Source organism: Pseudomonas sp. GM49, assembly GCF_000282355.1.
In the GTDB taxonomy this organism is placed as follows: Bacteria; Pseudomonadota; Gammaproteobacteria; order Pseudomonadales; family Pseudomonadaceae; genus Aquipseudomonas.
This window is the reverse complement of sequence record NZ_AKJL01000111.1, coordinates 1-45,968: the sequence shown is the minus strand read 5'-3', so window position 1 is coordinate 45,968 and position 45,968 is coordinate 1. Positions and strand designations below refer to the sequence as shown.

Annotated in this window: 36 protein-coding genes; 14 read left to right on the top strand and 22 right to left on the bottom strand. The window is 61.0% G+C overall.

All coding sequences use genetic code 11. The features are described 5' to 3' along the window. A partial coding sequence (locus tag PMI29_RS17765) for a dermonecrotic toxin domain-containing protein (RefSeq protein ID WP_007996992.1) occupies nt 1–4,650 on the bottom strand: 4,650 nt, incomplete at its 3' end. 218 nt (nt 4,651–4,868) lie between these two features. On the opposite strand from PMI29_RS17765, the gene PMI29_RS17770 reads away from it, so the two are divergent. Beyond that, the gene (locus PMI29_RS17770; RefSeq protein WP_007996991.1) at nt 4,869–5,903 is read left to right on the top strand and encodes an alpha/beta fold hydrolase; all 1,035 of its coding nucleotides are present in this window, start codon (nt 4,869–4,871) and stop codon (nt 5,901–5,903) included. A 101-nt stretch (nt 5,904–6,004) separates the two neighbouring features. Here PMI29_RS17770 and PMI29_RS17775 read toward each other — a convergent pair whose 3' ends face one another. The 7 genes from PMI29_RS17775 to PMI29_RS17805 form a co-directional block, all read right to left on the bottom strand. Then, on the bottom strand, nt 6,005–7,333 hold the full coding sequence (locus PMI29_RS17775) for a sigma-54-dependent transcriptional regulator (protein ID WP_007996990.1): 1,329 nt from the start codon (nt 7,331–7,333) through the stop codon (nt 6,005–6,007). Next, nucleotides 7,330–9,231 (bottom strand): sensor histidine kinase, encoded by a 1,902-nt coding sequence (locus PMI29_RS17780; protein WP_007996989.1) that lies wholly within the window; start codon nt 9,229–9,231, stop codon nt 7,330–7,332. Before PMI29_RS17780 ends, PMI29_RS17775 begins: the two co-directional genes overlap by 4 nt. Before the next feature lie 217 nt (nt 9,232–9,448). Beyond that, entirely contained in the window at nt 9,449–10,183 is a 735-nt protein-coding gene (locus PMI29_RS17785) for an amino acid ABC transporter ATP-binding protein (protein WP_007996988.1), read from the bottom strand. Then, a complete protein-coding gene (locus PMI29_RS17790) occupies nt 10,180–10,851 on the bottom strand; it encodes an amino acid ABC transporter permease (protein ID WP_033052275.1) in 672 nt (223 codons plus the stop codon). The genes PMI29_RS17785 and PMI29_RS17790 overlap by 4 nt, the downstream gene beginning before the upstream one ends. Beyond that, complete coding sequence (locus tag PMI29_RS17795; protein ID WP_007985720.1) at nt 10,851–11,597, bottom strand: amino acid ABC transporter permease; 747 nt, start codon at nt 11,595–11,597, stop codon at nt 10,851–10,853. Before PMI29_RS17795 ends, PMI29_RS17790 begins: the two co-directional genes overlap by 1 nt. Nucleotides 11,598–11,791: 194 nt before the next feature. Further along, the gene (locus tag PMI29_RS17800; RefSeq protein WP_007985718.1) at nt 11,792–12,706 is read right to left on the bottom strand and encodes a glutamate/aspartate ABC transporter substrate-binding protein; all 915 of its coding nucleotides are present in this window, start codon (nt 12,704–12,706) and stop codon (nt 11,792–11,794) included. 277 nt (nt 12,707–12,983) lie between these two features. Next, nucleotides 12,984–14,612, bottom strand: coding sequence for a glucan biosynthesis protein D (locus PMI29_RS17805; RefSeq protein WP_007996986.1), 1,629 nt, complete (start codon nt 14,610–14,612; stop codon nt 12,984–12,986). A gap of 418 nt (nt 14,613–15,030) precedes the next feature. Here PMI29_RS17805 and PMI29_RS17810 point away from each other — a divergent pair, with 418 nt between their 5' ends. After that, a complete protein-coding gene (locus PMI29_RS17810) occupies nt 15,031–15,216 on the top strand; it encodes a hypothetical protein (RefSeq protein WP_007996985.1) in 186 nt (61 codons plus the stop codon). Between the two features lie 306 nt (nt 15,217–15,522). Here PMI29_RS17810 and PMI29_RS17815 read toward each other — a convergent pair whose 3' ends face one another. The 9 genes from PMI29_RS17815 to PMI29_RS17855 all read right to left on the bottom strand — a co-directional run bounded on the left by PMI29_RS17815 (nt 15,523) and on the right by PMI29_RS17855 (nt 26,795). Continuing rightward, nucleotides 15,523–16,029 carry a BRO-N domain-containing protein gene (locus PMI29_RS17815; RefSeq protein ID WP_007996984.1) on the bottom strand — a complete coding sequence of 169 codons (507 nt, stop codon included), beginning with the start codon at nt 16,027–16,029 and terminating at the stop codon, nt 15,523–15,525. A 638-nt stretch (nt 16,030–16,667) separates the two neighbouring features. After that, complete coding sequence (locus PMI29_RS17820; RefSeq protein WP_007996983.1) at nt 16,668–18,152, bottom strand: APC family permease; 1,485 nt, start codon at nt 18,150–18,152, stop codon at nt 16,668–16,670. A gap of 242 nt (nt 18,153–18,394) precedes the next feature. Continuing rightward, nucleotides 18,395–19,819, bottom strand: a complete 1,425-nt coding sequence (locus tag PMI29_RS17825) for a gamma-aminobutyraldehyde dehydrogenase (RefSeq protein ID WP_007996981.1) — start codon at nt 19,817–19,819, stop codon at nt 18,395–18,397. Nucleotides 19,820–19,993: 174 nt separating this feature from the next. Then, nucleotides 19,994–20,803 carry an ABC transporter permease gene (locus tag PMI29_RS17830; protein WP_007996979.1) on the bottom strand — a complete coding sequence of 270 codons (810 nt, stop codon included), beginning with the start codon at nt 20,801–20,803 and terminating at the stop codon, nt 19,994–19,996. Next, on the bottom strand, nt 20,793–21,740 hold the full coding sequence (locus PMI29_RS17835; RefSeq protein WP_007996978.1) for an ABC transporter permease: 948 nt from the start codon (nt 21,738–21,740) through the stop codon (nt 20,793–20,795). Before PMI29_RS17835 ends, PMI29_RS17830 begins: the two co-directional genes overlap by 11 nt. Before the next feature lies 1 nt (nt 21,741). Next, a complete protein-coding gene (locus tag PMI29_RS17840; RefSeq protein ID WP_007996977.1) occupies nt 21,742–22,779 on the bottom strand; it encodes an ABC transporter ATP-binding protein in 1,038 nt (345 codons plus the stop codon). Nucleotides 22,780–23,040: 261 nt separating this feature from the next. Further along, nucleotides 23,041–24,192: a putative ABC transporter substrate-binding protein YdcS gene (gene ydcS, locus PMI29_RS17845; RefSeq protein WP_007996975.1), complete on the bottom strand. Its 1,152-nt coding sequence runs from the start codon at nt 24,190–24,192 to the stop codon at nt 23,041–23,043. An 83-nt stretch (nt 24,193–24,275) separates the two neighbouring features. Beyond that, on the bottom strand, nt 24,276–25,733 hold the full coding sequence (locus PMI29_RS17850) for a gamma-aminobutyraldehyde dehydrogenase (protein ID WP_033052273.1): 1,458 nt from the start codon (nt 25,731–25,733) through the stop codon (nt 24,276–24,278). A gap of 147 nt (nt 25,734–25,880) precedes the next feature. Further along, a complete protein-coding gene (locus PMI29_RS17855; RefSeq protein WP_007996972.1) occupies nt 25,881–26,795 on the bottom strand; it encodes a LysR family transcriptional regulator in 915 nt (304 codons plus the stop codon). Between the two features lie 319 nt (nt 26,796–27,114). On the opposite strand from PMI29_RS17855, the gene PMI29_RS17860 reads away from it, so the two are divergent. From PMI29_RS17860 to PMI29_RS17900, 9 genes are all read left to right on the top strand, one after another. Beyond that, a complete protein-coding gene (locus PMI29_RS17860; RefSeq protein WP_007996970.1) occupies nt 27,115–28,191 on the top strand; it encodes an acyltransferase family protein in 1,077 nt (358 codons plus the stop codon). A gap of 120 nt (nt 28,192–28,311) precedes the next feature. Further along, complete coding sequence (locus PMI29_RS17865) at nt 28,312–29,934, top strand: methyl-accepting chemotaxis protein (protein WP_007996968.1); 1,623 nt, start codon at nt 28,312–28,314, stop codon at nt 29,932–29,934. Next, nucleotides 29,934–30,470: a chemotaxis protein CheW gene (locus PMI29_RS17870; protein WP_007996967.1), complete on the top strand. Its 537-nt coding sequence runs from the start codon at nt 29,934–29,936 to the stop codon at nt 30,468–30,470. The genes PMI29_RS17865 and PMI29_RS17870 overlap by 1 nt, the downstream gene beginning before the upstream one ends. After that, nucleotides 30,467–31,738 carry a CheR family methyltransferase gene (locus PMI29_RS17875; RefSeq protein ID WP_007996965.1) on the top strand — a complete coding sequence of 424 codons (1,272 nt, stop codon included), beginning with the start codon at nt 30,467–30,469 and terminating at the stop codon, nt 31,736–31,738. Before PMI29_RS17870 ends, PMI29_RS17875 begins: the two co-directional genes overlap by 4 nt. Then, complete coding sequence (locus tag PMI29_RS17880) at nt 31,735–32,415, top strand: chemotaxis protein CheW (protein ID WP_007996964.1); 681 nt, start codon at nt 31,735–31,737, stop codon at nt 32,413–32,415. The genes PMI29_RS17875 and PMI29_RS17880 overlap by 4 nt, the downstream gene beginning before the upstream one ends. Beyond that, entirely contained in the window at nt 32,412–34,697 is a 2,286-nt protein-coding gene (locus PMI29_RS17885; RefSeq protein ID WP_007996962.1) for a hybrid sensor histidine kinase/response regulator, read from the top strand. The genes PMI29_RS17880 and PMI29_RS17885 overlap by 4 nt, the downstream gene beginning before the upstream one ends. After that, nucleotides 34,694–35,704, top strand: coding sequence for a chemotaxis response regulator protein-glutamate methylesterase (locus tag PMI29_RS17890; RefSeq protein ID WP_007996961.1), 1,011 nt, complete (start codon nt 34,694–34,696; stop codon nt 35,702–35,704). The genes PMI29_RS17885 and PMI29_RS17890 overlap by 4 nt, the downstream gene beginning before the upstream one ends. Nucleotides 35,705–35,752: 48 nt before the next feature. Beyond that, nucleotides 35,753–36,754: a response regulator gene (locus tag PMI29_RS17895; RefSeq protein WP_007996960.1), complete on the top strand. Its 1,002-nt coding sequence runs from the start codon at nt 35,753–35,755 to the stop codon at nt 36,752–36,754. A gap of 296 nt (nt 36,755–37,050) precedes the next feature. Beyond that, nucleotides 37,051–37,452, top strand: a complete 402-nt coding sequence (locus tag PMI29_RS17900) for a hypothetical protein (protein WP_007996958.1) — start codon at nt 37,051–37,053, stop codon at nt 37,450–37,452. A gap of 69 nt (nt 37,453–37,521) precedes the next feature. Here PMI29_RS17900 and PMI29_RS17905 read toward each other — a convergent pair whose 3' ends face one another. The 4 genes from PMI29_RS17905 to PMI29_RS17920 form a co-directional block, all read right to left on the bottom strand. Further along, nucleotides 37,522–39,090 carry a DHA2 family efflux MFS transporter permease subunit gene (locus PMI29_RS17905; protein ID WP_007996956.1) on the bottom strand — a complete coding sequence of 523 codons (1,569 nt, stop codon included), beginning with the start codon at nt 39,088–39,090 and terminating at the stop codon, nt 37,522–37,524. Continuing rightward, nucleotides 39,087–40,184: an HlyD family secretion protein gene (locus tag PMI29_RS17910; protein ID WP_007996954.1), complete on the bottom strand. Its 1,098-nt coding sequence runs from the start codon at nt 40,182–40,184 to the stop codon at nt 39,087–39,089. Before PMI29_RS17910 ends, PMI29_RS17905 begins: the two co-directional genes overlap by 4 nt. Before the next feature lie 96 nt (nt 40,185–40,280). Further along, nucleotides 40,281–40,694, bottom strand: a complete 414-nt coding sequence (locus PMI29_RS17915; protein WP_007996953.1) for a cupin domain-containing protein — start codon at nt 40,692–40,694, stop codon at nt 40,281–40,283. 44 nt (nt 40,695–40,738) lie between these two features. Beyond that, nucleotides 40,739–41,491: an SDR family oxidoreductase gene (locus tag PMI29_RS17920; protein WP_007996950.1), complete on the bottom strand. Its 753-nt coding sequence runs from the start codon at nt 41,489–41,491 to the stop codon at nt 40,739–40,741. A 259-nt stretch (nt 41,492–41,750) separates the two neighbouring features. Between PMI29_RS17920 and PMI29_RS17925 the strand changes: the two genes are divergently transcribed. Continuing rightward, on the top strand, nt 41,751–43,340 hold the full coding sequence (locus PMI29_RS17925) for a winged helix-turn-helix domain-containing tetratricopeptide repeat protein (protein WP_033052277.1): 1,590 nt from the start codon (nt 41,751–41,753) through the stop codon (nt 43,338–43,340). Nucleotides 43,341–43,684: 344 nt separating this feature from the next. On the opposite strand, the gene PMI29_RS17930 is transcribed toward PMI29_RS17925, so the two are convergent. Beyond that, the gene (locus tag PMI29_RS17930; RefSeq protein ID WP_007996946.1) at nt 43,685–44,014 is read right to left on the bottom strand and encodes a carboxymuconolactone decarboxylase family protein; all 330 of its coding nucleotides are present in this window, start codon (nt 44,012–44,014) and stop codon (nt 43,685–43,687) included. A gap of 231 nt (nt 44,015–44,245) precedes the next feature. On the opposite strand from PMI29_RS17930, the gene PMI29_RS17935 reads away from it, so the two are divergent. Both PMI29_RS17935 and PMI29_RS17940 read left to right on the top strand, forming a co-directional pair. Continuing rightward, a complete protein-coding gene (locus tag PMI29_RS17935) occupies nt 44,246–45,619 on the top strand; it encodes a glutamine synthetase family protein (RefSeq protein ID WP_007996944.1) in 1,374 nt (457 codons plus the stop codon). A gap of 7 nt (nt 45,620–45,626) precedes the next feature. Further along, nucleotides 45,627–45,968: aldehyde dehydrogenase family protein (locus PMI29_RS17940; RefSeq protein ID WP_007996943.1), on the top strand; the 342-nt coding region annotated here is incomplete at its 3' end.

The following is a 45,968-nucleotide window of genomic DNA, read 5'->3' as shown; positions in this document are numbered from 1 at the left end:
CCCCCCCAGCCTGTTCCTGGCTTCTGCCAGCAACGGGCCGACATCGGTCGGCAGTTCCGGCTGCACGGAGCCCGCTGGCTCGCTGAGGTGATATTTGCCACTGGAGCGCGGTAGCCAGGTTTCCGTGCGGCCATCGACGCCTTCGATGGTGAAGCGCTTTTGCCGGGTGACGGCGTCGGTGCTGGCGATACCGATCAGCAACTGGTTGTCTTCGGTCTCGAACAACTGCTGCCCGGGCCGTCCTTCTTTAGGCACCACAGAAGGGCGCGTCTTGATGGCATGGCGGGCGAAATCCTCAACCTTGTCGAGGTTGTCCAGGAACGCGGTGACTTGCTCCAGGTCCAGGTGTTGCGGGTAGCCGAGTGTCCAGGCGCCCAACTGACGGCGGAACTCGATATAGGTGGCCAGGCAGTCTTCGAGGACTTTGTTGCGCTGGCTGACGCTGGCGCTCACCTGGGGCAGGTGATGTTGCGTCAGTAACGCGCGGCCGACCTTGTTGCGGGCTGCTTTCAACTGCACGTGGAAGTACATCCAGGACAGATCGGTCACCGCGTCATAGCGGGCGATGATTTCCAGGGTGTGCGCCGTTTTCAGATAGAAGTGATTGGTGTCGCTGAATTTTTCATTCACGTTCGCCATGTCCTGCGCCATCTTCGATTTTTGCATCCGGTTGGTGATTCGACGGTTCCATCGATTGGCTTCCTCGACTGTCGTATGGAGCTGATCGAAGTCTTTGAGAAAGTCTTTGCGGACCTGCTTGCGCTGCGCTATGAGCTGCAAGTGCGCAGCGGTGCCAGAGAGCGGTGTGGTGTCTGAGCGGGCGATCAACTGATCGATACGGTCGAGGTGCTCCACCAGCCGTTCCTTGATCAGGCCGATCCGTCGCACCGAACGGTCGACGATGATCCAGGCGCAACGGCTTTGAATGTCTTCGATCTGTGTGCGTTTGCGGCCATGGCTGTACAGCATCAGCTCATCGAGATTCAGGTATTGGGCCTGGGCGATGTCGATATCGTTCGCGCAAGCGGCATCGGCACGGACCCGAAAGGCCGGGCGCTGAAGGGGTTCGAGGGCGAAGTAGTGCTTCAGCGTTTCGTTGCTGCTGCGGGTCTGAACATCGAGACGCCGGGTATAGGCGTCGGCGGTATTGGTCAGGGTCAATTGCCGACGCAAGGCGCGGTCCGTCCACCAGCGCGGCAGCCGGTTGCGAATGGCGGCAGGCCAGATCGGGTCGAGCCCGTCGGCCATGTGTCCGAGCACGGCACCGCCGCCCACGCCACCCCCTTCGATCACTGTGCCGTACACCGCGTAGTGGGTGTTCCACTGGCCTGACTCATCCAGGGCGATTGGCTGTTTGTAGGTCCGGCTGCTGGTGCCGCTCAAGCGCCAGCGGGGTGGATTGCCTTCCAGTTCGATGCGATAGATCCGCCCCTGTCTGAGCATGAAGTCGCCGTCGGCGTGTCGATACACGTTGCGATAAATGCCTTCGGTGCCCGGGTGCAGACCCGCGAGGGAAATCGGCTTTTCATATTCATAACCCTTGAAACGTTCCAGCGAACGCCGTGCCTGGTGTTGCGTCGATACCTGCAAGGCGCGCGGACTTTTGCCCAGCGCCCGCCACTGACGACTGCGCGTGGCAACGCGGGCAGTAGCAGGGGTGGCAATGGTGCCAGGGAGAATGTCCATGGCCGCGTCGATCAGCGACAACAGCACCGCCTCCACCTCGGCCAGACCATGGCCGACATCACCGCGCAGGAAGGCCGCCACCGCCAGGTTGGCGCTGTTCCAGGCGTCGTACAGGGCGATGGTCGCACCGACGAAGGGCAGCATGCCCACGGCCATTTTCAAGTAATTGAACATTGCGCCGGACTTCAAGGCGACCTGCTCCAGGTACAAAGCGTCATTGGAGCGTGATGTCGCCCGATGGGCTTCCAGCAAACGGCCCATGTGCACATTCAGCAGATGCGCTGCCAGGGAAGTGCTGGCTGGCCAGGGCGTACCGACGCCGATCAGCCCGTCGAAGTTTTTCAATCGGGCCTGGTTGATCCGACTGACGTGGTGGGCGATATCGCCCTTCAAGGCTCGACCGGCCAGGTAGTTGACCATCGAGCTGCGCAGGCAATCGTTGAACAGGCGCATCCGCGCCTGTTCAAGGCTGTCGAACTGGCGCAGATAAACGCCGTCGGGGCTGTCGGGCAGATACAGCAGGGTCAGGCCGCTGACGTGCTCCACGATAAAGGTGACGCCGGACAACGTGCTCGGTCCCTGGGCGTGGGTGTCCTTGCCGCCCACGGTCAGGTGCGCGGGCAGCAACTCGATGCGCTTGCCGTTGCTGGCAAAGGCTTCATGGCTGCTGGCGTCGATGGCGATTTCCAGTACTTGCCGGCCGTTGGTATCGATGTCCTTTGCCAACTCGGCGAATTCGCCTTGCAGGCGAAGCATAAGGCGCCACGGCTCAGTCAGACATTCGCGCCGATATTCATTGCTGAACGTCGATGCCGTCGAGGGGCCGAGAAAGGTCTCGCGGATCAGCGTTTCATATTGCCCGGCCAGATCCAGTTCGGTGACCAGCTTGCGCAGCCAGGACGCATTGATGGCGCTTTTCAGTTTCTGTTGTTGCGCGGTGTCGACCCCGCAGACCTCGACCCGCATGAACGACAGTCGCCACAGCATTTGCTGATCGATATTGCCCAGCGCCAGCTCACCCAGGGACAGCTTGCTGCGCTGCTCGCTGGCGACCAGCACATTTTGCTGAGGGGTGCCTGGTGCGGCGCCTTCAATGACTACTTTGCGCCAGCTGGTGGAATCCGGAACGTCGAGCAGCACCTGCGCCGCTTGAGTGAGGTCGAAGTCCTGGCGCAGCCGGGCGTCGACAGCCTTGATGGCGAAGGCTTCCCGTGACGGCAGTTCGCGTTCGAACCACGCGTGGGAGCGCTGCATCGCGGCGATCCAGGATTTGAACAGCGTCTTGAGCCGGTTACGCTGCACGTTGGGCAGTTCGCTATGCCACGACGGCAATTGAGCGGCCAGCGCACTGCTCTGGTTTTGCTCGACGAAGCGTGCGTACGCCCAGTCCCGGGCGGCGGATTGGGGGACGGTCAGGCAGGCGAGGGCCTGTTCGCGCAGTTTTTCCAGTTCGGCCACACGCTGGCTGGTACGAGGCGGAACAGGATTGGCGGCGATGATCCGGGCCGCCTGTTGTTCACAGCTGTGGAGCTGGGTTTGCAGGGCGTATTCAAACGGCGGACTGCTCAGCGGCAATACGTGCAGTGCCAGGGCAAGGTCGTTGACCGGGCGTTTGAACAGCGACTGTTCCAGCAGCTGTCGAGAGGCAAACCGTTGCAGTCCACCGAAGCGTCCGGGCCAGTAGAGCAACAGGCTGTCGGTCGAATGCGCCAGCAACGCCGAGGGTTTGGCAAACAGTAGAACGCCGTCCAGTTCCTCGGTTTGCGTGCGGCGGGTGTCACCTTCGGTGTCGGTTGCCGACAGTTCCAGCCGCGCGACCACCAGGTCGGCCGCTCGGGGCTGACCGGGGGCGTCCAGCACACTGATGAGCCATTGATGCTCTTCACTGTTGATCTGATTCAGGCTCAATTGCAGTTCGGCTTCGGCGCGCAAGCCGTCTTGGCGTGCCTGGTGCAGGGCGGCGTAATGCGGGCCCGCCTGGTGGCGCAACTCCAGCCATTTGAGGGCATCGACGGTGTTCAGTAGCGCCGTCGCGGCGGCGCTGCTGGCCTGCTCGGCAGCGCTGAGGGTCTCGAGTTGCTGGTGCAGGCGTTGCAGACGCGGATCCTTGGCATCCCCCGAAAAGTCATCGCCGAGCAGACTCTCCAGGGCCGTCCGTTGTTGTGCCAGCGCGCGGTGACGCATGCCCAAGGGAATATCGGGACTGAGCTGGCCGAACAGGGCAGCGTTGTCGCCTGTCTCCACAGGTGGCTGGTCGGGGGGCGCGACCAGCACGGCAGCATTGCCGGGCCGGTCCGCGGGGGCGACGGACAAACGGGACAGCAGAGCTTCGGCGCTGGTGTGCAGCACAGCCTTGTCGAGGACGGTGTAACCGACATTGACCTTGTCCATCGACAGTCGGGGCTGGTCGAACCGCTGTGGTTGATGCTCGGTCAACCAGCGCTCCAGTTCAGTTCGGCTTTGAAAGATCATCCAGGCGGATGAATGCGAAGGCAGATACAACAGCTGAGCGACCGGTTGATCGGTATCCCGGGTGATGACCAGCGCGCCCGACAGTTGGGCAGACAGACCGTTGTCATCATTGAGAGTCAGCTGTTCGACGTACACGAGGTGCGGGTCAGGCGTTGTTGTTTGCGCTGGCGGGTCGATAAGCGCCAGTAACATTTTGATCTGCCCGGCATCGAGGATGCCTTGGGCAAACGCCCATTGGCTAGAGACCTCGAAATGCTGGCGATACAAGCGGATGGCTTGTTCCCGACGCGAGCGATCGGTGCCGAGCGCGCGTGCGCTCCACCAGGCGGTGTCGAGGTGGACTTGCGAGCTTTGCGCCATGAGGGTGCGCCACTGGTCGCAGCATTCGTCCCAGCGCGCCGAGGCGCTCAGGCTCAGGCCTTGATCCGGGTTTGCGGGCAATGGGAGGGTAAGGCCGAAATCGGCCGTAAGGGGGGTGGTTTCGTCAACCATGACGATGAGTCTCCAGAAGACCGGGCCGTGCCGGCGTTACGGGCATTAGAGGTCCATCGTCAGGGGGGCAGGTGGTACATAGTTATCGCGGGGCCGATTTCGACGCCGGATGACCGCCCGGCACTCTTCATCAAACTGTCATGGAACTGTGGCAGCGCGCTTGAACAAACTTCATCAGACTCGCGCTCTACTGGGGTTCTGCGTTTTGGTGTTTTTTCATGGGTGCTGCATTCTTTTCACGAATCATATTTCTGGCCGTGCTGTTGTTCGGCCTGCCGTCCCAGGCGGCTTCGCGTTGTGACGTCAATGTTCCGACCGAACGGGTGGATCTGGCCCAGGTAAGCCTGGCGTACCAGAGCATCGGCCGTGCGTCGGACCCGGCCTTGCTGCTGGTGATGGGCCTGGGCGGGCAGTTGATTCACTGGCCGGACGAGGTGGTGGTCGCCCTGTGCCAGCAGGGCTTTCGGGTGATCCGCTATGACAATCGCGATGTCGGCCTGTCGACCTGGCGGCAAGCACCGGCCGAAGCCAACCTGACCTTCGAAGTGCTGCGCTACAAACTAGGATTGCCGGTGTCGTCGCCGTATTCGCTGACCGACATGGCCGACGATGGCCTGGGCTTGATGGACGCCTTGCATATCGATCGATTCCACGTATTGGGCGCCAGCATGGGCGGGATGATCGCCCAGCACATGGCGGCCATGGCACCGCAACGGGTCGAGAGCCTGACCCTGATCATGACCACTTCCGGAGCCGAAGGCTTGCCGGCGCCGAGTGCGGCGCTGGTGCAATTATTGTCCCGGCGCGGCGCACCGAACCGCGAAGTGGCCCTGGAGCAGCAGGCCGACCTGCTGGCGGCACTGGGCAGCCCGATGGTCACCGATGATCGCCAGGCGCTGCTGCATCAGGCGGCACTGTCCTATGACCGGGCGTTCAATCCCGAGGGCGTGAAACGCCAGATCATGGCCATTCTCGCCGAGCCGAGCCGGGTGGCGCTGCTCAACCAGTTGCGGGTGCCGGCGCTGGTGGTGCATGGCACGGCCGACCCGCTGTTGCCGGTGATGCACGGGGTGCATCTGGCGGCGCATCTGCGTGGCAGTCAGTTGATCCTGATTCCGGGCCTGGCCCATCGTTTCCAGGAGGCGTTCAAGGTGCCGTTGCTGGCGGCGGTGTTGCCGTACTTGCGCGAGCACCGTGAAGACACTTCGCACTGGGCGCAGATCGAGCCCGTGGCCGATCACAATCTCCTGTAACCCCCCAATCCAATGTGGGGCAAGCTCTCTCCCACAGGAGAATGCATCTATCCGTGAAAGCGTAGCCAGACAGTCACCAAGGCAGTGGCCACCACCACCCCCTAGTGACTTAGCCCGTACTTTTTCACTTTGTCGAACAGCGTGGTCTTGGCCATGCCCAGTTCCTGGCTGGCCTGGGTCAGGTTGCCGCCGCTGCGTTGCAAGGCATCGCTGAGCAGGTTGCGCTCGAAGGCTTCCACCGCTTCGGCAAACGCCAGGCCCTGATTGCCGCCGCCGGCACCGGGTTTCTTGAACGCAGGCAGGCCCAGGGCAAAGCGCTCGGCAACGTTGCGCAGCTCACGCACGTTGCCCGGCCAGTCGTGGCTCATCAGGTTCGAAACAGTCTGGTTGTCCAGTTCCGGCACTGCGCGGTCGAAGCGCAGGGACGACTGCTGCAAAAAGTGTTCGAACAGTTGCAGGATGTCCTCGCGGCGCTCGCGCAGCGGCGGCAGTTCCAGGGTCACCACGTTGAGGCGGTAATACAGGTCGCTGCGGAATTCGCCGGCCTTGCTCGACTCGTCGAGGTCGGACTTGGTCGCCGCGATGACGCGGCAATCCACCGCTACGCTCTGGTTCGAACCGAGGCGTTCGAGGGTGCGTTCCTGCAACACCCGCAGCAGTTTGATCTGCAAGGGCAGGGGCATGCTTTCCACTTCGTCGAGGAACAGCGTGCCGCCGTCGGCATGTTCGATCTTGCCGATCCGTCGTTTGCCCGCGCCGGTAAAGGCGTTGGCTTCGTGGCCGAAAATTTCGCTTTCGAAGAGGTTTTCCGGCAGGCCACCGCAGTTCAGGGCGACGAACTGCTTGGTGTGCCGCCGACTGAAATCATGCAGGCAACGCGCGACCAATTCCTTGCCGGTGCCGGTCTCGCCTTCGATCAGCACGTTGGCCGAGGTATCGGCGACGTTGGCGATCAGTTCCCGCAGGTTCTGCATGGCCGGCGAGCGCCCGATGATCCGCCCTTCGAGGGAGTCGCGTTCGGCCAGCTGCCGACGCAACGACGAGACTTCCCGCGCCAGGCTGCGTTGCTCCAGGGCGCGGCGGGCGACATCCACCAGGCGCTCAGGGGAGAAGGGCTTTTCCATGAAGTCGTAGGCGCCTTTTTGCATGGCGCCGACGGCCATGGAGATGTCGCCGTGGCCGGTGATCAGCACCACCGGCAGGCTGCGGTCGCGGGCCTTGAGCCGGGTGAGCAATTCCAGGCCATCGATGCCCGGCAGGCGGATGTCGCTGACGACGATGCCGGCGAAGTTGTCGCCGACTTGCTCCAGGGCTTCTTCGGCGCTGCCTACGCCGATGCAGGGAATGTCTTCCAGGGTCAGCGCCTGTTGGCAGCCGAGCAGCACATGGGGGTCGTCTTCGACGATCAATACACTAAGGTCGTTGTTCATATTGGCTCGGCGGGAGTGGGGCTTACCAACGGTAAACTGAGGACGAATGCGGTACCACCGCTGGCCGGGTGCTCGACACCCAGGTGACCGCCGGTGGCGGCGGCGAGGCTGGCGGAAAGGGTCAGGCCAAGGCCCAGGCCCTGTTCGCCGGGTTTGGTGGTGAAGAACGGTTCGAACAGGTGCTTGCGCGCTTCGGCGTCGATGCCGTGGCCGTTGTCTCGCACGCGCAGTCGATACTTGCCATCGAATGCTTCGCCTTCGAGCCACAACTGCGGCAGCGGTTGCGCTTGCATGGCGTCGAGGGCGTTGCCGATCAGGTTGACCAGAATCTGCTCCAGGCGGGTCTGGTCGATTTGCACCTGCACATCGGTGAAGTCGCGGTGCAGTTGCAGCTGTATGTGTTCCACCCGGCCGCCGTGCAATTGCAAGGCCGCGTCCACCGCTTTGCCGAGGCAGGCCTGGCCCTTGTCGTCCCCGCGCCGGGCGAACGAGCGCAGGCTGGCGGTGATCCGGCCCATGCGGTCGATCAGTTCGTTGATGGTCTTGAGGTTGGTGCTGGCCACGTCGAGCTGGCCGCGTTCGAGGAAGCGCACGGTATTGCCGGACAAGGTGCGCAGCGCCGCCAGCGGCTGGTTCAGTTCGTGGGCGATGCTGGTGGACATCTGGCCGATGGCCGCGAGTTTTCCGGCCTGTACCAGTTCATCCTGGGCGCGGCGCAAGGTCTCTTCGGCGAGGCGGCGTTCACGGATCTGGCCCTTGAGCCGTTCGTTGCTGGCGCGCAGGTCGGTGGTGCGTTCGGTAATCCGACGCTCCAGCTGGTTGTTGGCTTCCTGCAAGGCTTCCCGGGCGGCGAGACGGGTAGCGATCACCTTGCGCCGCTCGTTCCAGGCGATCAGCAGAAAGGCGCAGAGGGCAAACGCCACGGCCACCAGAATCCCCTGGTTGATCGCTTCGCGACGCAAATCCTGTAGCGGTGTGAGCAGGGTGAAATTCCATGGCGTATCGCTCAAAGGCCGGGTTTGCGCCAGGTAGCTGATGTTTTCATCGTCGGACACCAGTTCGCTGTTGGCCGGGAACGTGAGCTTTTCTACGCCTTCGGACAGGGTTTCCCGGGCCAGCGGCTGCAGTTCGTTGAGTGGGAACCAGTAGTACTGCAGGCTGCGGGCAAGTTTTTCCTTGGTTTCTTCGCTCAGCGGTACCACCGATTTCAAGCGTCGAGCCGGATCGCTGGAGAGAATGATGATGCCGTTCTCGTCGCTGACGAAGGCTTCCAGGCGCGCCCGCTGCCAGCGCTCTTCCATGGCTTCGAGACGCACCTTGACCACCGCCACGCCGATGATCTTGCCGTGTTCCTCCAGGCCATGGGCCAGGTAGTAACCGGGTTCGCCGTTGGTGCTGCCGATGCCGTAGAAACGCCCGGGCTGGCCGCGCACGGCGTTCTGGAAATAGGCGCGAAAGGACAGGTCTTCACCCAGGTAACTGTCGACATCGCGCCAGTTGCTGGTGGCCATCACGCGGCCAGTGGTGTCCATCACGTAGATGGCCCGACTGCGACTGCGCCGGTTCAGGCCTTCAAGGTAATCATTGACCGATTGCCGGTGTTCCGGGGTCGGGTCGGCCAGCAACTGCGAAACGCTGGTTTCGAGCTCCAGCAGGCTGGGCAGGTAGGTGTACTTGCTGATTTCGCTTTCGACAGCACGGGCGTGCAGTTCCAGCTGACGCTGGCCGTTCTCGCCAAGGCTGCGAATGCCATAGTGTTCACTGCTCCAGAAGCCGATATAGCCCAGACCGATCATCATTGCGATGATCAGCGGCGGCAGGAACAAATGACGAATCAGACGGGGTTTCACGGCGAGTGATGGCATTGCTGCGCGATAAAGATTGGGGTCGCATTTCATCACAGATGCCTTGGGTCAACCACAACACTTGATCGTGAACAAGCACTGGTGTGGGGGTGAGCTTTGTGGCGAGGGGGCTTGCCCCCGTTCGGCTGCGCAGCAGTCGTAAACCCTTGGCATGCGGTTTGACGTTGAAATGCCGGGGCCGCTCCGCGACCCAACGGGGGCAAGCCCCCTCGCCACAAAAGCCCGCTTCCACAGGGGGAGCGGTGTTTTCTTAGTGCTGCAGAATCTTGTTGAGGAAGTGCTGCGTACGATCGGCGCGGGCGTTGATGTCGCCGAAGAACTCCTCTTTCTTGCAGTCTTCGATGATCTTGCCGGCATCCATGAAGATCACCCGGTCGGCCACTTTACGGGCGAAGCCCATTTCGTGGGTCACGCACATCATGGTCATGCCTTCGTGAGCCAGTTGCACCATCACGTCGAGCACTTCGTTGACCATTTCCGGGTCCAGCGCCGAGGTCGGTTCGTCGAACAGCATGACGATCGGGTCCATCGCCAGCGCACGGGCAATTGCCACACGCTGCTGCTGACCGCCGGAGAGTTGGCCGGGATGCTTGTGGGCATGGGCGGAGAGGCCGACGCGCTCGAGCAGTTGCAGGCCTTTCTTGGTGGCTTCTTCCTTGCTGCGGCCCAGCACCTTGATCTGCGCGATGGTCAGGTTTTCGGTGATGGTCAGGTGCGGGAATAGCTCGAAGTGCTGGAACACCATGCCTACGCGCGAACGCAGTTTCGGCAGGTTGGTCTTCGTGTCGGCGATGGAGGTGCCGTCGACCACGATATCGCCTTTCTGGAACGGTTCCAGGGCGTTGACGCACTTGATCAGGGTCGATTTGCCGGAACCGGATGGCCCGCACACCACGATCACTTCGCCTTTCTTGACCTCGGTGCTGCAATCAGTCAGTACCTGGAAGTCCCCATACCACTTGTTGATGCTTTTGATAGAGATCATACGGCGAACCTTTTTTGCAGACGCTTGACCAGCTGCGAGGCGGCAAAGCTGATGATGAAGTACACGAGCCCCGCGAATACCAGGAACTCATTGGAGCGGCCAATGATGTCGCCACTGGCGCGCGAAGCATTGAGGAAGTCCACCAGGCCGACCGCGTAAACCAGCGAGGTGTCCTGAAACAGGATGATGCTCTGTTGCAGCAACAACGGCGTCATCTTGCGGAACGCTTGCGGCAGGATGATCAGGCGCATCATCTGGCCGTAAGTCATGCCCAGTGCCTGGGCAGCGCCCATCTGGCCCTTGGGAATCGACTGTACGCCGGCGCGGACGATTTCGCAGAAGTACGCCGCTTCGAACATCATGAACGCCACGATGCATGACGCAAACGCGCCGATCGGCGTGTCTTCGCCGGTGATCCAGCGCAGCACGAACGGCACCGCCAGGTAGAACCAGGTGATCACCAGCAGCAACGGAATCGAACGGAAATAGTTAACGTAGGCGCCGGCGATGTTCGACAGCAGCTTGCTGTGGGACAGGCGCATCAACGCCAGGATGGTGCCGAGGATGATCCCGCCGACCACGCCCATGGCCATCAGCTTGAGGGTCATGATCATGCCGTTCCACAGGCCCGGCAGGGACGGGATGATGCCCGAGAAATCGAATTCCATCATTTACCCCCTACGGAGATCAGGCCCGGTACGGCGACTTTCTTCTCGACCAGGCGCATCAGCAACATCAGGCTCATGTTCAGGGTGAAGTAGATCAGCGTTGCCAGGGTAAAGGCTTCGAACAGGTTGGCGGAGAACTCGGCGGTCTGTTTGGTCTGCGCGAGCAGTTCCATCAAACCGATCAGCGAGGCCACGGAGGTGTTCTTGAAGACGTTCAAAAATTCCGAGGTAAGCGGCGGAATGATGATCCGGTAGGCCTGGGGCAGCAGCACGTTCCAGTAGATCTGCGGCAGCTTGAAACCCATGGCGCGGGCCGCGGATTCCTGGCCTTTTGGCAGGGCCTGGATACCGGTGCGCACCTGTTCGCAAACCCGGGCGGTGGTGAACAGGCCCAGGCACACGACGACGCTAAGGAAGGCCGAGGTGGTCGGGTTCAGATCCTGCTTGTACCACTCTTGCAGGTCCGCCGGCAGCAGGTCGGGTACCAGGAAGTACCAGATGAACAGCTGAACCAGCAGCGGCACGTTACGGAAGAGTTCGACGTAGCAGGTGGCGATGCCCGATACGATGCGATTCGGCACGGTACGCATGACGCCCAGGATCGAGCCCAGTGTCAGGGCGATGATCCAGGCCGCGATGGCGATGCCGATGGTCCAGCCCAAACCGGTCACGTACCAGTCGAAATAGGTCTCGCTGCCCACGCCGGTGGACTTGAAGAACACGCCCCAGTCCCAGTTGTAATTCATTAGGGTCTCCCCTCAGTTCAATCGATGTACAAGTGCCCGCTTGGGGGAAGCTCCGTTCCCGCCTGTCCTTGAGGGACAGGCACACGCGCTCGGCTCGACAGCCACCGGTTCGAGTGTTTCCAAAAAATGCCAGCAGGAAGTGACCACCTCCTGAAAGGGCGAGGGCCCTCTCAGGAGATAAGGTTAGTCAGAAATCAGGATTTCTTGTCGTCAGCCGCTTTATCGGTCGGTTTGGCGATCAGGGCCTTGAGCTCGTCGCTCATCGGGAAGTTCAGGTTCAGGCCTTTTGGCGGGATTGGCTGCATGAACCACTTGTCGTAGATCTTGTTGATCTCGCCCGATGCGTAGGTGGCCTTGATGGCGTCATCCACAGCCTTTTTGAACGGCTCGTCGCCTTTGCGCACCATGCAGCCGTAGATTTCGAAGGACTGCGGAGTACCGGTCACTGCCCAGTCTTTCGCATTCTTGGCCTTGGCTGCTTCACCTGCCAGCAGGGCGTCGTCCATCATGAAAGCCACGGCACGGCCGGTTTCCAGCATCTGGAAGGATTCGCCGTGGTCTTTGGCCGAGATGACGTTCATGCCCATCTGCTTGTCGGCGTTCATCGCCTTGAGGATGCGCTCGGACGTGGTGCCGGCGGTGGTCACGACGTTCTTGCCGGCCAGGTCAGGGAAATCCTTGTACTTGGAGTCTGCCTTGGATAGCAGGCGAGTACCGATTTCGAAGATGCCAACGGAGAAGTCAACTTGCTGCTGACGCTCGACGTTGTTGGTGGTGGAACCGCACTCGAGGTCCACGGTGCCGTTCTGCACCAGCGGGATGCGGGTTTGCGAAGTCACCAGGTTGTATTTGACCTGGAGATTCGGCATGTCGAGGTCTTTTTTCAGCGCTTCGACGACTTTCAGCTGGATGTCGTGGGAGTAGCCGACCGGTTTGCCGGAAGCATCCGCGATGTAGGAGAACGGAATGGAAGCGTCGCGATGCCCGAGGGTGATGACGCCGGACTCTTTGATCTTCTTCAGGGTGCCGGTCAGTTCGGCGGCGAAAACTGGCGTGCTGATCAGAGCGGCAGCAATGGCTGCGCCCAGGATATGGGGAACGATGCGCATCAAATTTTCCTCGACATTGTTTTTTTTATGGAGCCAGTTCATCGGCCCTTTTTGTGCTGCAAATGCCAGAGCGCTACTGAAAGTGCGCGCCAGGGACATTCGTCGAAGAAGTGTAGAGCATGACTCGTGCCAGACCAGTGCTAATTGGTCAAAGCATTGATTTATAAGGAAATTAAATATTTATGGCGCTCATATTGTGATCGAAGGATCCGGTTAACCGAACCGACCCGCAGGTCGCGTTCGGAAAACCGAATGGTGGCTGGGTGCTACCTGGGTGTCAGGTGTATTTGCGCTTGTCGGGCGCTGGCGGAAAGTACTGGTACAACCAGGTTTCACTCAGCGTGCGGTCGTTGGTGCGGATGAACAGGCGCAGCTCGACAGGCTCCACGCTGTCATTGGTCGGGTACCAGTCAAACAGGATGCGGTAGCCCTTGATGTCATCGAGCTTGAGCACGCTGAAATCCTTGACCTCGCCGTTCGAGCAAGTGACCACCGGCTCGATGCCCGCGCCTTCAGGCAAACGGTCCAGGCCGCCGCCGGTGAAGTCCACGGCAAAACGGCGGGCCCAGACTGGCGGGTAATGCTCGCCTGGCGCCCAGCCTTCGGTGAAGCCGCCCATGCCCGAACGGGTTGCATTGACCCGCGCCAGTGGTGTGCCGACCGGTGGCAGTGCGCTCCAGTAGAGCTTGTAGCCGTAGTTCAGCGAATCGCCGGCAGCCACTGGTTTCTTCGGGGTCCAGAAGGCGACGATGTTATCCATGGTCTCGCCGGTGGTCGGGATCTCCAGCAGATCGACCGAGCCTTCGCCCCATGCAGTGGTCGGTTCGACCCAAAGGCTCGGGCGGCGGCTGTACCAGTCGACGGTGTCCTGATAGCTGGCGAATTCGTGGTCGGTCTGCACCAGGCCGAATCCTTTCGGGTCCTTGTCGGCGAAGGCATTGAATTGCAGGGTCGCCGGATTGTTCAGCGGACGGCAGATCCATTCGCCGTTGCCGCGCCACATGGCCAGGCGATCGGAGTCGTGGATTTGCGGGTGAATGGTGTCGCACATCCGGCGTTCGTGGGTGCCGCAGCTGAACATGCTGGTCATCGGCGCGATGCCCAGTTGGTCGATGGCGGTGCGTGCGTTGACGTGGGCATCGATCTCCATCACCACGCGCTCGGCCTGGCAGTCGATATCGAAGCGGTAGGCACCGGTGGCGCTCGGCGAGTCGAGCAAGGCGTAGACCACGAAGCGGGTGCTGTCCTTGTCCGGCGTCTCGAACCAGAACTTGGTGAAGTCCGGGAATTCCTCACGTTTTTTGGCATAGGTATCGATGGCCAGGCCGCGGGCCGACAAGCCGTACTGGCCGGTGGCGTCCACCGCTCGGAAGTAACTGGCGCCGAGGAAGGACACGACGTCGTGTTTGTCCAGTTCCGGGGCCTTGAACAGCTTGAAGCCGGAGAAACCCAGGTCGCCCTTGAGCTGCGCTGTGTCGACCGTGGTGTTTTCATAGTTGAACAGCGACGGGCGGAAATGCACCTCACGCGCCTGGCGGGTCCTGGGGTCGACGCTGTACATGCGTACCGGCTGCCTGAACCCCATACCGACGTGGAAAAACTGCACATCCAGCTGACCGTTCAGGTCATTCCACAAAGAGTGGTTGGCGTCGTAGCGGATCGCGTTGAAGTTCTGCGGCGTCATGGTCGCCAGGGTCGGCGGCAACTGTTGCTTGGTGTCCTGGTAGCGATTGCTGGCGAGCTGTTTGGCCTGGAGTTTCAGCGCCTCGAAATCGAACGCGGTGGCCTCGCCATCAGCGGTGCCGCTGTTGGCGGCCCAGGCCTGGGCCGCCAACAGCCCCGTGGCGGACAAGCCGGTGTAGGCCGCAATGGCCATGGAGGCTTTGAGCAAATTCCTGCGGTGCATAAATACAACCTGTCGTGAGCAATCCCGCGCCGTTCCTGGCACGTGCTGGATCAGAAATATCGGTTCGGACATGCCTTCGGCCAAACGCAACGGACTGTAAAACAGATGCCGGGTAGCTTAAACCGTTCGATTGCAGAGCAAAATTGATTGATGGCACAGCGCCGGCTCGGCAATGAAACAAGACATGTCGGGAAACAATTCCGACAGGGGTTTCTGATTTACAGGGCATTTCTGCTTTTTTCGATTAATTACTCTAAAAAACGCTTTTCAGCGCCCGGAATATTTCTATTCTGTGCTCATGACCGGTTTATGCCCTTCGGACCGGTGCGGTTCAGTGAGCACCCGGCGGCTGCTGAAAAAGGGATAGGGCGATGCGGTTTTTTGCAGTTTCTTTGACGTCTAGAGAAGGACATCGTCCATGTCGAAAGTACAGAACATCACCGAAATGTTGGGAATCTTTCCATGTCTGGCCAGCGGACGGCAAAGACGCCGGCTGAACTCCGAGGAGATGAAACTGGTGGAGCGCTATCGGGAACTGTCGGAGAACGACCGGATTGCGATGCGGTATCTGGTGGATGCGATGAGGAGTGTTTCGCGGTTTTGAAGCAGGGTGGGTTACCGTGAGAGCCATTTGGCCTTTACGGTGGCCAGGCTGGTTAACCTGCCTGCATCAGCGTCGGCTATGCCAGCGTCTATTGCTTGCTGTCGGACAGATTGTTGGTCGAGCTTATGGAGGTACGCTTCTGCAAACGAGCTATCACATGGAATCATTTCTATGATGTTTCGTTTGACGCTGTGAGTCTCGTTCATGTGGATATAGCTCATTCAGCAGGACAATTAATTGAGAGGACTCAAACCAAAGGGACGGACTGTGAAGTCTGTCCCTGTTTGATCGGCTTGATTTATCCCTTCAACGGCAAGTGCCAGCGATTGGGAAGGGTCTCTGCACCTGCATCAACTCAGGCATGTCTCGCCACTTGATCCAGGCGTGATGTTGGTAATGCAGCAAGGGCACCGAAACTCCCGCCCAATTCAAGGAACTCAGGCTTGGCAGGTTATCCACAGGCGCTGATTTCGCATCACGCAGCGAGGGTATGACTTCGTTACTCAACCACTGGCGCAGGTTGCGGTTTTCCGGGACGAAGTGGTGAACCAGCAAGGCGTACATGCCTGATTCGCTGACCATCAGTGTTTCGACCGTTTTGCCGTCCTTGAGCAGACAGACGGTGCGACGTTGGTCGGGATCGAGTTTCAGGGTCAGGCGTTCATTGAGTGGCTTACCCATCAAGCGACCTAGATCCTGGGCACAGAACCAGGCTTGGTTGTCTTGCATGAAGGTATGGAGGAAACGGTTGTGGCGGGTGAAGACGGTGGGATCGAAATAGGGAAGAGGCGAGCTTTGAGGATGCATTGGCATGGCGTGATTTCCGTTTTGGCTTGGAAAGTCGCCACCAACCCTTCGACAGGTGGGTGGCGGACCGAGTGACGTTCGAAGCCGGGACACTTCCAATCAAAACGGAAGCCGGAAGGCCCGCGCCACACGGCCCGCCATAATGCAGAACTGAAGGCATAAAACAGCCACAGTTCTATGGGGGCACACGAGCACCGTTTTGACTTGTTCCGGCTTCGACTCCGGGTCGCTGATTTGGCAGCGACGGGGACGAAGCCTATCGATCAGGCGCTCGCGGCGCCAAGTCTACTCTGGCGACGCGTGTTGTAGGAATCGAGGGTTTTTCAGGAAGGGCGGATCTGTAGGATCTTGCTGGTTTTGTATAAAGCTGAGTGGTGCTGATCAGTTAAGCCAAAATACGATCTGTAGCAGCTGGCGTAGCCTGCGTCCGGCTGCGTAGCAGTCGTAAAGCCTGCGTGCGAGATCTTCCTGAAACACCGCGTGGTCTGATTTCACGACTGCTACGCAGCCGAACGCAGGCTTCGCCAGCTGCTACTTCGCATTTCGCTTTCTGAGGGTGGTGTTTCATGTCCCCTCAGCCCCTTATTGACTTGAAGTCCTGCCCGTATCGTTGCAGGCAGGGTCTCCAAGCGAGGGCGAATACCTTACCGACTAACCTTCCACGCATCCCCCGCAGGCGCCTTTCCGTGGTCATACGGCTTGGCGATCCACATGTAGAGCAAGCCCAAACCAATAACGATGGCAGTACTCAGGACCATGGCGTAGTTGATGTACCACGCGGCATCCGGTGTCCGTGGCCAGGCCATGTTGATGATGGCCCCGACACCATAGACCAGTGCGCCGACGTTCACCGCCCAGCCCCAGGCACCAAGGGTGAATTTGCCGCTCGGTTTCCAGCCTTTCATGCGGGCGTACAGAGCCCCGAGCACGATCATCTGGAACGCCAGGTAGATGCCGATGGCGGCGAAGCTGACGATGGTGGCTACTGCATCCTGCAGAAAGAAGCCGAGGATGATGATCAGCGCCGGCAGGACGCCGGATACGAACAGCGCGGCAACTGGAACCTGAGTCGTAGGGGAAATCTTCTTCAGCAGTCGGCTGCCAATAACCATTTCGTCGCGGGCGTAGGAATACAGCAAACGACTGGCCGCCGCTTGCAGGCTGATGACGCAGGAGATGAAGGAAATCATCACCACGCCCATCACCACTTTCGAACCCACCGGGCCAAATGCGTTGTTGAGGATGGTGGTGACCGGGTCCTTGTCGGTGCCATTGATCACGGCTTGCATGTCCGGCACGGCCAGGATCAGCGCCAGGCAGGCGAACATTGCCGCGATGCCGCCGATGTAGATGGTCATGCGCATGGCCACCGGGATCTTCTTGCTCGGGTTCGGGGTTTCTTCGGCCACGTCGCCGCAGGCCTCGAAGCCGTAGTACAGGAACATCCCCGCCAGCGACGCGGTGAGGAACGCCGGCAGGTACGAGCCGTCGACGCTGATATCGAAGGTGTTGAACAACACGCTGATGGGTTGATGACGCTCGAAAATCAGCAGGTAAACGCCGACGATCACCGCGCCCACCAGTTCGCAGAGGAAGCCGAACATGGCGATCCGCGCCAGCACTTTGGTGCCGCTGAGATTGACCAGGGTGGCGAACAGCGTCAGGAACAGGGCGATGATGATGTTGGTGTTGTTGCTCGGTTCAAAGCCCATCATGGCGGCGAGGTACGGGCCGGCACCCACGGCAACCGCCGCGATGGTCACGCACAGGGCGATGGAGTAGATCCAGCCAACCATCCACGCCCAGCGCTTGCCCACCAGACGGCGGGCCCATGGGTACACGCCGCCGGAAATCGGGAACTGCGAAACCACTTCGCCGAAGATCAGGCACACCAGCAACTGGCCGCAACCGACCAGCAAGTAAGCCCAGAACATGGGTGGCCCGCCAGCGGCCAGGCACAAGCCGAACAGGGTATAAACCCCGACGACCGGGGACAGGTAAGTGAAGCCCAGGGCGAAGTTTTCCCACAGGCTCATGCTGCGATTGAAGTTGGAGCTGTAACCCAGCTTGCGTAGTTGCTCGGCATCGCTGTCGGCAAGGGCTACAGAGAGATCGGGTGATGCACTCATGTGTGTTTTCTCCGGAAAATCGGCAGATTTCGGATGTCCGAAACCGTGGCGGGGCCTTGAGGGCACCGCCCGGATCGGTGGTTATTGTTTTGTCTTCTTTGGTGTGGAGCCTGGTGGTGCTGGGTGCCGGTTTCTTCCTTGAGGTTGCGGTGACGCCATCGCGAGCAAGCTCGCTCCCACATGAACTGCGCAGTACCTGTGGGAGCGAGCTTGCTCCGGGCGGCGTTCCGACGATGCTTTTTCTAGTGCTTGAACATCACATGCCGCACGACGGTGTAGTCCTCCAGCCCGTACATGGACATGTCCTTGCCATAGCCGGACAGTTTCTGACCGCCATGAGGCATTTCGCTGACCAGCATGAAGTGCGTATTCACCCAGGTGCAGCCGTAGTGCAAGCGGGCCGACAGGCGATGGGCGCGACCGACGTCGGCGGTCCACACTGACGACGCCAGGCCGTATTCCGAATCGTTGGCCCAGCCGAGTACCTGCGCTTCATCGCTGAATCTGGTCACCGACACCACTGGCCCGAACACTTCGCGACGGACGATTTCGTCGTCCTGCTGCGCGTCGGCCAGTACGGTCGGCTCGAAGAAGTAACCGTTGCCGTCGACTGCTTTACCGCCAGTGATCAGACGGATGTGCGGTTGAGCAATGGCGCGTTCGACGAAACCGGCAACGCGGTCACGGTGTTGCGCGGTGATCAGCGGGCCGAGTTCGGTAGACGGATCGTCCTGCAGGCCGTACTTGATGCTGCTGACCGCAGCCCCGAGTTTCTCGACGAACTTCTCGTAGATGCCTGCCTGGGCATAGATGCGGCAGGCGGCGGTGCAGTCTTGCCCGGCGTTGTAGAAACCGAAGGTGCGGATGCCTTCGACGGCGGCGTCGATGTCGGCGTCATCGAAGATGATCACCGGGGCCTTGCCGCCCAGTTCCATGTGCATGCGTTTGACGCTGTCGGCGGTGCTGGAAATGATGTTCGACCCGGTGGCGATCGAACCGGTCAGCGACACCATGCGCACTTTCGGGTGGGTGACCAGCGGGCTACCGACGGTAGGACCACGGCCAAATACCAGATTGAGCACGCCGGCCGGGAAGATGTCCGACGCCAGTTCGGCCAGGCGCAGGGCGGTCAGCGGGGTTTGTTCCGACGGTTTGAGCACCACGGTATTACCGGCAGCCAGGGCCGGGGCGATTTTCCAGGCCACCATCATCAACGGGTAGTTCCACGGCGCGATGGAGGCGATCACACCCACCGGGTCGCGACGGATCATCGAGGTATGGCCCGGCAGGTATTCGCCACCGGCCGAACCGCTCATGCAGCGGCTGGCGCCGGCGAAGAAGCGGAACACGTCGGCAATCGCCGGAATCTCGTCGTTCAGCGCGGCGCTGTAAGGCTTGCCGCAGTTGTCCGATTCCAGTTTGGCCAGCTCTTCGCCGTGGGCCTCAATGGCATCGGCGAGTTTGAGCAGCAGCAGCGAACGCGCTTTCGGCGGGGTTTGCGACCAGCTCTCGAAAGCGGCGTCGGCGGCGCGCACGGCGGCATCGACCTGGGCTTCGCTGGCTTCGTTGATCTCCACCAGTACATGACCCAGCGCCGGGTTGAACACTGGTTGGGCGGGGCCTTCGCCGTCTTGCAGTTGGCCGTTGATCAAGAGTTTGGTTTGCATGGTTCTGTCCTCGTTGAAACTTTTATTTTTCTGCCGAAACCGAATCCCTGTAGGAGCGAGCTTGCTCGCGAAGGTCGTCAACGTTGACGATGGCTACCTGGATAACCGCTGCGTCTTCACGTTTTTCGCGAGCAAGCTCGCTCCTACAGGGGGATAGTTGTTGTCGGTATTGATTTATTTCCCGCCACTCCCCGCAACGCTCTCACCACCCCGGGTCAGGTAATAGGCACCGAGGATCGGGAGCATGGTCACCAGCATCACCAGCATCGCCACGACGTTGGTCACCGGCACGTCCCGTGGGCGGCTGAGCTGGTTGAGCAGCCACAGCGGCAGGGTCCGTTCATGGCCGGCGGTGAAGGTGGTGACGATGATTTCGTCGAACGACAGGGCAAACGCCAGCATGCCGCCGGCCAGCAACGCCGAGCCGAGGTTCGGCAGGATGATGTAGCGGAAGGTCTGCCAGCCGTCGGCGCCGAGGTCCATCGAGGCTTCGATCAAGCTGTGGGAGGTACGGCGCAAACGGGCGATGACGTTGTTGTAGACGATCACCACACAGAAAGTCGCGTGACCGACGATGATGGTGAACATCCCCGGCTCGATGCCCAGTGTCTTGAACGTTGCCAACAGCGCAATCCCGGTAATGATCCCCGGTAAGGCAATCGGCAGGATCAGCATCAGCGAAATGCCTTGTTTGCCGAAGAAGTCCCGGCGGTACAACGCCGCCGACGCCAGCGTGCCGAGGACCATGGCGATCAGGGTGGCAATCGAGGCGATCTGCAACGACAGCTTGATCGCTTCCAGCACGTCCGGCCGCGAGAACGCCACGCTGAGCCAATTCAGAGTGAAGCCCTTGGGCGGAAAGCTGAACGCCGCATCTTCGGTGTTGAAGGCGTACAGGAAGATGATCAGGATCGGGAAGTGCAGGAACACCAACCCGCCCCAGGCGGCGATTTTCAAGCCTAAAGAAGCTTTCTCAGAGTGCATCGAAGGCCCCCAGACGTTTGACGATGGACAGGTAAATGGCGATCAGCACGATCGGCACCAGGGTGAAGGCGGCGGCCATGGGCATGTTGCCGATGGCGCCTTGCTGGGCATACACCATGCTGCCGACGAAGTAGCCCGGCGGGCCCACCAGTTGCGGCACGATGAAGTCGCCCAGGGTCAGCGAGAAGGTGAAGATCGAACCGGCGGCAATGCCCGGGATCGACAGCGGCAGAATCACTTGCGTGAAGGTCTGGCGCGGCTTGGCACCGAGGTCGGCGGAGGCTTGCAGCAGCGATGGCGGCAGGCGTTCCAGCGAGGCCTGGATCGGCAGGATCATGAACGGCAACCAGATGTACACGAACACCATGAAGCGCCCCAGGTGCGAGGTCGACAAGGTGCTGCCGCCAACGCCCGGAATGCCCAGCACGAATTGCAGAACCGGTTCCAGCCCCAGGTGCTGCACGAACCACTGCGCCACGCCGCCCTTGGCCAGCAGCAGCGTCCAGGCGTAAGCCTTGACGATGTAACTGGCCCACATCGGCATCATCACTGCGATGTAGAAAAACGCCTTGGTCTTGCCGGTGGTGTAGCGCGCCATGTAGTAGGCAATCGGGAACGCAACGAAGGCGCTGGCAATCGACACGACAATCGCCATGCCCAGGGTACGCAGGATGATGTCGAAGTTCGACGGCTGGAACAGCGCGGTGAGGTTCGCCAGGGTCAGGTCAGGGGTGACCGCCATGGTGAAGTCATCGAAGGTGTAGAGACCTTGCCACAGCAGCACCAGCAACGAGCCCAGGTAGATCGCGCCGAACCACAGCAGCGGTGGCACCAGCAGCATCGACAGATAGAGGTTGGGCCGGCGATACAGCAGGTTGGAGAACCGGCGTAACGGCGAGCCGCCCGACCGGGTTTGAGAGATAGCCAGGGTGTTCATCTCACACCCCGCCCGCAACGGTGTCTTGCAACGCAATCATGGCTTCACGCGCCCAACGTGCACTGATGCGCTGCCCGGTCTGGTGCTGTGCACTGGTGTCCAGCCATTGGTTGTTGGCCTTGCTGATGTTCAGGGTCTGGCCATTTTCCAGTTTCAGCTCATAGCGAGTCGCACTGCCCTGGTACTGGATGTCATGCAGCAAGCCGCTGACTTCAATTTCGTGGCTGGCTAGCGGACCGTCGGCGAAGCGCACGTGTTCCGGGCGAATCGAGAATGGCTGCGGATTGCCACTCAACTGCTTGGCCAGTTCGCCGCGAATCACGTTGGAGGTGCCAACGAATTCCGCCACGAACGTGGTGGCCGGTTTCATGTACAGGTTGCGCGGGCTGTCGACCTGTTCGATGCGGCCCTTGTTGAACACCGCAACGCGGTCGGACATCGACAGCGCCTCGGTCTGGTCGTGCGTGACGAAAATGAAGGTGATGCCGAGCTGGCGTTGCAGCTTCTTCAATTCGCCTTGCATTTGCTCGCGCAGCTTCAGGTCGAGCGCGCCGAGGGGTTCGTCGAGCAACAGCACCCGTGGACGGTTGACCAAAGCGCGGGCCAGGGCCACACGCTGGCGTTGACCGCCGGAGAGCTGCACCGGCTTGCGGTCGCCGTAGCCGCCGAGGGCGACCATCTCCAGGGATTCTTCGGCACGCTTGAGGCGTTCGGCCTTGCCGATGCCTTTAACCTTCAAGCCGTAGGCGACGTTGTCGCGAACGTTCATGTGCGGGAACAGCGCGTAATCCTGGAATACGGTGTTCACATCACGCTGGTACGGCGGCAGGTGGGCGGCCTCTTCGCCATGAATACGGATGGAACCTGCACTCGGCTGTTCAAAACCGGCGATCAGGCGCAGACAGGTGGTTTTGCCCGAGCCGGAAGGCCCCAGCATGGAGAAGAACTCGCCGTCCTGGATGTCGATGGAAACCCGGTCTACGGCTTTTACTTCGCCGAATTGCCGGGAAACGTTGGTGAACTGGACTGCAAGCGTCATGGTGCGGTGCTCCAAAAAGGCGAAGGCCGTCGCAGCGGCCCTGCCTGGACTTCTGAAAAAACTGAATCGTGTTCGCGCATGTGTGGCTGGAATACTGACTGTGGTGAGGGGGCTTGCCCCCGTTGGGCTGCGCAGCAGCCCTGAAACGGAGATCGCGGTTTGTCTGCCAGACCGCGGTGACGGGTTATGGGGCGGCTTCGCCACCCAACGGGGGCAAGCCCCCTCGCCACAAAAGCTCCTTTGCCACAGTTGAGCGGTGTGTCAGCGGCCGCCCATGATCGCGATGTAGTCCTGGGTCCAGCGGCTGTACGGCACGAACTTGCCGCCTTCAGCCTGCGGGGTTTTCCAGAAGGCGATCTTGTCGAACTGGTCGAAACCGTTGGTCTTGCAGCCTTCGGCGCCGAGCAATTCGCTCTCCTTGCACGCCGCCGGAACCGCTGGCAACGAGCCGAACCACGCCGCGACGTCACCCTGGACTTTCGGTTGCAGCGACCAGTCCATCCACTTGTAGGCGCAGTTCGGGTGCTTGGCCTCGGCATGCATCATGGTGGTGTCGGCCCAACCGGTGGCGCCTTCTTTCGGAATGGTCGAGGCGATCGGCTGTTTCTCGTTCATCAGGCCGTTGACCTGATACGGCCACGAACTGGAGGCGACTACGCCTTCGTTCTTGAAGTCGCTCATTTGTACGGTGGTGTCGTGCCAGTAGCGGTGGATCAACGGCTGCTGGGCGCGCAACAGGTCGAGCACGGCCTTGTACTGGGTTTCGGTCAGTTCGTACGGGTTCTGGATGCCCAGTTCCGGCTTGGCGGTCTTCAGGTACAGCGCCGCGTCGGCGATGTAGATCGGGCCGTCATAGGCCTGCACGCGGCCCTTGTTCGACTTGCCGTCCGGCAGGTTTTGCGCATTGAACAGCACGCCCCAGCTGGTGGGCGCGGTCTTGAACACGTTGGTGTTGTACATCAACACGTTCGGGCCCCACTGATACGGGGTGCCGTAGGTCTGCTTGTTGACCACGTACCACGGTCCATCCTTGAGGCGCGGGTCGAGGTTTTTCCAGTTCGGGATCAACGCAGTGTTGATCGGCTGCACACGCTTGCCGACGATCAGGCGCAGGGAGGCATCGCCCGACGCTGTCACCAGGTCGTAACCACCCTTGGCCATCAGGCTGACCATTTCGTCGGAGGTGCCCGCTGTCTTGACGTTGACCTTGCAGCCGGTTTCCTTCTCGAAACCGGTCACCCAGTCGTAGGCCTTGTCGCTCTCGCCACGTTCGATGTAGCCAGGCCAGGCCACAATATCCAGTTGGCCCTCGCCGGCCCCGACAGCTTTGAGCGGCTCGGCGGCCTGGAGACTGGCGCTGGCCAGCAGCGCGGTGGTGATTGCACTGAGCAGTGCGGTCTTGTGCACGAACATGGAATTTCCCTCTTCTTCAAATTATGGTCGGGGCAGTTGTGAACGTGGTGAAGCAAGCCGTTGGTGGCTTGTTATAAGCGTAGTCAGAGATGCTCGCCATGGCGGGCCATGATGTGTCGCACCACGCTGTAGTCCTGAAGCGAATCGCTGGACAGGTCCTTGCCGTAGCCCGAACGTTTCAGGCCGCCATGGGGCATTTCGCTGACCAGCATGAAATGGCTGTTGATCCAGGTGCAGCCGTACTGCAAGCGCGCCGCGACCTGCATGGCCTTGTCGAGGTTCTGGGTCCAGACCGACGAAGCCAGGCCGTATTCCGAATCGTTGGCCCAGTCCACCGCCTGTTCAAGTTCATCGAAGCGGGTCACGGTGACCACCGGCCCGAACACTTCGCGCTGGACGATCTCGTCACTTTGCTTGCAGCCGGCGAGCAGGGTCGGCTGGTAATAGAAGCCGGCACCGGAATGCACCGCCGCGCCAGTCACCCGTTCGATGTGCGGCTGGCCGAGGGCGCGTTCGACAAAACTGGCCACGCGGTCGCGCTGGCGGGTGCTGATCAATGGGCCGATTTCATTGTCGGCGTCGCGTTTGCCGGCGAAGCGCAGGCTGCTGACCGCCGCGCCGAGTTCGGCCACCAATCGGTCATGAATCCCGGCCTGGGCATAAATGCGGCAAGCAGCGGTGCAATCCTGGCCGGCGTTGTAATAGCCGTAGGTGCGCACGCCTTCGACCACGGCCTGGATGTCGGCATCGTTGCAGACGATCACCGGGGCCTTGCCGCCGAGTTCAAGATGTGTGCGCTTGAGGGTTTTGGCGGCGGCTTGAAGAATTTTCTGGCCAGTGACGATATCGCCGGTCAGCGACACCATACGCACTTTAGGGTGGTTCACCAGGTGGCTGCCGACCCCTTCACCGCCACCGCAAATGATGTTGATCACACCCTGTGGCAGGATCTCGGCCAGTGCCGGAGCCAGGGCCAGGATCGACAGGGGCGTGTGTTCCGACGGCTTGAACACCAGGGTGTTGCCGGCGGCGAGGGCCGGGGCGATTTTCCACGCGGCCATCATGATCGGGTAGTTCCACGGCGCAATCGACGCCACCACCCCGATAGGATCGCGACGGACCATGCTGGTGTAGCCCGGCAGGTACTCGCCGCTGAGTTGGCCGGTCTGGCAACGTACGGCACCGGCAAAGAAGCGGAATACGTCGACCGTGGCATTCAGGTCATCCTGACGGGCCAGGTGCAACGGCTTGCCGCAGTTCATGGCTTCGAGGCGGGCGAGCAGGTCGGCGTTTTTTTCGATGACGTTGGCGATTTCCAGCAGCAGGTTCGAACGCTGCTGTGGCGTGGTCCGTGACCAACCGGCAAAGGCTCGATTCGCCGCGAGGATCGCTGCTTCGACTTGCTCGGTGCTGGCTTCGGCAATTTGCGTCAGCACTTCCCCGGTGGCCGGGTTGAGAATCGGCTCGACGCAGCCTTGGCCGGCAACTAATTCACCATCGATCAACAATGCGGTGAACAACGGGGTCTGCGCGCCAGCCATTTTTCGGGTTCTCGTTTTTTGTGTGGCTTCTTGTGTAGACATGGCAGCGCTCCCTGTGACTGGGGCCCGGCCGTCTTTATTAGATGCAACAAGACTAGTTCGCGGACCCGAGGACAACAAATACTAAATACTGAAGGTGGCATTCGATTAAATAGATGGCTTGCGCCCGCCGTGGGGTTGTTCGCGGGCGACCGTAAGGAACGGGTCCACCAGCGCCGGCCGCGCGGTGCCGCGACGCCAGGCCAGGCCGACATCCAGGGTCTGGCTGAGGTCGGCAATCGGCCGCGCTTCGATGATGTCGCCCTCCAGTGACCACGGGCGATAGGTCATGTCGGGCTGGATCGACACGCCCAGGCCGGCAGCTACCAGGCTACGCACCGCTTCGGTCGAGGCCGTGCGCAGGGTAATGCGCGGTTGCAGGGAGGCCGCTGACCACATGCGCTGGGCATTGCGGTCCATTTCATCGACGTTCAGTTGAATCAATGGCTCGCGGGCCACGTCGGCAAGGTTGATGCTGTCGTGTTCCAGCAGCGGGTGCTGGGCCGGCAGCCATAGCCGGTGCGGCGAGTGGGTCAGCACTTCAGTCTGCAAGGCGTGGCGGTCTTCGAGATTGGACAGGATCAGCACGCCGACATCGATCTCGCCGCTGACCAGCAAATGCTCGATGTACGGGCGCTCGTCTTCCATCACGCGGATTTCCACGTTGGGGTAGGCACGCTGGAAACGGGTGAGCAAATCCGCCAGGTAATAACCGGCCACCAGGCTGGTCACGCCGACGATCAACTGCCCGGCGACCTGGTCGGTGCTCTGTTGCAGGCTGCGCTTGGCGTTATCCACCGTAGCCAGGATCAAGTGCGCCTGACGCAGGAGTTGATGCCCTTGGTGGGTCAGGGTCATGCCCTTGGCGTGGCGGCTGAACAGACTGACGCCAATTTCCTCCTCCAGTTGCTGGATCGCCAGGGTCAGGGTTGACTGGGAAATGAACGCGGTTTGCGCGGCGGCTGAGATAGAGCCGGTCTCGGCCACGGCGATGAAGTGACGGATCTGACGCAAGGTCATCATGGGAAAGCACCCGGTGGGCTGTTTTTATCGATTGGCGGGAGTGTATATCGTTTTTTTTGATGGGCAGGGGCGCTGGCCACTATTGAGCAACATCCACGAGCGTCAATTGATCGGAGGCGGATGCATCAAACTCGACAACGATCAGGGACTACAGCACGGAAAGTCTTACCCTGAAGATCCGGCTAGACAGCTCAGGCTGGAACCGGGATTGAGCTGGAGTGGAGAAACAGGTGTATCAGACGTGACATAAACCTTGTGGGTTTTCAGGGGCATCGGTAGTTTGTACCGCCCCCAGCCCTCACAGGAAGAGAAGGAACACATGACCTCGCAGAATCGTCTGACGCATCTGGATGCCCTGAGAGGGATTGCAGCGATGATGGTGGTGATCGCTCACTTCATAGAAAGAACACCGCTCAAGGACACTCTCTTTTTTACCTACGTGAATCTTGGGCAAGTGGGCGTTGTGATCTTCTTTCTTCTCAGTGGGATGGTCATTCCCTACAGTTTGAAAGAAGGTAAACATGCGATCGCCTCCTTCGCCATTTCCAGATTTTTCAGGCTGTACCCAGCGTATTGGTTTTCCATCGTGTTGGCTGTCGTAAGTTCGTACTGGTTCTTGTCGACTAATGTTCCGGTGAGTACGCTGCTGATCAATATGACGATGTTTCAGGCGATCTTGAAAACACCGGATTTATTTGGCGTCTATTGGACGCTTATCATCGAAATGTTTTTTTATATTTCATGTGCAGCGCTATTTAGCGTGGGCTTGCTGGGACGAGTTTCCGTACGATTCGGCTCGGCAGTCGGGCTGCTGGTGTTGGCTTTGGTCTTTTCGATCGTTCGATTTTATTTGGCCAAAAAAATCCCCGTGGCGTTGCCTTTAAGCCTGTCGATCATGTTTTTTGGCAGCTTTTGGCGAGACGCTAGTATGGGAGTAGTTGAGGGGAAAGTACGTCGTTACATTTTTGTGTGGATGGCATTGTTCCTTATTCTTCTGCCCGTTATTTGCCTGCTCGCATACAACGCCGACTATGGACATAACGAAAACCCCTATGCGTACGTGATCAGCTATATCGCAGGAATGGTGATTGGCCTCAGCATGACTCTGTTCTTTCGCAGGACAGTAAAAAGCCTGACCTATCTGGGAGCCATCAGCTATTCGACGTATCTGGTGCACCCCTTCTTTCTGGAGTGGACGTCGTACGCAACAGACCTGCAGGCAGCATTCAATGTAGGTGTCTTTTTGATCTACATCCTGGCGACGCTCACCTTGGCAAGTATCAGTTACACCCTGTTGGAGAAGCCCTGTTTAAGCCTTGGAAGGAAGCTCAATATCAGGCTGCAAGCCGGACTCGCTCACAGGGTTGATCAGCAGTTGCCTCCTACTACACCGTAATCGCATCCCACGAGGGCATCGCTCAATTTCGTGAGGGGCGGTGCCGAGCAACCGTCTTATAAATGAAACACCGCCCTCAGCTATACTCCCCGCATTTCGAATCAGGCCCGAGGATTGACTGTGAAGAACTGGACGTTGCGCCAACGCATCTTGGCGAGCTTTGCGGTAATTATCGCCATCATGCTGCTGATGGTGGTCCTCTCCTATTCGCGATTGCTGAAGATCGAAGAGAGCGAAGCCAGCGTCCGGGACGACGCGTTGCCGGGGGTTTATTACAGCTCCATGATTCGCAGCGCCTGGGTCGACACTTACCTGCAGACTCAGGAAATGCTCGGATTGAAAGAAGGGCAGGGCATCAGCAGCGAAGACGCCGCGGAATTCAAGGCTTTCGAAGTGCGTCTGCTGGAGCAGATAGGTAACTACCGCAACACCATCACGACCGATGAAGACAAGGTCGAGTTTGCCGCTTTCGAACAACGGCACGAGGCGTTCAGCAGGATTCTGACGACAGTGCTCGATCTGCACAGTCGCAACCAGGAAGCCGAGGCCGTCAAGTTGTTCACCGAGCAACTGACCCCGGTCTGGACCGAAGGTCGTACGAAGCTCAACGACATCCTCCGCGAAAACAAATTGGTGGCCGACCACGAAATGGCCGCCATCGACGACGCCGTGCTTTCGGCAAAAATCAGCATGGGCATTTCCCTGCTGGTGGCCGTCCTGGCTGCCGGCCTCTGCGGTTTGCTGTTGATGCGCGCCATCATGGCGCCGATGAACCGCATCGTGAAAATCCTCGAAATCATGCGCACGGGTGACCTGAGCAGCCGCCTGAACCTGGAGCGCAAGGACGAATTCGGCGCGGTAGAGACCGGTTTCAACGACATGATGACCGAGCTCACTTCCCTGGTGTCCCAGGCCCAGCGTTCGTCAGTGCAAGTCACCACGTCGGTGACCGAAATCGCCGCCACTTCCAAGCAACAGCAGGCTACTGCCACCGAAACCGCCGCCACTACCACGGAAATCGGCGCGACCTCCCGTGAAATCGCCGCCACTTCCCGGGATCTGGTGCGCACCATGACTGAGGTCTCCACCGCCGCCGATCAGGCTTCCGTGGCCGCCGGCTCCGGGCAGCAGGGCCTGGCACGCATGGAGGAAACCATGCACTCGGTGATGGGCGCGGCCGATCTGGTCAACGCCAAACTGGCGATCCTCAACGAGAAGGCCGGCAACATCAATCAGGTGGTGGTGACAATCGTCAAGGTCGCCGACCAGACCAACCTGTTGTCGCTCAACGCCGCCATCGAGGCCGAGAAGGCCGGGGAGTACGGGCGCGGTTTTGCCGTGGTCGCCACCGAAGTGCGGCGTCTGGCGGACCAGACGGCCGTGGCCACCTACGACATCGAGCAAATGGTGCGCGAGATCCAGTCGGCGGTATCGGCCGGGGTCATGGGCATGGACAAGTTCTCCGAAGAAGTGCGTCGCGGCATGTCCGAGGTGCAGCAGGTCGGCGAGCAGTTGTCGCAGATCATCCATCAGGTTCAGGCGCTGGCGCCGCGGGTGCTGATGGTCAACGAAGGCATGCAGGCCCAGGCCACCGGCGCCGAGCAGATCAACCACGCGCTGGTGCAGTTGGGGGATGCCAGCAGCCAGACCGTCGAGTCCTTGCGCCAGGCCAGTTTCGCCATCGATGAGCTGAGCCAGGTGGCCGTCGGGCTGCGCAGCGGCGTTTCGCGATTCAAAGTCTGATGAGCGAAATCACGGCCAAACGCTCTGCCGTGAAGCAGGCGCTGCATGCATTGTTCCTGGTGTTCCGCATCGGCAGCGAGCGCTATGCCTTGCAAGCCATCGAGGTGGCGGAAGTGCTGCCGCGCCTGCCGTTGAAGCCAATTCCCCATGCACCCGCCTGGGTCGCCGGGGTGTTCGCCTATCGGGGCGCGGTGGTGCCGGTGATCGACTTGAGCGCACTGACCTTTGGTACGCCTGCACAGGCGCGTACCAGTACGCGGCTGGTACTGGTCAACTACCGGCCGGATGCAACCACCGAGGCGCACCTGCTCGGGTTGATTCTGGAACAGGCGACCGACACCTTGCGTTGCGATCCGGCGGATTTTCAGCCCTACGGCCTGGACAATCGGCAGACGCCTTACCTGGGGCCGGTGCGCAAGGATGAGCAGGGCTTGCTGCAATGGGTGCGGGTCAGCGATCTGCTGGACGAGCAGGTTCGCGCATTGTTGTTCCCCTCGCCGCCACTGGATCCGGCGCTGCTTGAGGAGCGGTCATGAATAGCGATCAGCGTTTTTTCGACTTCCTCAAGGAACGTATCGGTCTGGACGTGACCTCCGTGGGACCTGCGATCATCGAGCGAGCGGTGCGCCAGCGCAGCATCGCTGCGCAAGCACCCTCGGCCGATGAATACTGGCGCACCTTGCAGGGCTCGCGGGACGAGCAGCAGGCGTTGATCGAAGCGGTGATCGTTCCGGAAACCTGGTTCTTCCGCTATCCGGAATCCTTCGCCACCCTGGCGAAACTGGCGAGCAAGCGTCTGGCCGAGATCAATAATCTGCGCGCACTGCGGATTCTCAGCCTGCCGTGCTCCACCGGCGAAGAACCGTACTCGATCGCCATGGCGTTGCTCGATGCCGGGCTCCAACCGCACCAGTTCAAGGTCGACGGCATGGACGTCAGCCCGTTGTCGGTGGAAAAAGCCAAACGTGCGGTGTACGGCAAGAATTCTTTTCGGGGTGACGACATTGTGTACCGCGACCGTCATTTCATTGCCGAAGGCGAGAGCTATCGCCTCAATCCACGCGTACTTGAGCAGGTGCGCTTGCAGGTTGGCAATCTGCTGGATCCGGACTTGCTTGCCGGCGAACCACCGTTTGATTTCGTGTTTTGCCGCAACCTGCTGATCTATTTCGACCAGCCGACCCAGAAACAAGTCTTTGACGTGCTCAAGTGTCTGACCCACGTTGACGGCGTGCTGTTTATCGGTCCGGCCGAAGGCAGTCTGCTGGGGCGTTTGGGGATGCGCTCGATCGGTATCGCGCAGTCCTTCGCGTTCAGTCGGCAAGGGACGCCCGAGCCTGAGCCTTTGCCGGCATTCGTTCCAGCGCCATTGCCAGTGTCGCAGCCGTTGCGCAACCCACCGCCTGCGCCAGCGCGCAGTCGTCCATTTGCCCGGGTTGCGCCACTGCAGCCTGCGCCTGCGATCTCAGGTGCAGACACTGCCGTGCTGCTGGCCAATATCGCCGCGCTGGCCGATGAAGGCAAAAGCGCCGAGGCACGAGCGGCGTGTGAAAGCTACTTGCGCAGCCATGAGCCGGTGGCTCAAGTCTTTTACTGGCTGGGACTGCTCAGCGATGTGGCCGGCAATACCCTTGAAGCCCAGGGTTTTTACCGCAAGGCGTTGTACCTCGAACCGCAACATCCTGAAGCGTTGATGCACCTGGCCGCATTGCTGCAGGCCCAGGGCGACGCGCCGGGAGCCAGACGATTGCAGGAACGTGCCGCCCGCAGCGGGCGCGCCGCCGACAGTGAGCGCAAACGATGATCGCCTCCGACACCTTTAGCGTCACCCGGGATGCCCAGGCCATCGACGACTGCTGGAACCGCATCGGTATCCACGGCGACAAGTCCTGTCCGCTGCTCGGCGAGCATATTCATTGCCGCAATTGCGCGGTGTATTCGGCGGCCGCGACGCGTTTGCTCGATCGCTATGCATTGCAGCAGGAAGATCGCGGGCCAGTGTCCGTCGCGGTCGAGAGCGAGGTAAAGACCCGCTCGTTATTGATGTTCCGTCTGGGGGAAGAATGGCTGGGCCTGGCCACGCGCAGCCTGGTGGAAGTGTCGCCGTTGCAGGCGATTCACTCCTTGCCGCACCAGCGTTCCCGGGCCTTGCTCGGCGTGGCGAATGTGCGCGGCGCGCTGGTCGCCTGTCTGTCGCTGGTGGAGCTGCTCGGGCTCGACGGCACCAGTAACGTGGCTCCCGGCTCGCGGGTCATGCCACGCATGCTGATCATCGCGGCCGATGGCGGGCCGGTGGTGGTGCCGGTGGACGAGGTCGACGGGATTCATGCCATCGATGAGCACATCCTCGATGCCGCGTCGCGCTCGGGTGCTCAGGCCAGCGCCAAATACACCCGTGGCGTGTTGCAATTCAAAGGTCGCAGCCTGCGTTGGCTGGATGAAGAGCAGTTGTTGTCCGCCGTGACCCGGAGCCTCACATGACCCCCGAGCAAATGCGCGACGCCTCTTTGCTGGAGCTGTTCAGCCTGGAGGCCGAAGCCCAGACCCTGGTCTTGAGCGCGGGCCTGCTGGCGCTTGAGCGCAACCCGACCCAGGCCGATCAACTTGAATCGTGCATGCGTGCGGCGCACTCGCTCAAAGGCGCGGCGCGGATCGTCGGCGTCGATGCCGGTGTCAGCGTCGCCCACGTGATGGAGGACTGCCTGGTCAGTGCCCAGGAAGGCCGCCTGTTGCTGCGCCCCGAGCACATCGATGCACTGCTGCAAGGTACTGACTTGCTGATGCGCATCGCCACACCGAACAGCACGCCGGGGACCGCGGACATTGACGCCTATGTGGCATTGATGGCGCGGTTGCTGGACCCGGCGGCCGCTGTGGTTGCGCCTGCTGCACCGGTAATGGCCGAGCTGCAACTCGAAGCCCCCGCGCCCAGGGTCGAGTTGCCGACGCCTGCCGTCGAACCGCCAGCGGCGTCAGATCCGGCCCCGCGCAAGACCAGACGCACCACCGAAAACGGCGAACGTGTGCTGCGTGTCACCGCCGAGCGCCTGAATAGCCTGCTCGATCTGTCGAGCAAATCCCTGGTGGAAACCCTGCGGCTCAAGCCGCACCTTGCGACCATGCAGCGACTAAAGCGCATGCAGAGCAACAGCCTGCGCGCACTGGAAAGTCTCAACGTTCATCTCAAGGACCAGGCCCTGAGCCTGGAGGCCCAGGAAGCCCTTGAGGATGCGCGACGCTTGCTGGCGCAATCCCAGCAATTGCTCATGGAAAAGAACGCCGAACTCGATGAGTTCGCCTGGCATGCCAGCCAGCGCGCACAGGTGTTGTACGACACCGCGCTGGCCTGTCGCATGCGGCCGTTTGCCGATGTGCTGACCGGGCAGGTGCGAATGGTCCGGGATCTGGGTCGCGACTTGGGCAAACAGGTGCGGCTGGAAATTGAAGGCGAGAAGACTCAGGTCGATCGCGACGTACTGGAAAAACTTGAAGCACCGCTGACTCACCTGTTGCGCAACGCAGTCGACCACGGCATCGAAACGCCGGAACAACGCCTGCTGGCGGGCAAGCCGGCTGAAGGTTTGATTCGCCTGCGAGCTTCTCATCAGGCCGGTTTGCTGGTGCTTGAATTGAGCGATGACGGCAATGGTGTGGACCTGGAGAAGGTCCGCCGCAGCATCGTCGAGCGAAATTTGTCGCCCGCGCAAACCGCCGCGCAGTTGAGTGAAGAGGAACTGCTGACGTTCCTGTTCCTGCCCGGTTTCAGTCTGCGCGACACGGTCACCGAGGTGTCCGGTCGCGGCGTCGGACTGGATGCGGTGCAGCACATGGTCCGGCAGTTGCGCGGCGCGGTGGTGCTGGAACAGACGGCGGGCGAGGGCAGTCGTTTCCACCTTGAGGTGCCGCTGACCCTGTCGGTGGTTCGCAGTCTCGTGGTGGATGTCGGCGACGAAGCCTATGCCTTCCCGCTGGCTCATATCGAGCGCATGTGCGACTTGGAGCCGGCAGATATCGTGCAGGTCGAAGGCCGCCAGCATTTCTGGCACGAAGGCCGGCATGTCGGGTTGGTGGCGGCCAGCCAATTGCTGCAACGTCCGGCCAGCCAGAACAGCGGGCAAACCCTGAAAGTCGTGGTGATTCGCGAGCGCGATGCCATCTACGGCGTGGCGGTCGAGCGCTTTATCGGCGAGCGCACGCTGGTCGTGTTGCCGCTGGATGAGCGTCTGGGCAAGGTGCAGGACATTTCCGCCGGAGCCTTGCTCGATGACGGTTCGGTGGTGCTGATCGTCGATGTCGAAGACATGCTGCGTTCGGTGGACAAATTGCTCAATACGGGGCGTCTGGAGCGCATTGCCCGTCACAGCAATCAGGTGGTCGAGGCGGCCCGCAAACGAATTCTGGTGGTGGATGATTCCCTGACCGTGCGAGAGTTGCAGCGCAAGCTGTTGCTCAATCGCGGATACGACGTGGCGGTTGCGGTGGACGGCATGGACGGCTGGAACGCGTTGCGTTCTGAGGATTTCGATCTGCTGATCACTGACATTGATATGCCGCGCATGGACGGCATCGAACTGGTCACGCTGCTGCGTCGGGACAATCGCCTGCAATCGCTGCCGGTGATGGTGGTGTCCTACAAGGATCGTGAAGAGGACCGGCGCCGTGGACTGGATGCCGGGGCCGACTATTATCTAGCCAAGGCCAGTTTTCATGACGACGCCTTGCTCGATGCAGTGGTCGAGCTCATTGGAGGAGCGCGGGCATGAGGATCGCAATCGTCAACGACATGCCCATGGCGGTGGAGGCCCTGCGCCGCGCCCTGGCATTCGAGCCGGCACACAAGGTGGTCTGGGTCGCCGGCAATGGCGCCGAAGCGGTGCGCCAGTGCGCACAGGACACGCCGGACCTGATTCTGATGGACCTGATCATGCCGGTGATGGATGGTGTCGAGGCCACGCGGCGGATCATGGCCGAGACCCCGTGTGCCATCGTCATCGTCACCGTGGATCGCCAGCAGAACGTGCACCGGGTGTTCGAGGCCATGGGCCACGGTGCGCTGGATGTGGTCGACACCCCGGCCGTCGGCTCCGGCAATGCCCAGGAAGCGGCCGCGCCGTTGTTGCGCAAGATCCTGAACATCAGCTGGCTGATCGGCGACAAGGGCAACCCCCCGCGCCCGACGCCGGCGCCAATGCGCAACTCGGGCTCACGCCAGAGCCTCATCGCCATCGGTTCATCCGCCGGTGGGCCGGCAGCGCTGGAAATCTTGCTCAAGGGACTGCCGCGTGATTTCTCTCCGGCCATCGTGCTGGTGCAGCACGTTGACCAGGTGTTTGCCGCCGGCATGGCTGAATGGCTTGGCAGCGCCAGTGGCCTCAACGTGCGGTTGGCCGAGGAAGGCGAGCCACCGCAAAGCGGCACGGTGTTGCTGGCCGGCACCAATCACCATATCCGCTTGCTGAAAAACGGCACGCTGGCCTACACCGCCGAACCGGTCAACGAAATCTACCGACCCTCAATCGATGTGTTCTTCGAGAGCGTGGCCAGTTACTGGAACGGTGACGCCATAGGGGTTTTACTCACCGGCATGGGGCGTGATGGCGCCCAAGGGCTTAAACTCATGCGCCAACAGGGCTACCTGACCATCGCACAAGACCAAAGCAGCAGTGCGGTGTACGGCATGCCGAAGGCGGCCGCAGCCATCGACGCTGCCGTGGAGATTCGCCCGCTGGACAAGATAGCGCCACGACTGCTGGAAATTTTCGCCAAATGAGCACCTTTTTCCGCATTCCTGGTCCAGGTAGTACTCAGGTGACCGCACATGAATGAATTACAGCTCGATGACTTCAAGACCGACGAAAACGCCGCCATGGTGTTGCTGGTGGACGATCAGGCAATGATCGGCGAAGCCGTGCGCCGCGGCCTGTCGAATGAAGATAATATCGATTTCCACTTCTGCGCCGACCCGCACCAGGCCATCGCCCATGCGGTCCGCATCAAGCCGACGGTGATTCTTCAAGACCTGGTGATGCCGGGGCTGGACGGCCTTAGCCTGGTGCGCGAATACCGCAATCACCCGGCGACCAAGGACATTCCGATCATCGTCCTGTCGACCAAGGAAGACCCGCTGATCAAGAGCGCGGCCTTCGCGGCCGGGGCCAACGATTACCTGGTCAAGCTGCCGGATACCATCGAACTGGTCGCGCGCATCCGCTATCACTCGCGTTCCTACATGACCCTGCTGCAACGGGATGCGGCGTACCGCGCGTTGCGGGTCAGCCAGCAGCAACTGCTCGATACCAACCTGGTGCTGCAACGCCTGATGAATTCCGATGGCCTGACCGGGCTGTCGAACCGTCGGCACTTCGATGAATACATGGAACTGGAGTGGCGCCGTTCGCTGCGTGAGCAGAGCCAGTTGTCCTTGCTGATGATCGATGTCGACTACTTCAAGGCCTACAACGACAGCTTCGGCCACCTGGAAGGCGATGAAGCCCTGCGCAAGGTCGCCGCGGCGATTCGTGACGCGAGCGCCCGGCCTTCGGACCTGCCGGCCCGTTACGGCGGCGAAGAGTTCGCCCTGGTACTGCCTAACACCTCCCAGGGCGGGGCGCGGCTGGTTGCCGAGAAGCTGCGCCAGACCGTGGCAGCCTTGAAGATCCCACATAATTCGCCGACCGAAGGTTCGAGCCTGACCATCAGCATCGGCCTGTCGACCATCACCCCGAAAGCAGGCAGCAACTGCCGCGACCTGATCCTGGCGGCGGACAAGGGGCTGTATTTGGCGAAGAACAATGGGCGCAATCAGGTGGGGATCGGGTAACGCACGACCTGATGGTGATGAAACTGTGGCGAGGGGGCTTGCCCCCGTTCGGCTGCGAAGCAGTCGTAAAACCAGTCAATACGGTATGCCTGGCAGACATAGGCGGCGGTTTTGGGGCCGCTTCGCGACCCAACGGGGGCAAGCCCCCTCGCCACAGAAAGTCCCCTCGCCGCACGCGCAGTATTCGATCCATTGACTGCGTCGATAGTCACCATTGATTCAATGAAGTTCTCTTAAAAAATCCCCGGCGTAACATCTGCTCCATACCAACCCATTACACCCCGGAGCACACCATCATGAAACGCCAAACCCTTCTCAGCATCGCTTTCTCGGTTTTCGCCGTTAACGCTTTTGCCGCCACTTCTGCTCAACCTGTGGTCGCTGAAGGCGGCTCGGATCGTCTGATTGAAAGCCGTGTAGCTGAGGGTGGTTCCGATCGTCTGATCGAAAATCGAGTGGCCGAAGGTGGTTCGGATCGTCTGCTGGAAAAACGTGTTGCCGAAGGCGGTTCCGACAAACTGCTGCAAAACCGCGTTGCCGAAGGCGGTTCCGACAAACTGCTGCAAAACCGCGTCGCTGAAGGAGGTTCCGACAAACTGCTGCAAAACCGCGTCGCTGAAGGCGGTTCCGACAAACTGCTGCAAAACCGCGTTGCCGAAGGCGGTTCCGACCGTCTGATCGAAAGCCGCGCTGTCTGAATGCAGTGCTTTACCGCAGGACTCAATGAAAAGCCCGGCCTCAACAGCCGGGCTTTTTCGTGCGGGTCATCAATTCGTCCGTGGTTCATGCACTTTCGCGTATCGCGAGAGGCCAATCTTGATGCCGACCAGGATGGGCGCGGCGAAGACGAACAGCAGGGCCACCGCAAAGAACGCCGTATCGAAGGCAATCACCGTGGCCTGACCTGACACCGTTTTACCCAGCAGGCTCGTGGCTGCCCGGCCAGCGGCCAACTGATCCATGCCCTTCCCTGCCAGCATCGCGGTTACGGTCGTCAGCCGTTCGATGAGCGCGTGCCCACCCGGAGTGACGTTGGCGCCGAGGACCACGCTATTGCTGACAACCTGATGGTCGATCAAGGTCTGCAGCCCCGCGACACCCATCAAGCCACCCAACTGGCGCCCTGTATTGAACAGGCCGATGCCGCTGGCCAGGTTGCGGCTGTTGAGGTGGGTGAAAGCAATCAGCGTGATCGACAGAAACAGGAAGCCAAGGCCCAGGCCGCGCAACAGGATGGCCGCCATCATGTCATTGGTGCCGCTTTCGCTGGTGGAGCCGGACAGCATCCACATCGCCGCCATGATCAGCAGGATGCCCAAGGGCACGGTAGCCACCGGCGGCACACGGCGGACTTTGAATAACCAGGCAGCGATGAGCAGTGAACCGACAAAAAAACCGCCACTGGGCAACAGAAGCAGGCCGGCATCGGTCGGCGTGAACGCGAGCACTGACAGGGCGAACGCCGGGATCAGGTACGCGCTGCCGAACAAGGCGGCACCAGCGACGAAACTGACGATAAAGGCAAAGGTGAAGTCGCTTGATTTGAACAGGCTGAAGTCGAGCAGCCCCTGGCCGTTGGCCAAAACCTGTTGGCCGAGAAAGGCCAGCAGCGCGGCGGCGCCAATCACCGTCAGCAACAGGATGCGCGGTTCCTCGAACCAGTCCCAGCGGCTGCCCTGGCTGAGCACGTAGGTGAAACAGAACAACGCGGCAGCGATCAGCGAACAGCCAAGCCAGTCAAACGAACGTTGCCGGCCCCTGGCGGGCATGGGGTGGTCGGCGATGAGCAAGAGGCCGATCGCCGCCAGGGCCAGCGGCACCACGCTGAAGAAAATCCAGGTCCAGGACTGGCTGTCGATCAACCACCCTTGCAGGGCCGGTGCGAGGGTCGCAGACGCGACCACGGCCGCCATGGCGAACAGGGCTTGCAGAATCGGCTGAAGGGCGCGCGGATAGCCGCGAAATATGATCGCCTGGCCTGCTACCAGCAAAGTACCGCCAGTGAAGCCTTGCAGGATGCGCAATGCGATCAGCAGCTCCAGCCAGGCGGTAACGGCAGCCACGCAGCACGCCAGGCCCATGACCAGGGTTGCGCCGATGATCACGTTGCGCGCAGAAAACCGCTGCATCAGCCAAGGGGCGATCATGAACCCAATCAGCTTGAGCGCGATGTAGCCGACATCCAGCCAGGCGAATTCATCAGGCGTGGCATAGGTGTCGCCGATGATGTCGGCGCGGCCGAGGGCCAGCACGGTGCTGGCGATCGCTTCGGTCAACGTGGCCAGGACGATGCCCGCGATGAGCAGCACGCCGGTCGTCGGTCTGGCGCTACTCATGAGCCGGCTCCTTGCGCAACCTCTACCCGCGCGGACAGCCCCGGCACGATGCGCCCCGGTAGTGGATTGTCAGCCAGGCGGATCTTCACCGGAACGCGCTGCACCACACGCACAAAGTTCCCGGTGGCGTTGTCGGGCGGCAACAGACTGAACGCCGAGCCACTGCCCGGTGCAAAGCTGTCGACTACGCCATCGAGTGCCGCGTCGGGGTAGCCATCGACCGTGATGCGAACGTGCTGGCCGGGGCGAATATGTTCGAGCTGGGTTTCCTTGAAATTCGCCACGACCCACACATCGTTGACCGGCACGATATCGAGCAGGGAAACGCCCGGCGTGACGAAGCGGCCGAGGCGAATCTGACGGTTACCGACCACACCATCCACCGGTGCATGTACCACAGTGTGCTCAAGATCGATCCGGGCAAGATCTCGCGCGGCCTGCGCTTGCATCACGGCGGCCACGGCAGCCTCGCGCTCGGCCACAAACACCGTGATGCGTTGTTGTTGCGCCTCGACCGTTGCCGAAGCGGCCGAAACCGAAGCCACGGCTCTGGATTGCGCCGTGCCGGTTTCATCGACCAGCGCCTGGCTCACCGCATTGCTGACGATCAGCTTGCGGCTGCGGTCATGGGTCTTGGCCGCCAGGCTCATGTCGGCGGTGGCCGAGCGCCTTTGTGCTTCGGCCTGCCTGATCAGCGCATGCTGAAGCTGGATCTGCGCATCGACATGGGTCAGGCGCGCCTGGGCGGCGCTGACATTGGCCTCGGCTTGCGCAAGTTTGGCGCGATAGTCGCGGTCATCGATACGAAACAGCACATCACCCGCGTGCACGGCCTGGTTATCCCCGACCTCGACCGCCGTGACATAGCCGGCGACCTTGGCGGCCAGCGAGGTGACGTCCCCGCGGACATACGCGTTGTCGGTCGAGGTCACGCCATTCGAAAACGCCATGCCCCCCCACACCGCCACGACTATCAAGGCACCGACGCACAGCAACAGGCCGATGGTCTTGCGCTTGCTGCGCCGCACCACGACCTCAGGCGTTCCGGTACTTGCGCTGGTGGCAATGGCGGACTTGTCCAGGAGCGAGTTCATTTTTTCATATCCTGTTCAGTGCCAAGAACTAAAGCAGCCACTGGGCGACAGGGTCTGCCGCCCGGCTGTCGAACCTTCATGAGCGCGTTGATCGGCTCACTGTTTGATCGGTGTAACGAGCACCTTTTCGTCGGTGTCGAGGACGAACACCGCCAACAGGCGTGCAGGTTGGGTATCGCTGGCGTTGGCGCTGACCAGATGCACGGAACCCGGCTCCTCTACGAAGTTTTCGCCGACCTTGTAGATCTTTTCCGGCTGACCTTTGACCTGGATGCGAAACGAGCCTTCAAGGACCGTTGCATAGATAAAGGCCGTTTTCGGATGGGTATGGGCTGGCGATGCGGCGCCCGGCCCGTACTCGACGACCACGCCCCTCATGCTCTTGCCCGGAATATTGGGAATGGGACGGTCGAACACGACCGTCACCTTGCCGGGGGGCGGCTCGGCGGCCGATGCGGCGCTGATCGAGAGCGCGGCGAAGACAGCGGCCATCAGCAATCGGGTAACCATGGGATTTCTCCTGGATTCGTAGGGAAATGTGAGGGTGCGATTCGTTACTGCGCCGTCGACCGGGCCAGCCAGTCGTCGAAGCGGATCGCCCCCAGGCGTGCGTTCTTGCCGGTGACCAGCGATTGATCGTCGAGCACGGCGCCGAAGTAACGGGCATGTACATCCGGCACAACCTTGCGGTTGTCCTGGGTCGCCCGCAGATAGCGCCTGGCCAGTTCGTCGATCGGCATGGTTTCCGGGCCGCCAACTTCAACCGTGCCATTGACCGGTGCTGCCAGCACGACATCGGCCAGCGCCGCTACCACGTCGTCGGACGCAATCGGCTGGATCAGCGCCGGCGAAGCATGAATCTCATCGCCGACGGTGAACGACTGGACAATGCCGCCGGCAAACTCGGAGAACTGCGTGGCACGCAAAATGGTGTAAGGCATGTCGGACGCCTTGATAATGGCCTCCTGCGCGACCTTGGCCCGGAAATAACCGGTATCGGGAAGCCGTTCGCTCCCGACAATCGACAGGGCAACGTGATGACGAACCCCGGCGGCGGCTTCGGCGGCCAGCAGGTTACGGCTCGACGTTTCAAAGAAGTCGAGAACGGCCTGGTCCTCCCAAGACGGCGCGTTCGCCACGTCGACCACCACATCAGCACCATCCATCGCTTCGGCCAGGCCTTCGCGGGTGATGCTGTTCACGCCCGTGCTGGGGCTGGCGGCAAGCGCGTCATGGCCGCGCTCGCGGAGGGTATTCACAAGTTTCGATCCAATGAGGCCGGAGCCTCCGATGACGACGATCTTCATGGCTTTTCTCCACTTGTCGACTGCAACGATTGCGTCGGTGTAGAGAGATTGCCTGCACGCGTGAGGCAAGTCCTTGCGCCGGGCTTGGGTTTGCCTTGGCGAGCGCTTGGATTTATGTCCAAAGCTACTGAAGTTCCTCCAGCTACCCTTGCCGCTGACGGTGCAGCGGGTGTCGAGCTGCCGTATCATCTTCCCCAGTTACCAACCGCCAGCCGCCTGGGACACGGCGTTGAGGGCGCTTCGCCAGGGGATGCTCAACTTGCCATTCGCGTTTGAAGATTACGTGCTCGATCAGGAGCGCCGGGAACTGACCTTGCGCGGGCAGGTCGTGGCCGTCGGACCGCAGGTCTTCGACCTGTTGCTGCTGTTCGTCAATAATCCCGATCGGGTCCTCAGCAAGGACGAGTTGCTCAAGTCGGTGTGGGGCGGCCGGATCGTTTCGGAATCGACGATCACCAGCCACATCAATGCGGTACGCAAGGCCATCGGTGATACCGGGGAGGAGCAACGCCTGGTGCGCACCGTCGCCCGCAAGGGCTACCGCTTCGTCGGCCGGATCAACGGTGACACGAACGGGGAAGCTCGACAGCCTGACATCGACGAGCGCCCGACCGCTGCCCCGAAGCCAATCCCTTCCCCTGCGCTCGTCCTGCCGGACAAACCCTCGATCACCGTCCTGCCCTTCCAGAACCTGAGCGGCGATCCGGAGCAGGAATACTTCGCCGACGGCGTCGTGGAGGACATCATCGCCGCCCTGTCGCGTATTCGCTGGCTGTTCGTCATCGCGCGCAATTCGAGCTTCACCTACAAGGGCCGGGCGGTGGACGCCATGGGCGTCGGCCAGGAGTTGGGCGTTCGCTACGTGCTCGAAGGCAGCGTGCGCAAGAGCGGGAACAAGCTGCGCATTACCGGGCAACTGATCGACGCGACGAGCGGGACGCACATCTGGGCGGAGCGCTTCGAAGGCCTGCTCGACGACATCTTCGAGCTGCAAGACCAAGTCACCGAAAGCGTCGTCGGCGCGATCGCGCCACAACTGGAGCGGGCGGAAATCGAACGCGCCAAACGCAAGCCGACGGAAAGCCTGGACGCCTATGACTACTACCTGCGTGGCATGGCAAAACTGCACAGCGGCAGCCGGGAAGCCATCGAACAGGCGCTGCCGATGTTCTACCAGGCCATCGAACTCGATGCGGAGTTTGCCTCGGCCTATGGCATGGCCGCCTGGTGCCACTTCTGGCGCAAGCTCAATGGCTGGATGACCGATCGGCCCGCAGAAATCGCCGAGGGCATACGGCTGGCGCGTCTGGCAGTGACCCTCGGTCGCGATGATGCTGTCGCGTTGACCCGAGGCGGACATGCGCTGGCTCATCTCGCCGGCGAAGTCGACGCCGGCATCGCACTGCTCGACAGGGCGCGCCTGCTCAATCCCAACCTCGCCCCCGCCTGGTTTCTGGGCGGTATCCTGCGGGCGCTGCACGGTGAAACGGACGCCGCCATCGAACATCTGAACCATGCCGTGCGCTTGAGCCCGGTGGATCCGGAAATGTTCAGGATGCAGGTCGGGATGGCGCTCGCGCATTTCTTCGCCGGGCACTTCGATACCGCCGCAGACTGGGCGGAAAAGGCCCTGGGCAACCTGCCCAGTCTGCTGGTTGCGGCGGCATTGGTGGCGGCCAGTCATGCGCTCGACGGTCGGATAGATAAAGCGAATCTGGCGATGCAACGCCTGCAAGCGCTGGATCCCTCTTTGCACCTCGGCATCCTCAAGGAATGGCTGCCCATTCAACGGCCTGAGGACTTCGCCCGTTTCGCCGATGGACTGCGGCTGGCGGGGTTGCCGGAATAAAGCCGACCACCCTTGACCTGTAGGAGCGAGCTTGCTCCGGGCGGCGTTCCGACGATGGACTTGAGGACACCGCGTTTAATCAGAAAACCCGCGTCATCGTTAACGACCATCGTCGGAACGCCGCCCGGAGCAAGCTCGCTCCTACAATTGCAACGGTAGGCCTTTGACTTAACGCCACGTCCAAAATCGCTTTCTCGGATTCGATGTAACTTGCCTTCGGTGTTCATGGGTGCGAGCGTTGATTGACGCGTTAAACGCATCCGCTGAACTTACCAGCAGCGTGGCAAGTCATCCCCCCTACGACTATCGCAGCACGCGATGAATTCAACCGCGGCTCCGTTCACTCAACGTGCCGCTCCCTCCCCCATCACATCCTCCGCCCAACTGATCGCCGCCACGACGGTCGGGAAACCGATGGTGCTGGTCAACGCGATCAGGGTGTGACGGATCTGCTCCGGCGTTGCACCCGCCTCCAGCGCCCGGCGGGTATGGCTGTGCACGGCGCCCTCGGAATGGATCGCCGCTGCGGCGCCGAGCTGAATCAGTTGAACAACTTGCTCGTCCAGCGGCCCGGCGTGACGCACGGCCGTGCCCAAGGCCTCAACTGTATCCAGGTAATCCGGGTAGTGCTGTTTGAGGTTCTGGTAGGTTTTGTTTGCTCTCTTCTTCGCCATTTTCATTTCCCCGCGAGCCTGTACCGGCCTGCTTCGTTGGGCCTTCCACGGCCATGTTGACCCCGACTGGGCAAACTTCAATCACCGAAAACTTGCGAAAATCGACAGTAGGCTAAGCTTAGTGCAGCTAATTGCCCACGATGCTCGCGGCTGCAGTTTTTGGATTTTTCTGGAGAGCGTCTGCAACAGCTATTCCAGAAAGGCCCAAACAATTTGCGCAGGATTGCCGTGATGACCGAGCCTCTACTCAGTTTTGACGATCTCAAGCGTGCTGCCGCTTCCGGCGAAATCGATACCGTGCTGGTGTGCATGGTCGACATGCAAGGACGGTTGGTCGGGAAGCGATTCCAGGTCGAGTTTTTCATCGACAGCGGCCACGAAGAAACCCACTGCTGCAATTACCTGCTGGCCGATGACATCGACATGGAGCCGGTACCGGGTTACGCCGCGGCCAGTTGGAGCAAGGGTTACGGCGACTTCGTGCTCAAGCCTGACATGTCCACCCTGCGGCGCGTGCCGTGGCTTGAGTGCACGGCGCTGGTGCTGTGCGACGTGCTCGATCATCACCATCGCAAAGACCTGCCCCACAGCCCGCGGGCGATTCTGAAAAAACAGGTCGAGCGCCTGCGCGAGCGCGGCTATACCGGCATGTTTGCCTCGGAACTCGAGTTCTATCTGTTCGACGAGAGTTACGAGGCGATCCACCAGCGCAACTATCACAAACCGAAAACCGCCGGCCATTACATCGAGGATTACAACATCCTGCAGACCACCCGCGAAGAGCCGGTGCTGCGGGCGATTCGCAAGCATTTGCAGGCATCGGGCATTCCCGTGGAAAACTCCAAGGGTGAGTGGGGCCCAGGCCAGGAAGAGATCAATATCCGCTATGCCGATGCCATGACCATGGCCGACCACCACGTCATCATCAAGCACGCCTGCAAAGAGATCGCGCAGTTGCAGGGCAAGGCGATCACGTTCATGGCCAAGTGGCGCTACGACACTGCCGGCTCCAGCAGTCACATCCATAATTCGCTGTGGGACAAGAACGCCAAAAAGCCGCTGTTCTTCGACGCGAAAGCCGAGTTCGGCATGTCGAAACTGATGCGTGCCTGGGTCGCCGGGCAACTCAGGTACGCCAACGACATCACCTGTTTTCTCGCGCCCTACATCAACTCCTACAAGCGCTTCCAGGTCGGCACTTTTGCGCCGACGCGGGCGGTATGGAGCCGCGACAATCGCACCGCCGGCTTTCGCCTGTGTGCCGAAGGCAGCAAAGCCATCCGCATCGAATGCCGCATCGGCGGCGCCGACCTCAACCCCTATCTGGCCTTCGCCGCGTTGATCGCCGCGGGCCTGGCCGGTATCGACGAGAAGCTCGATCTCGCGCCGCCGTTCGAAGGTGACGCCTACCTGGATGAGCACTTGCCGGAAGTGTCCAAGACCCTGCGCGATGCGAGTGCCGCACTCAAGGCCTCCAGCATGTTGCGCGAAGCGTTCGGCGACGAGGTGGTCGACCACTACGTACACACCGCCGAGTGGGAACAGAAAGAGTACGACCGGCGAATCACCGACTGGGAATTGCAGCGCGGTTTCGAGCGCTATTGAGAACATCATGACTGCGAAGGTGCAATTGATCTCCCCGGTCGATGGCCGGGTGTACGTCGAACGAGAGATGGCCGATGCGGCGCAGGTCGAGCAGGCGCTGACCGCCGCTGCCAGCGCACAGGCGTCATGGCAACGCCGCTCACTGAGCGAACGCGCAGCATTTTGCAGCGCTGCAGTGGATGCGATGTTGTCGATGCAGGCGGACATCGTGCCGGAACTGGCCTGGCAGATGGGCCGCCCGGTGCGTTATGGCGCCGGCGAACTGCGCGGTTTTGCCGAACGTGCCCGGCACATGATCGCCATCGCGCCGCAAGCCCTGGCGGCGGTAGAGCCCGAGCCTGTGGCGGGG

What these genes read in the sequence shown, in the direction of transcription:
- PMI29_RS17770 (WP_007996991.1), top strand. Translation starts at nt 4,869, where the DNA reads ATGGGTGCTGCATTCTTTTCACGAATCATATTTCTGGCCGTGCTGTTG.
- PMI29_RS17775 (WP_007996990.1), bottom strand. Translation starts at nt 7,333, where the DNA reads ATGAACAACGACCTTAGTGTATTGATCGTCGAAGACGACCCCCATGTG.
- PMI29_RS17780 (WP_007996989.1), bottom strand. Translation starts at nt 9,231, where the DNA reads ATGAAATGCGACCCCAATCTTTATCGCGCAGCAATGCCATCACTCGCC.
- PMI29_RS17785 (WP_007996988.1), bottom strand. Translation starts at nt 10,183, where the DNA reads ATGATCTCTATCAAAAGCATCAACAAGTGGTATGGGGACTTCCAGGTA.
- PMI29_RS17790 (WP_033052275.1), bottom strand. Translation starts at nt 10,851, where the DNA reads ATGGAATTCGATTTCTCGGGCATCATCCCGTCCCTGCCGGGCCTGTGG.
- PMI29_RS17795 (WP_007985720.1), bottom strand. Translation starts at nt 11,597, where the DNA reads ATGAATTACAACTGGGACTGGGGCGTGTTCTTCAAGTCCACCGGCGTG.
- PMI29_RS17800 (WP_007985718.1), bottom strand. Translation starts at nt 12,706, where the DNA reads ATGCGCATCGTTCCCCATATCCTGGGCGCAGCCATTGCTGCCGCTCTG.
- PMI29_RS17805 (WP_007996986.1), bottom strand. Translation starts at nt 14,612, where the DNA reads ATGCACCGCAGGAATTTGCTCAAAGCCTCCATGGCCATTGCGGCCTAC.
- PMI29_RS17810 (WP_007996985.1), top strand. Translation starts at nt 15,031, where the DNA reads ATGTCGAAAGTACAGAACATCACCGAAATGTTGGGAATCTTTCCATGT.
- PMI29_RS17815 (WP_007996984.1), bottom strand. Translation starts at nt 16,029, where the DNA reads ATGCCAATGCATCCTCAAAGCTCGCCTCTTCCCTATTTCGATCCCACC.
- PMI29_RS17820 (WP_007996983.1), bottom strand. Translation starts at nt 18,152, where the DNA reads ATGAGTGCATCACCCGATCTCTCTGTAGCCCTTGCCGACAGCGATGCC.
- PMI29_RS17825 (WP_007996981.1), bottom strand. Translation starts at nt 19,819, where the DNA reads ATGCAAACCAAACTCTTGATCAACGGCCAACTGCAAGACGGCGAAGGC.
- PMI29_RS17830 (WP_007996979.1), bottom strand. Translation starts at nt 20,803, where the DNA reads ATGCACTCTGAGAAAGCTTCTTTAGGCTTGAAAATCGCCGCCTGGGGC.
- PMI29_RS17835 (WP_007996978.1), bottom strand. Translation starts at nt 21,740, where the DNA reads ATGAACACCCTGGCTATCTCTCAAACCCGGTCGGGCGGCTCGCCGTTA.
- PMI29_RS17840 (WP_007996977.1), bottom strand. Translation starts at nt 22,779, where the DNA reads ATGACGCTTGCAGTCCAGTTCACCAACGTTTCCCGGCAATTCGGCGAA.
- ydcS (WP_007996975.1), bottom strand. Translation starts at nt 24,192, where the DNA reads ATGTTCGTGCACAAGACCGCACTGCTCAGTGCAATCACCACCGCGCTG.
- PMI29_RS17850 (WP_033052273.1), bottom strand. Translation starts at nt 25,733, where the DNA reads ATGGCTGGCGCGCAGACCCCGTTGTTCACCGCATTGTTGATCGATGGT.
- PMI29_RS17855 (WP_007996972.1), bottom strand. Translation starts at nt 26,795, where the DNA reads ATGATGACCTTGCGTCAGATCCGTCACTTCATCGCCGTGGCCGAGACC.
- PMI29_RS17860 (WP_007996970.1), top strand. Translation starts at nt 27,115, where the DNA reads ATGACCTCGCAGAATCGTCTGACGCATCTGGATGCCCTGAGAGGGATT.
- PMI29_RS17870 (WP_007996967.1), top strand. Translation starts at nt 29,934, where the DNA reads ATGAGCGAAATCACGGCCAAACGCTCTGCCGTGAAGCAGGCGCTGCAT.
- PMI29_RS17875 (WP_007996965.1), top strand. Translation starts at nt 30,467, where the DNA reads ATGAATAGCGATCAGCGTTTTTTCGACTTCCTCAAGGAACGTATCGGT.
- PMI29_RS17880 (WP_007996964.1), top strand. Translation starts at nt 31,735, where the DNA reads ATGATCGCCTCCGACACCTTTAGCGTCACCCGGGATGCCCAGGCCATC.
- PMI29_RS17885 (WP_007996962.1), top strand. Translation starts at nt 32,412, where the DNA reads ATGACCCCCGAGCAAATGCGCGACGCCTCTTTGCTGGAGCTGTTCAGC.
- PMI29_RS17890 (WP_007996961.1), top strand. Translation starts at nt 34,694, where the DNA reads ATGAGGATCGCAATCGTCAACGACATGCCCATGGCGGTGGAGGCCCTG.
- PMI29_RS17895 (WP_007996960.1), top strand. Translation starts at nt 35,753, where the DNA reads ATGAATGAATTACAGCTCGATGACTTCAAGACCGACGAAAACGCCGCC.
- PMI29_RS17900 (WP_007996958.1), top strand. Translation starts at nt 37,051, where the DNA reads ATGAAACGCCAAACCCTTCTCAGCATCGCTTTCTCGGTTTTCGCCGTT.
- PMI29_RS17905 (WP_007996956.1), bottom strand. Translation starts at nt 39,090, where the DNA reads ATGAGTAGCGCCAGACCGACGACCGGCGTGCTGCTCATCGCGGGCATC.
- PMI29_RS17910 (WP_007996954.1), bottom strand. Translation starts at nt 40,184, where the DNA reads ATGAACTCGCTCCTGGACAAGTCCGCCATTGCCACCAGCGCAAGTACC.
- PMI29_RS17915 (WP_007996953.1), bottom strand. Translation starts at nt 40,694, where the DNA reads ATGGTTACCCGATTGCTGATGGCCGCTGTCTTCGCCGCGCTCTCGATC.
- PMI29_RS17920 (WP_007996950.1), bottom strand. Translation starts at nt 41,491, where the DNA reads ATGAAGATCGTCGTCATCGGAGGCTCCGGCCTCATTGGATCGAAACTT.
- PMI29_RS17930 (WP_007996946.1), bottom strand. Translation starts at nt 44,014, where the DNA reads ATGGCGAAGAAGAGAGCAAACAAAACCTACCAGAACCTCAAACAGCAC.
- PMI29_RS17935 (WP_007996944.1), top strand. Translation starts at nt 44,246, where the DNA reads ATGACCGAGCCTCTACTCAGTTTTGACGATCTCAAGCGTGCTGCCGCT.